This window comes from Pseudoalteromonas thalassia (assembly GCF_049257215.1).
Taxonomy (GTDB): Bacteria; Pseudomonadota; Gammaproteobacteria; order Enterobacterales; family Alteromonadaceae; genus Pseudoalteromonas; species Pseudoalteromonas lipolytica_C.
In genome coordinates this window covers 1-57671 of record NZ_JBMMUE010000006.1, presented here as the reverse complement: position 1 = coordinate 57671, position 57671 = coordinate 1, and the positions used below count along the sequence as shown (strand labels likewise).

Genomic DNA, 57671 nt, shown 5'->3' with positions numbered 1-57671 from the left:
GAGCAAGAATCAACGTCAACAAAAACGGTGTTCTTTATCGAGATTGATCGCCAAACAGATGCAAAAGTTATTGAGTCTTTCAAAAAAGAACTTGAGTCTGTGTTAGTTGACGTATCTATCGCTGTAGAAGATTGGCAGCCAATTCGTGAAAAGCTAATTGCTGTAACGAAGGATTTACCTAAGCGTCATCATAATAATAACGAAAGTGAAGTTGCTGAAACGGTTGAGTTTTTAGACTGGTTAGCAAAAGATAACTTTACCCTAATGGGTTATCGTGAGTATGAACTGTCGCCTGTACAGGGTGATTATCAATTAAAAGGTAAAAAAGGTACTAGCCTTGGTCTGATGAAAAACACAGACGAAGAGCACAGCCGTTTACTTTCTGAATTACCAGAAGTTGCACGTCAAGAAGCGCGTAGCAATAATTTACTGATTTTAACGAAAACTAATTCAGTGTCTCGTGTTCACCGTCCTGCTTATATTGACTATGTGGGTATCAAGCGTTTTGACGAGGAAGGTAATGTAATTGGTGAAGACCGTTTCCTTGGTTTATTCTCTTCGAGCTTCTACAACAACAGCGCCGCTGATGTTCCGGTACTGAAAAGTAAAATTAATCGCATTATGGAAATGTGTGACTTTGCTAAAGGCACCCATGCTTATAAAGCGGTATTAAATATCCTAGAAACATACCCACGTGATGAACTTGTGCAAGCACGTGAAGCCGAACTACTTGAAGTTGCTATGGGCGTACTACAAGTACAAGAGCGTGATATGTGCCGTATTTTTGTGCGTAAAGACGCATATGGCCGTTTCTTCTCTTGCATGGTCTATGTTCCGCGTGAGCGCTATAACACGGCACTACGTCGTGAAACGCAACGTATCTTAGCTAACGCATTTAATTCTGACGACAAAGTCGAATTTACTACTTTCTTCTCTGAGTCAACATTAGCCCGTACTCATTATACGGTGCGTGTGACTGACAATAATATTGAATATAACGTGAAAGACATCGAAAACAACCTAATTGAAGCTGCCCGTACTTGGGAAGATAGACTCCAGTCTGCACTACTTGAAAGTGCAGGTGAAGCACGCGGTAAAGAACTAAATCGTAAATATGCACAAGCATTTGCAAGTGCATATAAAGATCAGGTTTTACCAAGTGCTGCGGTTGTTGATATCGAGAAACTTGAGCTTCTTAATGACGAAAACAAACTAGAAATGTTGTTCTACCGTCCACAAGAAGAAGCAAATACTAATGTTGTTCGTTTAAGCTTATTCCATAAAGATGAGCCAATCCACTTATCTGACGTCATGCCAATGTTAGAAAACTTTGGCTTACGTGTAGTGGGTGAAACGCCTTACTCAGTTAAAACGACAGACGGTAAAGTTAATTGGATCATGGATTTCACCATGCTAATTGACAATAAGGGCATTGCTGACTTTGATAAAGTATCTGCTCGTTTCCGTGCTGCGCTTACTAATGTTTGGAATAACCGTTTAGAAAACGATGGTTTCAACCGTTTAGTATTAATGGGTGGTTTAACCGGGCGTGAAGCGTCTATTCTTCGTGCATACGCTAAATACATGCGTCAAATTGGTGTAACTTTCTCGCAGACTTACATCGAAAGCACATTTGCAAATTACCCACATATTGCTTCGCAAATCGTTAACTTATTCACTAAAAAATTCTCAGTTAAGAACCCTGGTAGTGAGAAGACACTTGAGAAGCTAGTTGCACAAGTAAATCTTGAACTAGAAAACGTAGCAAACCTAGATGATGACCGTATCATCCGTTTATACGTTGATATGATCAATGCAACTCTTAGAACGAACTTCTTCCAAAAAGAAGCGGATGGCCAATTTAAGTCATATGTATCGTTCAAGGTTCAGCCTTCTATGATCCCAGAAATGCCATTACCACTGCCTGCGTTTGAGATCTTCGTATACTCGCCGCGCGTTGAAGGTGTGCATTTACGTGGTGGTAAAGTTGCACGTGGTGGCCTACGTTGGTCTGACCGTCGTGAAGACTTCCGTACTGAGGTACTGGGTCTTGTTAAAGCGCAACAAGTTAAAAACACGGTTATCGTGCCAGTAGGTTCGAAAGGTGGTTTCGTATGTAAACAGCTACCGACAGACCGTGAAGCATTCTTCAAAGAAGGCCAAGAGTGTTACAAAATTTTCATCCGTGGTTTATTAGATATCACAGATAACATCGAACGTGGAGAGATTGTTCCGCCAGTTGATGTTGTTCGTCATGATGAAGATGACCCGTATTTAGTTGTTGCTGCCGATAAAGGTACTGCGACTTTCTCTGATATCGCAAACGGCATCGCAAATGAATATAACTTCTGGCTAGGTGATGCATTCGCATCAGGTGGCTCAGTAGGTTATGACCATAAGAAAATGGGTATCACTGCAAAAGGTGCGTGGGAGTCTGTTAAGCGTCACTTCCGTGAAATGGATATTGACTGTCAAACAACTGATTTCACTGTTGTAGCTATCGGCGACATGGCGGGTGACGTATTTGGTAACGGTATGTTGCTTTCTAAGCACATTCGCTTACAAGTGGCGTTCAACCACATGCACATCTTTGTTGATCCAAACCCAGATGCTGCAACATCTTACCCTGAGCGTGAGCGTTTATTTAATTTACCGCGTTCTTCTTGGGAAGATTACAACAAAGACCTTATTTCACAAGGTGGTGGTGTATTCTCTCGTGCGGCTAAATCAATTAGCTTAAGCCCTGAAATGAAGAAAATGCTTGGCACTAAAAAAGCGAGCATGACACCTAACGAATTAATCAAAGCAGCTCTAATGATGGAGTTTGATTTACTTTGGAATGGTGGTATCGGTACTTACATCAAGAACTCTAAAGAGACTGATGCAGATGTTGGTGACCGCGCAAATGATGCACTTCGTATTAACGGTTCTGAGCTTGGTGCGAAGATCTTAGGCGAGGGTGGTAACTTAGGTGCTACTCAATTAGGTCGTATCGAATTTGCAGCTAAAGGCGGTCGTGTTAACACTGACTTCATCGATAACGTAGGTGGTGTTGCGTGTTCAGATAACGAAGTAAACATTAAGATCTTACTTAATGGCTTAGTTGCTGAAGGTGACTTAACGCGTAAACAACGTGATGAGCTACTTTATGCTATGACCGATGAAGTATCGCAGCTGGTTCTTAAAGATTGTTATCGTCAAACGCATACCTTATCGATTACACAGTCAAAAGGCACATCAACACTTAAAGAAAAAGTACGTTTTATCCATGCCCTTGAAAAAGATGGCAAGTTAAATCGTGCGATTGAGTTCATTCCAACTGATGAAGAACTTGCAGAGCGCGCAGCAGCGGGTAAAGATTTAACTCGTCCAGAACTATCTGTACTAGTTTCTTACGCGAAAATGGTACTTAAAGAGTCTTTAGTGGTTGATGAAATCACTGAAAACCCTTATTACCGTCAGTTATTGGTTAATTCATTCCCGGTACCACTTCGTGAGAAGTTCAACGATGCAATGGATAATCACCCACTTCGTAAAGAAATTATCGCAACAAAACTTGCCAATAATATTGTTAACGATATGGGCCTTAACTTCATGGTTCGTATGCACGAAGAAACAGGTGCTAACGAAGCAGAAATCGCGCTTTGCTATTCAATTGCAAAAGAAGTGTTCCAGATGCCAGAAACATGGTCATCAATTGTTGCACTTGATAATAAGATCCCAGCAGCTGTACAAACAGAAATGCTCTATCAGTTACGTCGTACGGTTCGTCGTGCAACACGTTGGTTCTTACGTCATCGCAATAAAGCACAAACGATTGAGCAAGCAATTCAGTTCTTTGCACCAACATTTGCTGATTTAAGTGAAAACTTAAATAGCTACATGGTTGAAAAAGAAAGCGAGCGTTTGGTTAAAGCAGCTGAGAAGCTAATTGATAGCAATGTACCAAAAGCACTTGCGACACGAGTTGTGTCTCTATCAAGCCTATTCTCTGTAATGGACTTAGCTGAAATTGCTAATAATTCAGAGCGTAGTATTGCTATGGTATCTAACACGTACTTCAAGTTGGGTGCGCGTATGGGCTTACATTGGTTCCTTGACCAAATTACTAACCAACCGGTTGCAAATCACTGGCAAGCACTTGCTCGTGCTTCTTACCGTGAAGAGCTTGATTGGCAACAACGTACATTATCGGCTGTGGTACTTAATAGCTTTGCAGCAGACAGCAAAGACATTGATGCACAAATTGATGAGTGGATGGATAACCAAGATCTACTTCTACAACGTTGGAAACAGATGCTATCTGAATTCAAAACATCGCAAAGCCATGATTTTGCGAAGTTCTCAGTGGCACTTCGTGAACTAATGTTGTTAAGCCACAACTGTGACACTTCCAAATAAGTGAAAAGTCGTTAAAATACATACCCCAGCTCGCTGGGGTATTTTTTTGCCCTTAATTTGCAATGGTCCGTTTATAAGCGGCTACCTTGTTTATTTTTACCTAAGGAACAAACCATGTTTTATGATCTAGCTCGCCGTTTTATGTTTACCCGTGATGCGGAGTGGGCTCATGAATTTGCACTTAATAATTTACGCCGATTTGCTCATACTCCATTGAGTGCAGCGTGGTCTCAATCTGTCCCTAATAAACCAGTTAACTTTTTGGGTTTAGAATTTAAAAATCCAGTAGGTTTAGCGGCAGGCTTAGATAAAAATGCAGAGTGTATTGATGCATTTTCACAAATGGGTTTTGGCTTCGTTGAAGTGGGTACTGTTACTCCTCGCCCTCAAGCTGGTAACGATAAGCCGCGTATTTTCCGTTTACCAGAATCAAATGCGATCATAAATCGTATGGGCTTTAACAACAAAGGCGTTGATAACCTAGTTAATAACGTAAAAGCGGCGAAATATGATGGTATTCTAGGTATAAATATAGGTAAAAATAAAGATACACCAAACGAGCAGGGTAAAGATGACTACATTCATTGTATGCGCAAAGTATTTGAGCATGCATCGTACATCACAGTAAATATTTCTTCACCAAATACTCCGGGTCTTCGTGATTTACAATATGGTGAAGCGCTTGATGACTTGCTACAAAGCTTAAAAAATGAACAACTTGATTTAGCTGCAAAGCATAACAAACAAGTGCCTATGCTTGTTAAGATCGCCCCAGATCTTGATGAAATACAAATTGCGCAAGTTAGTGAGTCATTGATCAACAATAAGATCGATGGTGTTATTGCTACAAACACCACACTTGAGCGTGCGGCAGTACAAGGCCAACAATATGCAAACGAAGCGGGCGGTTTATCTGGACAACCAGTACGTCAGCGCTCAACCCACGTGGTTAGTGAGCTGAAGCGTTTAACTGATGGTAAGTTACCTATCATTGGTGTGGGTGGTATTGATGATGCAGACTCTGCAAAAGAAAAATTTGCAGCGGGTGCCGACCTTGTACAAGTTTATACTGGCTTTATTTATAAAGGCCCAGAATTGGTAAAAACGATCCTTAACGGCTTATAAGGATCAGTTATCTAAGCATTTGATCATTAATAAAATGTTCTAAAAAAGTATTTTATTAATGGTCAGGCTTAGCTATAATTTATGATTAATCGCACAGAATTCTAAGTTAGGGAGGAGACATGTTACAAGCATCGAAGCAATGGAAATGGCTTGCTTGTGCAAAAAATAATCGTCTTTTGGTTGACCTTGACCAAGATATGCAACTGTGCACACCTTACAAATTACGCCAACTCACTGATGCTGTTTTACAAGAGCCAAACTTCAGTCTTGAAGATGCTGCATTTTATCAGCAAGTTTATCAATATCTTGAAACATTCTCATTATGGAGTCCGGCAGAGCTTTGCCAAATTGCTCTTAACGCTACAGCAGTTAAATTTCATTTGAAGCCAGTACTTGCAAAGAGTTGGTTTTTTCATGAATACCAGGGTAGCCAGCCAAGTGTTGAAGCGGTTGTAAAGTTAAACTCGAAGGCACAAGACGGTGAGTTTTTAATTGTCGATCATTCACCAGAAGCATCTGTTTGCATTAATCTGAGCGCACACTTTCAGTTAGACGAAAATCTATCTCTAGAGCAGTTTGAAGCCATCAAGGTTCTAAATAATCGTATCCATCCTGTTTATATTCAACAAAAACAGTTTAAATCGGCCTAGGGCGTGTTGACCTTTGTGAATTAAAATATGTTCACTCTAGAGGCAATTTAATCGCGGCGAGAGATTCGCTACCTAGTGGGCTAAGTAAAAATCTAGCTAATATCCCTGCAAATGTTGGCGTTTTTGTTCGCCAAGCTATGCTATAATCCTGCGCAATTAGCATTTAAGGGTTTTTACTTTGCAATTTATCGCACTTACTTCTATCGGAATAGAAAATTTACTTGTTGATGAGCTTACAGCACTTGGTGCAGAAGTCTCTAAACAAACCGTGGGCTCTGTACGTTTTGAAGCAGATAGCCTGTTAGCACAAAAAATTTGTTTATCGAGTCGCTTCGCCACTCGTATCATGATGCTGATAGAAGAAAAAGAAGGCGTTAAAGACAAAGAAAGCCTTTATCAATTTGCACGACTACAGCCTTGGCAAGAGTGGTTTGGCCCAAAACAAACTTTCGCTGTTGATTTTAGTGGTACTAACAACGATTTAAAAAATACCCAGTTCTCTGGTCTTGTCGTAAAAGATGCGATTGTTGATTATTTTTCAGATCTATTTGAACAGCGCCCAGATGTTGATAAGTACAACGCTAATGTGCGTGTTGTAGCAAGATTAAATCGCCAAGGTGTTGCGCTTTATATTGACTATTCAGGTCCACGTTTATCTGAACGTGGTTATCGTCAAGACCAAGGTAAAGCACCGATTAAAGAGCATTTAGCTGCAGCACTTGTAAAGCGAAGTGGCTGGCTTGAAAATGTACAACAACCTTTATTTGATCCATGCTGTGGTGCTGGTACCATTTTAATTGAAGCAGCAAGCATGGCTCGTAATGAAGCGCCTGGCTTATTCCGCGAAGGTTTTGCGTTTGAGCGCCTACCAAGTTTCCGCATCCAAAAATACAAAGAGTTAAAAGCAGAACTAACGGCACAAATTACTGATCCAAAGCTTTGGCTTATTGGACATGATATTGATGCTGGTGTAATTAAAAAAGCACAAGAAAACGCGGAACGCGCAGACCTTGGTAATGTAATTAAATTTAAACAAAGCGATGCAACTAAGCTAACTTCTGTTGCTAAGCTTCCTGGTGTGGTGATTTCAAACTTACCTTATGGTGAGCGTTTAGGCTCTATGGCAGAGTTGGTTAACTTACACCGAAGCTTAGGTGTTGGCTTCAAAAAGCACTTTAACCATTGGAAGCTTGCTTTACTTGGCACCGACGAAAGCCTATTTAAGTTATTAAAGCTTGTTAAATTAAAACGCTATAAGTTCAAAAATGGCCCGTTAGATGTGGTGCTAAATTTATATCAACTTGACGATAAACAAGTCGAGCTAAGCAAAGAAGATAAACCAGCACTTAACTTTGAAGGTTCAACAGCATTTGCAAACCGCTTAAAGAAAAACAAGCAAAACTTGAAAAACTGGTTAAAGCAAAATGAAGTAAGCTGTTACCGTGTTTATGATGCGGATATTCCAGAATATAACGTTGCAGTTGATGTGTACGATGATTCAGCGGTTATTTTTGAATATGCCGCACCGAAAGAAATCGATGACACTACGGCACAAAAGCGCTTACAAGATGTGATTAGCCTGACCGCTGAGCAGTTAGAAATTGCGCCAGAGAATATCGCAGTTAAAGTACGCAAAAAGCAAAAAGGTGAAGAGCAATATACGAAGGTATCAAAACAAAATCGCACACAAGTGGTCGAAGAGTTTGGTGCTAAATTTAAAGTAAACCTATTTGATTATTTAGATACAGGTTTATTCTTAGATCACCGTTTGGCTCGTCGTTATATTCAACAAAACGCACAAGGTAAACGTTTCTTAAACTTGTTTGCTTATACGGGCAGTGCATCTGTTCATGCTGCGATAGGTGGTGCCAAAGCAATTACTACCGTTGATATGTCAAAGACCTATTTAAAATGGGCGCAAGAGAATTTCGCGCTTAATGACTTGAGCAATACTCGTTTTCGTTTTGAGCAAGCTGACTGCTTGAAATGGCTTGAATACGCACAAGGTCAATATGATTTAATTTTCTTAGATCCACCGACGTTCTCAAACTCAAAACGTATGAAAGATGCATTTGATGTTCAGCGCGACCATATCAAACTCCTTACTTGGGTTAAAAAGATTTTAAGTCCAAATGGCACGCTTATATTCTCTAACAACAAGCGTGGCTTTATCATGGATGAAGTTGGTTTAATGGGGCTTGGCTTAAAAGCAGAGAATATTTCTGACAAAACTTTATCGCCAGATTTTAAACGCAATAAGCAAATTCATAATAGTTGGCTTATTACACATGGCTAGTTTTACCTTGTATCACACAGATGGCTGTCATTTGTGTGAAATGGCAGATGAATTATTAGTTGCAGCAAACGTTTCCTTTGCTGCAAAAGATATCATGGATAGTGAACAGCTTATCGCGCTTTACCAAACCAGTATTCCGGTTGTTGAAGCTCATCAAGGCGAAAAATTATTTTGGCCTTTTGATGCACAGCGATTAGCGCAATTTATTGCTGATAATAAAGAATAAGAGTAGTAATCACGATGGATTTAATCAGAATAGCCAAAGCGCAACTCGCTTATGGTACGCATCCGTTACTAGATGATGCTGATGCAGTTATTGAGTCGGGTGAGCGTGTATGTATTGTTGGTCGTAACGGTGCAGGTAAATCAACATTACTTAAAGTACTTGATGGCCAAGTTATCTTGGATGATGGTGAAATAAACCAACTAGGTGGTATACGAATTTCGCGTCTAGAGCAAGATCCACCAAAGGGGGCTGCAGGCTCAGTATTTGATTATGTAGCGCAGGGTATGCCTGATATTGCTAACTTATTGATTGAATATCACCAAGTTAGTAATCAGATGCAAACAGACTATAACGATAAGTTACTAAATAAGTTAGAGCGCTTATCAAATCAATTAGAAACAGTTGACGGCTGGCGTTTTGATACGCGTATTCAACTTGTGTTATCGCGCCTAGAGCTAGATCCAGAGGCTAAACTTGAATCATTATCAGGCGGTTGGTTACGTAAGGTTGCTTTAGCAAGGGCCCTAGTTAGTGAGCCTGATTTATTGCTACTTGATGAGCCTACCAACCACTTGGATATGAGCAGTGTTATTTGGCTCGAGCAATTTTTAAAAGAATTTAAAGGCGGTATCGTTTTTATTTCTCACGACCGTGCGTTCATTCGCGCAGTAGCTACTCGTATTCTTGATTTAGACCGCGGAAAACTAATTTCATATCCGGGTGATTATGCAACATACCTTGAACAAAAAGCGCATGATTTAAAGGTAGAAGAAACGCAAAACGCGTTATTTGATAAACGCTTAGCCGAAGAAGAAGCGTGGATCCGCCAAGGTATAAAGGCCCGTAGAACACGTAATGAAGGACGCGTTCGCGCATTAAAAGAGTTGCGTAAAGAGCGCAAGCAGCGAGTAGAGCAGGTTGGTAAAACAGATTTCAACATTGAAACTGCTGAGCGTTCAGGCAAACTTGTTTTTGAAGCGAAAAACATAAGTCATGCATTTAAAGACAAAGTGATCGCTAAAGACTTCTCTACACTTGTTATGCGTGGCGACCGTATTGGCCTTGTAGGCCCTAATGGTATAGGTAAAACAACACTGCTTAAAATTTTATTTGGTGACTTAACACCAGATAGCGGAAGTGTTAAGCAAGGCGTTAATTTAGAATTTGCCTATTTTGACCAATATCGTCAAAAGCTTGATGAAGAAGCCACAGTACAAGACAACGTAGCTGAAGGTAAGCAAGAAGTGATGATGGGCGGGCGCTCACGTCATGTACTTGGTTACTTACAAGACTTCTTATTTCCACCGGCAAGAGCCCGCACACCGGTAAAAGCTCTTTCTGGTGGTGAGAAGAACCGCTTGTTACTTGCAAAGCTATTTTTAAAGCCGTCTAATATTTTGGTACTCGATGAGCCAACCAATGACTTAGATATCGAAACATTAGAATTACTTGAAGATATTATTAACCAATATCAAGGTACCGTGCTTATTGTTAGCCATGACCGCGAATTTATAGATAATACCTGTAATTCAGTCTGGGCATTTGAAGGTGATGGTAAGATTACCGATATTATTGGTGGCTACAGTGACTATGAAGCTTATGCTGCCTACTTAGTTGAGCAAGAGAAACAACAACAGCAACAAACTAAGCAAGAAAAACCCGTGGTGCAAAACCAAGATAAACCACAAAAGAAAAGTAATAAACTCTCTTACAAATTAAAACTTGAATTAGAGGAATTACCCAGTAAAGTGGAACAACTTGAAAAAGCGCTCGATGCTCAGCAAGTTGTGGTCAATGACCCTGACTTTTTTAAGCAAGATGCTGCAATTACATCAGAAGCATTGAACCATTTAGCCCAGTTAGAGTCTGAGCTTGAAGCCGCTTTTGAGCGCTGGGAAGAACTCGAAGATTTAAAGAATCAGTAGTAAGGATTAAAATGAAATATAAATTACTCGCTGCCAGTATTTTAGCTACTCTAAGTACCTCAGCGATAAGCGCGACCTATAAATTAGAAGAGTTAGGTGGTCTGGAAGGCTCTAAGCATAATTATATAACGGATGTTAGTGAAAACGGTCATATCATTGGTCTTGCAAATGGTACCTATAAACTACCTGTAGACGTTTCTTATATCGATTTTGATGCAAGCAACATTAAAAACGCCTACGACCGAGAAAAAGCGCGATTTGAGTCAATTGACAAGGAAATTACGTTTACGTTAGATGATATCCAAAATAACGATGCAGTAAATACCAATGCTGATGCACACGCATTTATGATTTGGTTTTTATCTACTGAAAGTCGTCCTAATGATTCTGAGTATCAAAAAATATCGAGTGCAATTGCCACTACTTATACTGCAGAAGGGTCTCAAGAGCAGGTTTTATTTGATGAAGCATCGCTTGATTATGATGGCTTAACTCGCTCAACATCAAACCTTCTATCTGCTGTTGCTGACGATGGCGTGATGGTGGGCTGGGGCAGTGCGCCTTACGAAAAGACCGCCTTTACCCAAACAGATGAAACCGAAGAAGAAAGTCACTTCTTACGTGACTTTATAAGTCGCGGTATTGTTATTGGTGCTAATGGTGTCGAAGTACCTTTAGTTCCTGAATTTGATGAGCACGGTGGTATTAGTGCCGCATATGACATAGTCAAAACCAATAGTGGCTACGAAGTAGTAGGTACCGTATCTACCGGTATTCCAGTTGATCCTCAAGATGATATTGACGATCGTTGCGATAACGAAGATGAGCCAGTTTCAGATTGTGTTGAAACGCTTAATCGTAGCTTTAGTACGGGTATTTTCGATAAACGAGCCGTTAAATGGACCTTGGATAACGACCTAAATATTATCAATACGGAAATATTTGGCTTAGGTCTTACGCCAAAAGATGACGAAGATTTTGCATTTAGAAGCAGCGCTTTTGTCATTAATGAAAATGGGGTAATAGCTGGTACTTCAGATGTTCGCTATAAAGATCGAGATATTCGTATCACTATGCCGGTTATTTTTGAGAATGGTGAAGTAAAAGAGTTTCTTGACCAAGAAGATGATTGGACCTCGGGTCAGCCTTTAGCTATCAATAATGACGATGTTGTGGTTGGTTATGCAACCAAAAGAATCGAAGGTACAAACCGTACTAAATTTTTCTATTACGACAAGAAAAGTGACAGTGTTGTTTTCCCGACAGATTATTTCTCAAGTTCTAGCTCAATCGCTAATGACATAAATGATAATGGTGTGATTGTTGGTGAGGGTGAAACCGATATCTACAATACGTCTACACGTCGTCGTGAAGGCTTTATGTACACTATCGGTGAAGATAAAGTCGTAAATTTAAACGATTTATTACCTTGCTATGAAGAAGATGGTGAAACACGATTTAAATACGTTGTTGCTGAAGCCAAGTCGATTAACAACAATAATGAAATATTTGGTGTTGCTACCAAAACGGTAGAAAAAACAGATTCATTCGGTAACACGGTAGTCGATCTTAACGGTAATGTTGAATATGAAAGTATTGCAGTACCTGTTAAGTTAACACCAATTAGTGGTTCAATTGAAGAGTGCCCTGCAGAAGAAGTTGAACAATATGAGCGTCAGTCTGCAAGCTTCCCTTGGTATGCATTAATCTTGTTACCATTTGCAGCGGCACGTCGCTTTTTTAAAGCAAAGTAGCGTAAAAAATAACTTTTCAACTACATTAAAAAACCCAGCTTACAGCTGGGTTTTTTGTCTATACTCATATTTGAATTGTCAGTTTTTTATTTTTGATGTCGATGTAACCATGCTTTTCTTACAGAGCGCTTCCAAAGCATATCTGTTACGAAATAGCCAAGTATAGCCGCGGCTGTTGCACAAATAAGTGAACCAACTAAGAAAGCCGGACCAATGGTTGTTAAGCTTTCTAAGAACCATTGCCAGCTAGGCTCAAAATGGAAGTGTTGTGTAGGTTGCGCTAAGGCAATTGTTCCAACTATATACGAGCAGTAAAAAATAGGAGGCATTGTCAATGGATTTGTGATCCACACCGTAGCAACAGAAATAGGCAAGTTTACACGAAATGGAATGGCCAGGGCGGCTGCTAGAACCATTTGAAAAGGAACAGGGATGAAAGCAAAAAATAAACCTACAGCAAATGCTCCTCGAGCAGAACGGCGATTTAAATGCCATAAATTGGCATCATGTAATAAACGGCCAAAAATTCTTAAGTATTTATGATCTCTTACCTTGTTGTGATCAGGTAAAAACCGTTGGATCGTTTTCTTAGCCATTTAAAGCAACCATTTACATCTGTTTGGTTATGCAGTGGTTTTATATTGGGTTGTTTTATTACCCTTTATACGGCAAACACTGCAGTGTTTTATCTAATAAGTTTTGCTGTTATTTTAGCAGCTGCCTATTTTAAGCCTTTTTTGCCAATATTGTCAGGGTTTATTTGCGGTATTTTTTTAGTATTTTTTCATTACTTAGTCTTTTATTCTCAAAGCGAATGCGACTTAAGACCTAAAAAACCAGTAATTGCTAATTTTCAAGTAATTTCAATATACTCAGTCCAGTCACCTTTCTACGTTAAAGCAAGCCTGAAAAGCATACAGGGGTGCAGTCTCTCTAAATTAAAACCACCTTTAGCAATGATTAGTGTTAGCACAGCGCAAAAACTGATGGTTGGTGATGAAGTGAGTGCGCAAATAAAGCTTAAGCCGTTTAGAAGCGTAAAAAATTATAATAGTTTTGATCGTGAACGACATGCGTTTAGACAAAGACTTTTTTATAAAGGGCGCACAGTTTCTAAAATACAGATAGAAAATCAGGCTGGTAAACCCACTAGTACTGAGGTATATCGCAATTACATATCGACTATAACTACTGGCAGCCAATTACAATGGCTTTACTATGCTTTGCTAACTGGCGATAAAAGCACAATATCGCAACAAAATAAACAACAACTACGTGAATTAGGTATAAGCCATCTCTTGGCAATCTCAGGACTACACATAGGGCTTGTATATGCAATCGGCTTTTACTTTAGTAAATATATTACCCGTATAATGCGAATACCTGTGTCTCAAACCCGTCAGATTAATAGTTGGTTTATGCTGATAGGTTTTTGTTTTGCTGCTACCTATGTATATCTAAGTGGTTTTGCCGTGTCAGCAGTGCGCGCATTGTTGATGTTAGGCTGTTTACTATTTATCTACATCTTAAATAAGAATCCATTGCGATGGCGAACAATTCTTTATGCTCTTACACTAGTGCTGATTATTGATCCATTTACGTTATTAAACCCCGGTTTGTATTTTAGTTTTATTGCTGTTGCTATTATTTTTCTTGTTATTCGAAGCTCTCTTGGCAAAAACTTAGGTTTTTACAGACGTGTTATACAGCTTGGCTTAATACAATTAGCGTTATTTATAGGCCTGTTGCCATTGTCACTGTTTTACTTTGATGGCGTAAGTACGATTGGCTTGCTGGTAAATTTAGTTGCCGTGCCAATAATTAGTGTCATTGTTTTACCATTCTTAGTTTTGTACAGTTTTTTATCCTTACTTTTAGATTTATCGCTACTTCTATATGGCTTAGATTTTGTTTTAAATTACCTTTATCAATCGATAATGTTAGTCCCAAAACAATGGCGTTGGCTTGAGTTCGCATTTGTTGAGTTCAATACCTTAGTTTTGATTTACAGCACTCTGTTATTGTTTCTTTGTTATCCTTATCGAGCATTTGCCATTATTCCTGTATTGATTGTAACTTTTGATTGGCTTTTGTCGCCGAAAAGCACTTTTCAGTTAGATGTATTTGACGTTGGTCATGGCTTAATGGTGATGCTCAGCGAAGAAAATAAGGCGGTGGTCTATGATTTAGGGCCACGTTATTTTGGTCGATATGACTATATTCAGTCAGTTTTATTAGCAAACATAAATGCGCTTGAGCTTGAGGTGATTGCCACTATAGTAAGTCATCAAGATAATGACCACATTGGAGGTCTTCACTCGTGGAATGAAAATGGCTTTGGAGAGACATTAAAGTATTTTCATCCGCATGGCGTGAATGCTCGTTGTGAGCCAAAGCTTTTAAAAATCGGCAATGTTAGTTTAACTAGCTTTAGTATGCCTGGTGATAATAACAATGATCAATCTTGCATTTTGAGGGTGAAGTCGGGTGAGTATAGTGTGTTATTAACCGGCGATATTTCTGCTGAAGCAGAGCAACAACTCATTACCAGGCTCCCAGACCTGCAAGCGACAGTACTCGTCAGCCCTCATCACGGTAGTAATACATCGTCAAGTCAGGCGTTTATTGAGCAGGTTCGGCCTAAACTGGTTATCCACTCAAGTGCATACCAAGGGCAGTGGCAGTTTCCTCATCCTGAGGTTGTAAAACGTTATCAAGACCGTGATATAGCGCAGTTAAGTACAGCAGACAGTGGCCATATTAGAATCAAATTCTATAACGATACCTTTTTAGTTGAATCAGCTCGCGAGCATGAAAGTTACTGGTTCGAACAAGATTGACGTTTTGTTTTTACCCCCATAAGGCTACAATAGTCGAAGTCTATGAATAAGAGAGTGTTATGGATCAAACTACATCCCAAATTTATAAGCGATTAATCAGTTATGTGGGTGATTATAAATTAATCGCGTTTTTCGCCATTGTTGGCATGGTTGGCTATTCTGCCATGGATGCACTGTTTATCAATTTAATGAAACCTTTTATTGATGAAGGCTTAAATGCTCGTAATACTGATGTATTAACTTATGCACCATTCGTTGTTATCGCGTTAGTGCTTGGTCGAGGCATGTTTAATTACATGTCATCTTATTGCTTGAGTTATGTTGGCTCCCAAGTTGTTAGAACTCTTCGCCAACAATTATTCGAACATATATTACATTTACCTGTGTCTTTTCATGACAAAAATTCTAATGGTGATTTAATTTCTAAAATCACTTTCGATACAGAGCAAGTACAACAGGCAATTACTAAAGCGCTGTTAATTGTGGTGAGAGAAGGGGCGTTTGTTGTTTTTTTACTTTTCAATATGTTTTATACAAGTTGGAAGTTATCGCTGATTTTCTTGGTTATTATTCCGCTGGTGGCAGTGATTGTTGCCTTTGTATCGAAACGCTTTCGGATGATCTCTAAAAAAATTCAATCAGCGATGGGGCAAGTTACTCGTAGTTCAGAGCAGATGCTCTCTGGGCATAAAGTAATCCACGGATTTGGTGGTCAGCAGCAAGAGATTGCTCAGTTTTCAGCGATTAATAACCATAATCGTCAGCAACGTATTAAAATGGATGCAACAAAGGCGTTAAGTGTTTCGGTTATTCAGATCTTAGCTGCGAGCGCAATGGCAGTGATTTTATGGGTCGTGTCAATGCCATCAATGATAGACACAATCAGCTCTGGTGATTTCGTATTACTAATATCATCAATGATGATGTTATTACGTCCACTTAAGCAACTTTCAAATGTAAATAGTGACTTACAACGTGGTATTTCTGCAGCACAAAGTATCTTTTTGGTACTTGATGAAGATGTAGAAAAAGACACTGGCACCTATAGTATTGATAAAGTGACAGGGCACATTGAAATAAACAACGTTACTTTCAAGTACCCAACTAAAGATGAACCAGTTTTGAAAAACTTGTCGCTAACGATTAATGCCGGCGAAAGCATTGCATTAGTGGGGCGCTCTGGTTCTGGTAAATCGACCATTTCAAATTTATTGCCACGTTACTATGAGCTAGAAGGTGAAAGTGAAATTTTACTCGATGGTGTCAATATCGCTGACTACAAGCTAACGGATCTTCGTAAGCAATTTGCATTGGTTTCACAGCAAGTGGTGTTATTTAACGATACTATTGCAAATAACATATGCTATGGCCTTGAACGTGAACTCAGTAATGAAGAGTTAATGGCGGTTGCCAAACAAGCCCATGTTTGGGAATTTGTTAAAGACTTGCCAGAAGGTTTAAATACCATGGTGGGTGAAAACGGCGTGATGTTATCTGGTGGTCAGCGTCAACGTATCGCGATTGCACGTGCCATTTTAAAAGATGCACCTATTTTAATTCTCGATGAGGCGACATCAGCTCTCGATACTGAGTCTGAAAAGCTGATCCAGCATGCACTTGATAGCTTAATGAAAGAAAAAACATCAATTGTGATAGCACACCGTTTATCAACAATAGAAAACAGTGATTGTATTTATGTTATTGATCATGGTCAGGTTATCGAAAAGGGCACGCATAGCGAGCTGCTTGAAAAAGACGGCACCTATTCCGCTCTTTGTAAAATGCAATTTGGTGAGCAGTAGTGAGTGTTATTGAACAAAGCTGGTATAAAAGACCAGGTTTACTCAGTGTTTTACTCTTACCTTTGAGTGTGCTTTTTTGGCTAATCTCAACGCTTCGTGTATTGCTATACAAGCTTAATATTCTGAAGGCTTTTAAAGCGCATGTACCTGTTATAGTGGTTGGTAACATAAGTGTGGGTGGCAACGGCAAAACGCCATTTGTAATATGGCTTGCTGAGTTCTTAAAGCAACAAGGTTTAAAAGTGGCGGTGATCAGTCGTGGTTATGGTGGTCAGTCTGACTCGTATCCATTGTTAGTTACTGATGAGACGACTACAACACAAGCGGGTGACGAACCTGTACTTATTAGACGTCGTTTAGGTTGTGTTGTTATGGTTGGACCTGACCGTCAAGCCAGTATTAAAAAATTAGAACAGCACGATATTGATGTCATCATTTCTGATGATGGTATGCAACATTACAAAATGGCCCGAGATATAGAATGCTGTATTGTTGATAGTGAACGCCAGTTTGGTAACGGTTTATTAATGCCAGCAGGTCCACTTCGTGAAACCAAAACGCGCTTAAAATCGGTTGATTTAGTCATAGAAAATGGCGGCAATGCACAAAGCCGCTATGATTTAGCATCGAGCCCATTTCGAACCGTGAGTGATTCAAAACTCGCCAATTCAGTTCAAGATAAAGGCCATGCAGTCAGTGCTATTGGTAACCCCAAACGCTTTGAGATAAGTCTTGAGCAGCAAGGCGTTAACTTGCTATCGACTCATCATTTTCGTGATCACTATGCCTACCAAGCAAGTGACTTTACCATGTTTGGTGGTGACGCTGTTTTTATGACAGAAAAAGATGCAGTTAAATGCTTTAGCTTTGCCAACCCAAATTGGTATTATTTGCCTGTGGATGCAAAGCCGACAACAACGGTTATCGAAAAACTAAATTTATTATTAAAACAAAAAGGGATCCTCAATGGCCTTTGATACAAAATTACTTGAAATTATCGCCTGTCCAGTGTGTAAAGGTAAATTACGTCTTGATAAAGAAAATCAAGAGCTGATTAGTACAGCAGCGAAACTTGCTTATCCAATCAAAGACGATATCCCAGTGCTTTTAGAAAATGAAGCACGTGAACTAAGCCAAGAAGAGGTCGATAAGTGGAATTCGTAGTTGTAATTCCTGCCCGTTACGCATCGACACGTTTACCAGCTAAACCACTTGCTGATATATGTGGTAAGCCAATGATCCAACATGTTTATGAAAAAGCAGTTGCTTCAGGCGCATCACTCGTTTATGTTGCCACCGATCATCAAGCAGTATTTGACGCTGTTAGTGAGTTTACAAGTAATGTTCTAATGACGCGTGAAGATCATCAATCAGGGACAGAGCGTTTAGCTGAAGTGGTTGAACAACTCCAACTTGAAAGTGATACCATTGTTGTTAACGTGCAAGGTGATGAGCCTTTATTAGCTAGTGAAAATGTCTCGCAAGTGGCTAAACTGCTCGCTGATTCTGATGCGCCTATGGCAACATTGAGCACAAGTATTGATGATATCGACGATATATTTAACCCTAATTGTGTAAAAGTGGTTAGCGATGCGCACAACAATGCAGTGTATTTTTCGCGTGCAACCATTCCTTATCATCGTGATGCGATGATGAGTAATCAAACTGATAAAATCAATCTTGATGATTATGCCCGCCATATTGGTATTTATGCTTACCGAGCAGGGTTTATTACTCAATATATTGAGCTGCCAGAATCTCCGTTAGAAGTCCTTGAATCTCTAGAGCAGCTTCGTGTGCTTTATCATGGTTATAAAATCAAAATAGCTAAGGCATTATGTGCTCCACAAGCAGGTGTAGACACGCCAGAGGACTTAGCCCGCGTCATTGCAGTGCTGAGTAAATAACCAATGCACGATGTAAATACAGTTCATCTTCATGCAAGTGAAGATGACTTTTTTGTATTTTATAAACCAGCAGGTGTAAGCTTTCATAGTGAAGAATGTGCTGGTTTTGTTGTACTTGCAGAGCAACTTGTAAACGAAAAACTATATCCTGTACATCGCCTTGATAAGGTCACCTCGGGTTTAATTATTTTAGCCCGTCACAAAGAAGCAGCAGCAGAGTTCACTGCACTATTCAGTGCCCATCAAGTGCATAAATTTTATCTTGCACTCAGTGATGCAAAACCAAAGAAGAAACAAGGTTGGATAAAAGGGGATATGGAAAAAAGTCGTCGGGGCGCTTTTAAATTGCTAAAGAGCCAAACCAACCCGGCTGTTACCCGCTTTTATTCAAAAAGTATTCGTCCAGGGCTACGTGCCTACCTATTAAAACCTTTTTCGGGTAAAACACATCAACTAAGAGTCGCGATGAAAAGCTTGGGTGCGCCAATTCTTGGTGATAGCACGTATGCAGGAAGTAAAGACGAGCGCACAAATTTGCATGCTTATGCACTACAATTTAGCTATAAAGGGCAGCTTAAAGAGTATCGATGCGATTACACTTTGGGTGCTCATCTCAATGAAGTTTTTAACTCAGACGAATTCAAAGAGTGGACAGCTCCTTGGACGTTGGATTGGTAAATGAAAGAAACAACACAAGACATCCGTTTTGGTGGCATTAAACGTTTATATGGTCATCAGCAATTTGATTGGTTACAACAAGCACATTTTTGTGTCATTGGTATTGGTGGTGTAGGTAGTTGGGCCGCTGAAGCGCTAGCTCGCACGGGTGTAGGACAACTAACCTTAATAGATCTTGATGATATTTGTGCAACTAATGTTAATCGTCAAATCCATGCTTTGACTGGCACCGTAGGTGAAGCAAAAGTTGAAGCGATGAAAACACGTTGTGAGTTGATAAACCCAGATATCAAAATTAATGTTATTGATGACTTTATAACGCTAGATAACATTCGTGAGCATATTCAAGGCTTTGATTATGTGATTGATTGTATTGATGCAGTGAAAGAAAAGGCAGCGTTAATTGCACATTGTAAGCGTATAAAATTACCCGTTATTACAACCGGTGGCGCAGGCGGACAAACTGATCCGAGCCAAATTAGCTTTGGTGATGTAGCTAAGACAACCCATGATCCTTTGCTTGCAAAAGTACGGTATATTTTGCGAAAACAGTACAACTTTAGTAGCAATCCAAAGCGTAAATTTAACGTAGATTGTGTTTATTCAACTGAACAGCTTGTATATCCAACCTCTGAAGGCGAAGTTTGCCAAGCAAAACAAGGCGCAGATGGTTCAATGAATATGGATTGTAACAATGGTTTTGGCTCAGCCACAATGGTAACAGGAAGCTTTGGCTTTTTTGTCGCAGCCAAAGCAGTCAGAAAATATTTAGATAAAAAACAGCGTTCTTTATAACATTTAGCGGTTTTGCTCAGCCATGGTTTGAATTTTATCAACCATGGCTTTGATGCCATTGCCGCGAGAAGGGCTTAAATGGCTAATTAGACCGAGTCGTTCAAATTCATCATAGGCATTTATTTGTGCTGCTTGTTCCGGTGTTAGACCATTGTATAAGGCTAAAATTAAAGCCAATAGTCCTTTAACGATACGGGTATCTGAATCACCAGCTAAAACAAGGCTATTTTCTGTATGATCAAAGTCGATATATAGCCACACTTTACTTTCGCAGCCTTTAACTAGGGCATCATCTACTTTAAGCACTTCTGGCATAACTGGTAATTGCTTACCTAATAGCATTATCTGGCGGTATTTTTGCTGCCAACCTGCAGCTGTTTCAATGTTTTTACTAACGGCTTCAAACGTTGAATTCATAACTTATCCAAATTTAATCTAATAACTCAATACTGTTTTTAAGAGCATCAATAAACGTATCTACATCATCTTTATTGTTATATAACGCAAAGCTTGCTCTTACTGTACCAGGAATGTGCAAATGGCTCATTATAGGTTGTGTGCAATGGTGGCCACTGCGCACGGCAACGCCAAACCCATCAAGCAGAGTGGCTAAATCGAAGGGATGTTCATCGCGATAATTAAAACTAATGTTACCGATGTTATGTATTTGGTTTGAATAGATATTAATACCATCAATAGCTGATAATTGTTTTATCGCATAGTCAAAAACTGTATGCTCATGTTGACGCATTTGCTGAAAATCTAACGATGTTAAATACTTTATTGCCTCACTAAAGGCGATTACACCCGCAATATTAGGTGTTCCTGCTTCAAATTTACCTGGTGCATCCCGAAAAGTGCTTTGTGTGAGGCTCACTGTTTCGATCATTTCGCCACCGGTTTGATAAACATCGAGCGAATTTAACAGTTCAAATCGGCCATATAGACCACCTAAACCTGTCGGCCCGAGCATTTTATGCGCAGAAAATACGTAAAAGTCACAAGAAATTTCTTGTAGATTAGGGCGTAAATGCATCGCAGCCTGCGCACCATCAATCACAGAAATAGCATTAATGGCTTTACATGCTGTAATGATAGGCGCTAAATCAGTGATATTACCTAATGTATTTGATGCATGAGTAACAGCAACTACCTTAGGCTGATGCAGTTTTATAAACTCACAGCACTTTACGCTATCAATGACCAAGTCATCTTCAATAGGTAAAATAATCAGTTCTGCACCGGTACGCTTTGCTAGTTGTTGCCATGGCACTATGTTGGCGTGATGTTCAATCGCAGAGATAGCAATTTTATCGCCTGGTTTAAGCCGTGAAGCCAGACCATTTGCGATTAAATTAATCGATTCAGTCGCTCCTTTGGTCCACACTAACTCATTGGCTTTAACAGAAAAATAATCTGCAAGTAGCGTTCTGGTGTGTTCATATTGGCGGGTCGCGTTTTCACTGAGTGTATGACGGCCACGGTGCACATTGGCATTCTCATGACTATAAAAACGGGCAAGGGCATCAATAACTGCTTGTGGCTTTTGTGAGGTCGCTGCTGAGTCTAAATACACCAGAGGCAGCTCATTAACCGTTTCATTCAGTAATGGAAAGTCAGCGCGTATTTTTGCAATATCGAACATGGAAGGCCTTAAGCTACGAGAATGCGACGATTTTAATTACTTTGCACAAATAGACAAGTGCAGGGCAACAAAAAAGGCCGCATAGCGGCCTTTTTTAAACGCAAATTCGTATTAACGCTTGTCTGTTGGTACGTAATCGCGTGAAGTTTCACCAGTGTATAACTGACGAGGACGGCTGATCTTGTGACCAGGTTGAGAAAGCATCTCATCCCAGTGAGAGATCCAACCAACAGTACGTGACATTGCAAAGATTACAGTGAACATGCTTGTTGGAATACCGATAGCTTTTAAGATGATACCTGAGTAGAAGTCTACGTTAGGGTAAAGTTTCTTCTCAACGAAGTATGGGTCTTCTAGTGCAATTTGCTCAAGCTTCATTGCGATATCAAGAAGTGGATCTTGAATATTTAACTCAGCTAGTACTTCGTGACATGTTTGACGCATTACTGTCGCACGTGGATCGAAGTTTTTGTATACACGGTGACCGAAGCCCATAAGACGGAATGGATCTGACTTATCTTTTGCTTTAGCAACGTATTCGTCGATACGGTCTACTGAACCGATTTCTTCTAACATGTTAAGACATGCTTCGTTAGCACCACCGTGTGCAGGACCCCATAAAGATGCGATACCAGCCGCGATACACGCGTAAGGGTTTGCACCTGATGAACCAGCTAAACGTACAGTTGACGTTGAAGCGTTTTGCTCGTGGTCAGCGTGAAGCATGAAGATTTTATCCATTGCTTTAGCAAGAACAGGGCTAACTTTATATTCTTCAGCAGGTACTGAGAACATCATGTGTAAGAAGTTTTCAGCAAAGCTTAAGTCGTTACGCGGGTGTACAAACGGTTGACCTACGTTGTATTTGTAAGCCATAGCAGCGATTGTTGGTAACTTAGCAATTAGTTTGATTGCACTAGTTTTACGTTGTGTCGCATCAGTGATGTCTAAATCTTCGTGATAGAAAGAAGATAAAGCACCTACAACACCACATAGCATCGCCATAGGGTGAGCATCAAAACGGAAACCTTGGAAGAAGTTTGCGATTTTAGTATCAAGCATAGTGCTATGCGTGATTTCTTTTGCAAACTCATCGTATTGTTCTTTAGTTGGTAATTCGCCGTTTAACAGTAAGTAGCAAACTTCGATGTAGTTAGACTCATCAGCTAGTTGCTCAATTGGGTAACCACGGTGTAGTAATACACCTTTACCGCCGTCGATATAAGTGATTGAAGATTCACAAGAACCGGTCGACATGAAACCTGGGTCGTAAGTGAAGTAGCCATGAGAACCTAACGTACGTACGTCGATTACGTCTTGGCCAGCAGTGCCTTGGTAAATTGGAAGTTCGATTGGATCAAGACCATCAATATGGACCGTGGCTTTATTATCCGCCATCTATTTATCTCCTATTAAGATAACAACTCTGATTGTTATGTTCTGAATCTGTTTAAGCACATTCTTTTCATTTTAACGTGAAAGAGGGGTGTAAAGTCAATTTTTATAAACATTATGCATAAATGGATAATAAATATTCTGCCAGGATTAAATATTATACCATTGGCTAATTCGCAAACGACTCTTACTAAACAAGAATTGTAAAAAGACCTTTGGCTATATATACTATCCAAGGTTTTATACCGTATTGTCTGTAGGTAAACTTTATTTTTACATTTAAGTTTTGCATAAGTGTGAACTTTTTGTGTATCAACACGGTTTACTTAGATAGTTCCATCGAAATTCATTTTGATGGGTTTAGAAAAACAAGTAGATGAGCTCCTAAGTGGGCAAGATGGGCAAGTAACTGTGAAAAAGCAAAGACCTGTAAATCTAGATCTAACAACTATATCTATGCCGGCAACGGCTAAAGCATCAATTCTTCACCGCGTCACCGGTGTGGCACTATTTTTTGCTTTAACGTTTGTCATTTGGGCTTGGTCTGAGTCTCTTTCTTCTCCAGAAGGTTTTGAATTCGTCAAGGGTCTGTTCAGCGGATTCATTGCCAAATTCATAGCGTGGGGTACCATTTCTGTGTTGGCATATCACCTAATCGGTGGTGTTCGTCACATCATTATGGATATGGGTCACTGGGAAGAACTTGAATCAGGTAACTTCAGCGCTAAAGTTGCGATGGCTTTAGGTGTTGTAGCTGCAATTCTAGCAGGAGTGTGGATATGGTTTTAAATCAAGCAACTCTTAAACGTGATGGTGTACAAGATTTTGTATCACTTCGTACAACAGCATTAATAATCAGCGCTTATGCGATTTTTATTATCGGCTATTTTTTATGTACACCAGAAGTCACTTTTGAAGCCTGGCAAGGCCTATTCTCTAATCTAGCAATGAAAGGGTTTACACTAATTGCCCTTGTTTGCATTATGGTTCACACCCGTATCGGTCTTTGGCAAGTTCTAACTGACTATGTCAAAAATGCGAAATTACGTGCTGTTTTAGGCTTTGTATTAAACCTTATGGCCGTTGCTTACGTAGCAATTGGTCTAATCGTTTTATGGGGTGTTTAAGTGAATTATTCTGTTCGTGAATTTGACGCAGTAGTAATTGGTGCAGGCGGCGCGGGTATGCGCGCAGCACTTGCTATTACTGAATCAGGCAAAACCTGTGCACTTATCTCTAAAGTTTTCCCTACACGTTCTCACACTGTGTCAGCACAAGGCGGCATTACTGTTGCGTTAGGTAACTCGCATGAAGATAACTGGGAATGGCACATGTACGATACTGTTAAAGGTTCTGATTTTATCGGTGACCAAGACGCTATCGAATATATGTGTAAAACAGGCCCAGAAGCTATTACTGAATTAGAAAACATGGGCTTACCATTTTCTCGTTTTGAAAATGGCCGTGTTTATCAACGTCCTTTCGGCGGTCAGTCGAAAAACTTTGGTGGTGAACAAGCAGCACGTACTGCAGCAGCAGCTGACCGTACTGGTCACGCACTGTTACACTGTCTTTACCAGCAAAACGTTAAAAACAAAACAAACGTATTTTCAGAGTGGTATGCACTAGATTTAGTTAAAAACAGCGATGGTCATGTTGTTGGTTGTACAGCAATCGACATTGAATCAGGCCAAGTTGTTTACTTCAAATCAAAAGCCGTTGTTTTAGCAACAGGTGGTGCAGGTCGTATCTACGCATCAACAACTAACGCACACATCAATACAGGTGACGGCGTTGGTATGGCAACCCGTGCTGGTGTTGCATTGCAAGATATGGAAATGTGGCAATTCCACCCAACAGGTATCGCAGGCGCTGGTGTACTAGTAACTGAAGGTTGTCGTGGTGAAGGTGGTTACCTTCTTAACAAAGACGGCGAACGCTTCATGGAACGTTACGCGCCAAATGCTAAAGACTTAGCATCTCGTGACGTTGTTGCTCGTTCAATGATGACAGAGATCCGTGAAGGTCGTGGTTGCGATGGTCCTTACGGTCCACATATCAAGCTTAAACTTGACCACTTAGGTGAAGAGACGCTTAATTTACGTCTTCCTGGTGTATGTGACCTTGCGAAAACATTCGCACACGTTGACCCGGCTAAAGAACCAATTCCAGTAATTCCAACATGTCACTACATGATGGGTGGTGTACCAACTAACGTAAATGGTCAAGCATTACAAATCGATGCAAATGGTCAAGAGAAAGTAGTTGAAGGTTTATTCGCTGTGGGTGAAATTGCCTGTGTATCTGTACACGGTGCTAACCGCCTAGGTGGTAACTCACTTCTTGACTTAGTTGTGTTCGGCCGTGCAGCTGGTAACTTCTTAGGTAAATACCTAAATGGTGTTGAAGCAGGTAAAGATGCGTCTGAATCAGACCTTGAAGCATCACTTGCGCGTTTCAACCGTTGGGAAAGCTCTAAAGCTGGCCAAGGTGAAGACCCAGTTCAAATCAAGAAAGACCTACAAATGTGTATGCAGCTTAACTTCTCGGTATTCCGTGAAGGTGATGCAATGGCTACAGGTCTTAAAGAGCTTAAAGAAATTCGTGAACGTCTGCAGTACGCTCGTCTTGACGACAAGTCAACAGAGTTCAACACTGCACGTATCGAATGTCTAGAGTTAGACAACTTAATGGAAACAGCTTACTCAACTGCAGTAGCTGCAAACTTCCGTACAGAAAGCCGTGGTGCACATTCTCGTTTTGACTTCCCAGATCGTGATGACGATAACTGGTTATGTCATTCTATCTTTAACCCAGTTACAGATGAAATGACAAAACGTGAAGTAAACTACGCGCCGAAACTGCGTGAAGCTTTCCCACCTAAAGCACGTACATACTAGGAGCGAGACGATGGCACAAGTACAATTTTCCGTTTATCGTTACAATCCAGATGTTGATAATGCACCACGTATGCAGGACTTCACGCTAGAAACGCAAGAAGGCCAAGATATGATGGTATTGGATGCTCTAATGAAATTAAAAGAGCAAGATCCAACATTATCATTCCGTCGTTCATGCCGTGAAGGTGTGTGTGGTTCTGACGGTATCAACATGAATGGTAAAAACGGTTTAGCATGTATTACTCCTTTATCAACGCTACTTAAAGGTGGCAAGGGTAAAATCGTAATTCGTCCATTACCTGGTTTACCTGTGGTACGTGACCTTGTTATTGACATGAGTCAGTTCTACACTCAATACGAAAAAGTTAAGCCTTATCTAATTAATGACACGCCAGCGGCGGGTGAGCGTCTTCAATCTATCGAAGAACGTGATAAGTTAGATGGCTTATATGAGTGTATTTTATGTGCATGTTGTTCTACATCGTGTCCTTCGTTCTGGTGGAATCCAGACAAGTTCATCGGTCCTGCGGGTCTTCTTCATGCGTATCGTTTCTTGGCTGATAGCCGCGATACAGCGACTGAAGAGCGTCTTGCAGATCTTGACGATGCGTTCAGCGTGTTCCGTTGTCACAGTATTATGAACTGTGTTAGCGTGTGTCCTAAAGGTCTTAATCCGACTAAAGCAATTGGACAAATCAAATCAATGCTTTTAAACCGCGCTGTTTAAAGCTTGAATATGTAAGGTGGTTAAGTGATTAACCACCTTGTTTTTACAACAATTAATTTCTGCGCTAAAGAAAAGGGCTTATAAATGCACGAAGGTGTGATGAAGGCATGGCTAGAATCTTCTCACTTAAACGGCGGAAACGTTGCTTACGTAGAAGAGCTTTATGAAGCGTACTTAGATGATGCGACTTCTGTGCCAGAAGAATGGCGAGAAGTGTTCGAACAATTACCAAAAGTAGATGGTGTGGATGTTGACGTAAAACATTCAGAGGTTCGTTCACAATTTGCGGAGCTTGCTAAAAACAAGCATAGAGAAGTAGTGGTAGCAGAGGGTGGCTCTGGCGATCCTAAACAGGTCAAAGTGCTACAACTTATTAATGCTTTCCGTTTCCGTGGTCACCAAAATGCTAACCTAGATCCATTAGGTATCTGGGAACGCGAACGAGTTCGAGATCTTGAACTTGAATACCACGATTTATCTGAAGCTGATTTTGACCGTGAATTCAATGTGGGTTCGTTTGCCGTAGGTCGCGACACCATGCCTTTAGGTGAGCTATACCAAGCACTTAAGACCACGTATTGTGGGTCAGTTGGTGCAGAGTATATGCACATCACTTCAACTGAAGAAAAACGTTGGTTACAACAGCGTTTAGAATCAGTGCAATCACGTCCAACGTTCTCTAAAGAAGAAAAGCTACGTATCCTTAAAGGATTAACAGCTGCAGATGGCCTTGAAAAATATTTAGGGGCTAAGTTCCCTGGTGCAAAACGTTTCTCACTTGAAGGTGGTGATGCGTTGGTACCAATGCTTAAAGAACTAATTCATCGTGCAGGTGAAAGCGGACAAAAAGAAGCTGTTATTGGTATGGCTCACCGCGGTCGCTTGAACGTACTAGTGAACGTTTTAGGTAAAAACCCATCAGAATTATTCGATGAGTTCGCTGGTAAACACAAAGATACTTTAAGCTCAGGTGATGTTAAATATCACATGGGTTATTCATCTGACTTCGCTACAAAGGGTGGCAACGTGCATATGGCACTTGCGTTTAACCCATCTCACCTTGAAATCGTTAACCCAGTAGTTATGGGTTCGGTACGCGCTCGTTTAGACCGTTTAGGTGATAAGTCAGGTATTAAAGCATTACCAATTACTATTCACGGTGACTCTGCAATCGCAGGTCAAGGTGTTGTTCAAGAAACATTTAACTTATCGCAAACTAATGCATTTAGTTGTGGTGGTAGTATCCGTATCGTGGTAAACAACCAAGTTGGTTTTACAACGTCAAAACAAGCGGATGTTCGTTCTACACCATACTGTACTGACATTGCGAAAATGGTTCAGGCACCTATTTTCCACGTTAATTCTGACGATCCAGAAGCGGTAGCATTTGTTACTCAAATCGCACTTGATTTCAGAAACCAATTCAAACGTGACGTTGTAATTGATTTAGTATGTTATCGCCGTCATGGTCATAACGAAGCGGATGAGCCGAATGCGACTCAACCACTTATGTACCAGAAAATCAAAAAACACCCAGTTCCACGCCTAATTTATGCTGACCAACTTGTGTCTGAAGGTTCATTTACAGAAGATGAAGTCAAAGCACTTGCTGATGAGTACCGTAACGGTCTTGATGGCGGTAACTGTGTTGTTGAAGAAATTCAACCAGAAACATCTCACTCTTCAGATTGGGCTAAATTCGTTGGTCACGATTGGGATGTTGAGTACGATGCAAAACTTTCTGTTGAAAAACTAAAAGAACTTGGTGAAAAAGTATCAAGCTACCCAGAGAGCCACAAAGCTCAGTCGCGTGTTAAGAAAATTTACGACGACCGTAAGCTAATGGCATCAGGTGAAAAACCACTTGATTGGGGTATGGCAGAAACGCTAGCTTATGCTTCACTTGTTGATGCGGGCACAGATATCCGTTTAACAGGTCAAGACTCAGGTCGTGGTACTTTCTTCCACCGTCATGCTGTTATCCATAACCAAAAAGATGCATCAACCTACTTGCCGCTGCAAAACATCAGCGAAAAACAAGGTTCATTTGAAGTATACGACTCAGTACTTTCTGAAGAAGCGGTACTTGCATTCGAATATGGTTACGCAACAGCTGAACCAACTTCACTTGTAATGTGGGAAGCACAATTTGGTGACTTCGCTAATGGTGCACAAGTTGTATTTGACCAATTCTTAAGTTCAGGTGAACAAAAGTGGGGCCGTTTATGTGGTCTTACATGTTTACTTCCACATGGTTATGAAGGTCAAGGCCCAGAGCATAGCTCAGCACGTCTTGAGCGTTTCTTACAATTGTGTGCTGATCACAATATGCAAGTGTGTGTGCCTTCAACACCAGCGCAAGTTTATGCAATGCTTCGACGTCAATCTGTACGTCCTTTACGTCGTCCATTGATTGTAATGACACCTAAGTCACTACTTCGTCATCCGCTGGCAACTTCAACACTTGAAGAATTATCTGAAGGTGTGTTCCACAATATGATCGATGAAATCGATGATATTGCAGCAGATAAAGTAGAACGCGTTGTATTCTGTAGTGGTAAAGTTTATTACGAGTTACTACAAGAGCGTCGTAAACAAGAATTAAATAACATTGCTATTGTTCGTGTAGAACAATTATATCCATTCCCACACGCTGAGATGGATACAATCATGCAACGTTACCAACACGTTAAAGATTTTGTTTGGTGTCAAGAAGAGCCGCAAAACCAAGGTGCATGGTATTGTTCTCAACATCATTTTGTTGATGCAATTCCTGAAGGTGCTAAATTAACTTATGCAGGTCGTAAAGCATCAGCATCACCAGCGTGTGGTTACATGTCAGTGCATAATAAAGAACAACAAGCGCTCGTTGCAGACGCGCTTACTATTGAAAAGAAAGGATAAGCAATGAGCACAGAAATTAAAGTTCCTGTACTTCCTGAGTCGGTTGCTGATGCTACTGTTGCAACATGGCACGTAAGTGTTGGCGACAAAGTAAGCCGCGACCAAAACTTGGTTGATATCGAAACAGATAAAGTTGTTTTAGAAGTTGTTGCACCAAACGATGGTGTAATCACTGAAATTTCACAAGAAGAAGGTGCAACGGTACTTGGCGAGCAAGTAATTGCATTACTTGGTGATGCAGATGCTGCACCAGCAAGTGACGACTCTGCCAAAGAATCTGCACCAGCAAAATCAGAAGACGCGCCAGAGGCGCAATCAGCACCAGCATCAGAAGGTAAAGAAGTGGACATTAAAGTACCTGTACTTCCAGAATCAGTCGCAGACGCGACAATTGCTACTTGGCATGTTCAACCAGGTGAAGCGGTAACTCGCGATCAAAACCTAGTTGATATCGAAACTGATAAAGTTGTTCTTGAAGTGGTTGCTCAAGAAGACGGTATCATGGGTGAGCACATTCACGCTGAAGGCGAAACAGTACTTGGTGAGCAAGTAATTGGTACAGTTAAAGCGGGCGCAGCACCAGCTAAAGCACCTGCAGCAAAAGCTGAAGAGGCTACTGCAAGCGAATCAAATGATAGCTCTGATGTGTTAACACCATCAGTTCGTCGTTTAATCGCTGAGAAAGGTCTTGATGCATCTAAAATCAAAGGCACAGGCAAAAACGGCCGTGTGACTAAAGAAGATGTTGATACATTCTTAAAAGCACCTGCAGCAGCACCAAAAGCTGAAGCAGCACCAGCAGCACCTATGGGTGACCGTACACAAAAACGTGTTCCTATGACACGTTTACGTAAAACTATCGCTAATCGTCTTCTTGAAGCGAAAAACTCAACTGCAATGTTAACTACATTCAACGAAGTTAACATGAAGCCAATCATGGATCTTCGTAAGCAGTATCAAGAAGTGTTCGAAAAGCGTCATGGTATCCGTTTAGGTTTCATGTCTTTCTACGTGAAAGCAGTTACTGAAGCACTTAAGCGTTTCCCTGAGGTGAATGCATCTATCGATGGTGATGATATCGTTTATCATAACTACTTCGACATCAGCATTGCGGTTTCAACTCCACGTGGTCTTGTTACACCAGTTCTTAAAGACTGTGACAAGCTATCAGTGGCAGAAATCGAAAAAGGTATCCGTGAATTAGCACTTAAAGGTCGTGACGGTAAACTATCTATCGAAGATATGACTGGTGGCAACTTCACAATTACTAACGGTGGTGTATTCGGTTCATTACTTTCTACACCTATCATCAACTTGCCACAGTCTTCAATCTTGGGTATGCATAAAATCCAAGATCGCCCAATGGCTGTTAACGGTAAAGTTGAAATCTTACCAATGATGTATTTAGCGTTATCTTACGATCACCGCCAAATCGATGGTAAAGAATCAGTAGGCTTCCTAGTAACAATTAAAGAGTTACTTGAAGATCCAACTCGTTTACTACTAGATGTTTAATCTGGTTGTATAAAAACTAAGCTGTGAACCCTGTTCACAGCTTTTTTTTTGCGCCTTTGGTCTAACTGGGGTTTTCATGTGGAGCCTTGGGATTTATACTAAGTGCGCAATTTGGGATAGCTGTTTATTTTGCATAAATATTCAGCTCTTTTAGTATAAAAAATTGGATAAAGCATCATGAATTTGCATGAGTATCAGGCAAAACAACTTTTTGCCGAATATGGTTTACCAGTTTCTCAAGGTTTCGCTTGCGATACACCTGAAGAAGCTGCAGCAGCTGCTGAGAAAATCGGCGGTGATATGTGGGTTGTTAAAACACAGGTTCACGCAGGTGGCCGTGGTAAAGCTGGCGGTGTTAAGCTAGTTAAAACAATCGACGAAGTAAAAGAGTTCGCTGCGAACTGGTTAGGTAAAAACTTAGTTACTTACCAAACAGACGAAAATGGTCAGCCAGTAGCTAAAATCCTTGTAGAAAGCTGCACTGACATCGCTAACGAATTATACCTTGGCGCTGTAGTAGATCGTGCTTCTCGTAAAGTTGTTTTCATGGCATCTACTGAAGGTGGTGTTGAAATCGAGCAAGTTGCAGAAGAAACTCCAGAACTAATTCACAAAGCTGAGATCGATCCACTAGTTGGTCCACAAGCATACCAAGCTCGTGAATTAGGCTTCAAACTAGGTTTAAACCCTACTCAAATGAAACAGTTCGTTAAGATCTTCATGGGTCTTGCTAACATGTTCAACGATTTCGATTTCGCACTATTAGAAATCAACCCGCTAGTAATTACAGACGAAGGTAACCTTCACTGTCTAGACGGTAAAATCGGTGTAGATGGTAACGCGCTTTACCGTCAACCTAAAATCCGTGAAATGCACGATCCTTCACAAGAAGATGCACGTGAAGCTCACGCTGCAAGCTTCGAGCTTAACTACGTTGCACTAGACGGTAACGTTGGTTGTATGGTTAACGGTGCAGGCCTTGCAATGGGTACTATGGACATCGTAAACCTACACGGTGGTAAGCCAGCTAACTTCCTAGATGTTGGTGGTGGTGCTACTAAAGAGCGTGTATCTGAAGCATTCAAGATCATCTTATCTGACGACAACGTTAAAGCTGTTTTAGTTAACATCTTTGGTGGTATCGTACGTTGTGACATGATCGCTGAAGGTATCATTGGCGCAGTTAAAGAAGTAGGCGTAAACGTTCCTGTAGTAGTACGTTTAGAAGGTACTAACGCTGAACTAGGTCGTGAAGTACTTGCTAATTCTGACCTTAACATCATCGCTGCTGAATCACTAACAGACGCAGCTGAAAAAGTTGTTGCTGCTGCGGAGGGCAAATAATGTCTGTATTAATCAATAAAGATACAAAAGTTATCTGTCAAGGTTTCACAGGTGGCCAAGGTACTTTCCACTCTGAGCAAGCGCTTGAGTACGGTACACAAATGGTTGGTGGTGTAAGCCCAGGTAAAGGCGGTCAAACGCACCTTGGTCTTCCAGTATTCAACACAGTACGTGACGCTGTTGAAGCAACTGGCGCAACTGCATCAGTTATCTATGTACCAGCACCTTTCTGTAAAGATGCAATCTTAGAAGCTATCGATGCTGGCATCGAGCTTATCGTTTGTATCACTGAAGGTATCCCAACACTAGACATGGTTGACGTTAAAGTTAAGCTTGAGCAAACTGGTGTTCGTATGATCGGTCCTAACTGCCCAGGTGTTATCACTCCGGGTGAAACGAAGATCGGTATCATGCCTGGTCACATCCACAAGCCTGGTAAAGTAGGTATCGTATCACGTTCTGGTACTTTAACTTACGAAGCGGTTAAACAAACTACTGACGCTGGTTTCGGCCAATCAACATGTGTTGGTATCGGTGGTGACCCAATCCCTGGCACTAACTTCATCGACGTTTTAGAAATGTTCGAAAAAGACGAGCAAACTGAAGCAATCGTAATGATCGGTGAAATCGGTGGTACTGCAGAAGAAGAAGCTGCAGAATACATCAAGCACAACGTGACTAAACCAGTTGTTTCTTACATTGCAGGTGTTACGGCTCCTCCAGGTAAGCGCATGGGTCACGCAGGTGCAATCATCGCAGGTGGTAAAGGTACTGCTGATGAGAAATTTGCTGCATTAGAAGCTGCTGGCGTAAAAACTGTACGTTCACTAGCTGACATCGGTGCTGCACTTAAAGAGAAAACAGGCTGGTAATCAGTTTTAATCTCTTAGAAAAGGCTCGCTTATGCGGGCCTTTTTTGTATCTGAGAGTTTCCTAGTTTGTGCACGAAAATTCTAGCTGCAAATTAAGAATAATAATGCTTTATTTGTGAATAAAAATTCCATACACTGATACCTTGTTTATTTGTTTTTATATAAAACGCTGTTATTAAAAAAGGTAAATATCACGTGCGTACCACAGAATTGGTAGATGGATTTCGCCAGTCAACTCCTTATGTTAATGCTCACCGAGGTAAAACTTTCGTTGTAATGCTCGGCGGAGAAGCAATTGATCAGCCAGGTTGTCGTAGCATCATTAATGATGTTGCATTATTAACGAGCTTAGGTATCAAAATTGTTTTAGTGTTTGGTGCAAGGCCACAGTTCAATGCGGCACTGCAAGAATTTGGCATAACTAGTCAGTTTCATAATGAAATACGTGTTACTGATAACGCGACTTTTGATGTAATAAAGAAAGTTGCGGGTGCAATGCAGTTCGATATTACTGCACGTTTATCGACCTCGCTAAGTAGTACTCCTATGACCGGCTCATACTTGAATGTGGTCAGCGGTAATTTTGTTATCGCTCAGCCTTTAGGAGTTGACGATGGCATTGATTATCATCACTCAGGCCGTGTAAGACGTATTGATGTTGAAGGGATTCGTCATCAATTAAACAATAACAGTATCGTACTACTTGGTCCGATTGCCGCCTCAGTGACAGGTGAAAGTTTTAATTTAACTGCTGAAGAAATTGCCACTCAGGTTGCATTAAAACTGCGCGCTGACAAAATGCTTGGTTTTTGTAAAGAGGCCGGTATCTTGGATGAAAACGGTGAAGCAATTGCCGAGCTTATGCCAAATGAGGCAGAATCTGTCTTAGCAAACTACCGTAATCAACCTGATTCATGTTTAAGTGCAACGGTATTCTTACAAGCGGCCATTGATGCATGTCGTGGCGGCGTACATCGTTGTCATTTAGTTAGTTACAAAGAAGATGGCGCATTATTACAAGAGCTTTTCTCATTAGATGGCATTGGTACGCAAATCGCGCCGCAAAGCTCTGAACAGTTACGTAGTGCAACAATATCTGATATTACCGGGATTATTAATCTGATCAGACCGCTTGAAGAGCAGGGCTATTTAGTTAGGCGCTCTAGAGAGCAGCTTGAGATAGAAATAGAGCAATTTACTGTCATTGAGCGTGATGGTTTAATTATCGCCTGTGCCGCTTTATACCCATTTGCTGAAGAACAAGTGGGGGAGTTTGCAAGTCTGGCTGTTCATCCACAATACCGAGATGCAGATAGAGGGAGTTACCTACTGCGTTTTATTATTAATAAAGCCAAACGTGCTGGTTACTCGCATTTATTCGCTTTAACCACACGCAGTATTCATTGGTTTTTAGAACAAAGCTTTGAATTGGTGACCGTTGATGAGTTACCGGCGAAGAAAAAGGCACTGTATAACTATGAGCGCCGTTCTAAAGTGCTGCGACTGGACCTTACTAAACTAAGTAAAAACCGTTGATAGTACAACTGAGTGGATTGCTATAAAAAAGGTGACGCATGTGCGTCACCTCTAATTCTATATATTGTATTTAATTAATACTCATAGTTAATGTGCTGATAAAAGCGCACACGTAAATCTTGGCGCGTTGGATTAAAGGCCAGCTCGTCAGTTACTTCATTAATTGCGCTTTGCACTTGATTCATAAACTTACCATAACCAATGTCATGCTTGTCTTTATCGGCTGCGGCAATCACAAAATGTAGAGAATCAACAAGTTGATTTGCATCCCAATAATGTTGTAATTGCACTTGCTCTGAGCTGCAATCAAAGGTTAGCTTTTGCAGTTCACTGTTACTTTGTGCGTTATCAATATTGCTATTACGAACAATAGGGCGGGTACCATTAGCGATAAAAGCACCAAGGGTTAGCGCTCGTTTTTCGCAAGCTCGTTTAAATGCATCAAAAATATATTGATAAAATTGCGTGTAATTCTCTTCATTCAACATATGTTGAAATTGCGTTTTAATCGCGCGGGTTACTGGAATAGAAAACCCAGCATAAGTCATCTCACTGTGCTGTGTTGGTAAATGACATTGGCGAGATTGATAGCGTGGATATAAGCTACGCAATTTATAGCCATAGCTTTCTTTGTGACCTTTTGCTTTAGCAAATAAATCATAAGTAAGATGCTGGTGATCGCGAATTTTAAGTGGAGGTTGGCCGCTTAATAGCTTTTCTTGTAATGAGTTTATTACGCGCTGTACGTTATGGTGAAAACTTGCTGCATTAGCACGAATATCTTCACCTGTAGCCAAAAATAATAAACGAATTTTTTTGCATTTTACTTCATCAGCGGCAAACACATTATGTGCTTCGTGGTATTGTGGGTTATAGAAAAATAAAATCTGCTTAGCGGTTTCTAAACTATATGCCTCATCATGGTAACGAACGACAGGTAACTTATCGTTAGCGATCAGATGTACATTGTGCAGTTCATATTCATCACATAGTGCAAATAACTCCCTTGCAAGACGCTTATAAGCACAGCTTACATTACTAAACTGAGCAAAAAACTCATCAGTAGGTTTAAACTCAACTAGCACATACTGGTTAGCACGCGCAGAGCTTGGAATATAGACTCTATGTTGATTGAGCGAAGCCATCTTTTTTCCTTATTGGTAGTGAAACTGACGGCACTATATCGCTAGTCAATGATCATTTTATTGCGTTAGAACAATTTTTTTACCGATTTTGCAGCGTCTGTAAACAATGTATTCAATAATCGGCTTATTATCTTCAATAAACATGGCTCAACTACTGTATGTTAGGGTTTGTTTTTGTAATAATGCATTAGTTTTGTCACCATGCAATATTTTGAGGATTATGCTCCTATGGCGGAAATTGAGAATCGCCCAAGTAACTTTATTAGAACGCGTATCGACGAAGATCTCGCAAGCGGTAAGCATGCGACTACACACACGCGTTTTCCACCTGAACCAAACGGTTTTTTACACATTGGTCATGCAAAGTCTATCTGTTTAAATTTTGGTATTGCCCAAGATTATCAAGGTCTTTGTAACTTACGTTTTGATGATACGAATCCAGAAAAAGAAGACATCAATTACGTAAATTCAATTAAAGAAGATGTGCAGTGGTTAGGTTTTCAGTGGGATGGTGAAATTAAGTATTCATCTAACTATTTCGATGCGTTATACGGCTATGCTGTTGAGCTTATCGAAAAAGGCCTTGCGTATGTGTGTTTCTTATCGCCAGATCAAGCACGTGAATACCGTGGTACTTTAAAAGAGCCAGGTAAAAATAGCCCGTACCGTGATACGCCAGTAGAAGAAAACCTAGCGCTATTTGAAAAAATGCGTAATGGCGAATTCAAAGAAGGCGAGTGTGTACTGCGTGCTAAAATCGATATGGCAAGTTCATTCATGGTATTGCGTGATCCGATTTTATACCGTGTACGTTTTGCTCACCACCACCAAACAGGTGATAAGTGGTGTATTTACCCAATGTACGACTTCACGCACTGTATTTCAGATGCACTAGAAGGTATCACGCATTCATTATGTACGCTTGAGTTCCAAGATAACCGTCGTTTATACGATTGGGTATTAGATAACATCAGCCTTGAGTGTCACCCACAGCAAATCGAGTTTTCACGATTAAACCTTGAATACACCATTATGTCTAAGCGTAAATTAAACGACTTAGTGGTTAATGGTCATGTTGAAGGCTGGGACGACCCACGTATGCCAACGATTGCTGGTTTACGTCGTCGAGGATACACACCTGCGTCAGTGCGTGAGTTCTGCTCGCGTATCGGTATCACTAAACAAGAAAACATGGTTGAAATGGGTATGCTAGAAGCATGTATCCGTGAAGACCTAAATGAACATGCACCACGTGCAATGGCTGTTCTTGATCCGGTGAAGATTGTTATCGAAAACTATGATGCAGATAAAGTAGAGACTTTATCAGTTGCCAATCACCCGAATAAAGAAGAGATGGGCCGTCGTGTTGTGCCTTTCACGCGTGAGATTTATATCGAACGTGAAGACTTCCGTGAAGAAGCAAATAATAAGTTCAAACGTTTAGTACTTGATAAAGAAGTACGTTTACGTGGTGCTTATGTAATTAAAGCTGAGCGTGTTGAAAAAGACGAGAACGGTGAAATCACCACTATTTTCTGTTCTTACGATCCAGAAACGCTAGGTAAAAACCCAAGCGATGGCCGTAAAGTTAAAGGTGTAATCCATTGGGTATCAGCCAGTGAGTCAATCACCGCTGAAGTACGTTTATACGACCGTTTATTTAACGTACCAAACCCAGCTGCTGCTGAAGACTTCAATGCAACGCTAAATCCAGAATCACTCGTGGTGCTTGCTAACGCGAAACTTGAACCGTCTCTTGCTAATGCACAAGCAGAGCAGGGCTTCCAGTTTGAACGCATGGGCTATTTCTGTCGTGATAACAAAGCCGACTCACTAGTATTTAATCAAACTGTGGGTCTTCGTGATTCATGGGCAAAGATTGAACAAAAGGGCTAAACTTTTAACTAATTGTTTAAGTTTCTAAGCTTAATAAAAAACCCTTTCATTTTAAAAATGAAAGGGTTTTTTTATAACTATTAAAAGTGATTAAAAATAGCCGCGAATACCTAAGCTAAAGTTGCGACCAGGTAGTGGTGCTTTTTCTTTAATAAATGAACTGTGAACGAAACCTAGTTCATCCGTTAAGTTATCAGCATTAATGTACAGCTGCGTATCGACAGGGCCTAAATCAAGTTGGTAATTTGCCGATGCGTCAAACAGGGTATAACCGTCAGTTTTTGTCTCATAAGCGGTAATATCTGACTGCTCAAAATAATGAGTGCCAGCTAGGCTAAATTGCCAACCGCCAACAGTATACTGTAGTTCAGAACCAAGTTTGTTTGCTGGAATACGTGGTAGGTAACCTTCGCCATCTTTTAATTTAGCAGTTGTTGAATCACCAAACACTTTAACCAATGTGCTAGGTGACACTTGGTAGTGGACGTCAAACTCAATACCGTAAAGTTTTGCATCTTTACTTGCAAATTGATACACCGCCATTGCGTCTTCGTCAGCCTCTGCTGCTGACTCTAAACCGTGCTCTTCATGGAATACGAGCCCAGTACTTTGCTGGTAATAGTAGTTTTCAATGTCGTTGTAGAAAAAGTTAACGGTGTAACCAAAGTCACCAATAAAGCGGCGGAAACTTAAATCAAAGTTGGTTGCAGTTTCTTGATCGATATCTTCAGGCTCAAAGTGTATTTCGCCGTCTTCGATATGATAACCAAGGCCTAACTCATATGTGCCAGTTGCAATGTGTACACCATTTGAAAGTAGTTCAGCACTAAGAGGCGCGCGCTCTGAACGAGATACGCTAAGCGCAACACTTTGGCCTTCTTGATATTGCCAGATTGCACCTGCAGAAATACTTAGATTTGTGAAATCTTCGCTGTAATTGATGATTTCTGCTTCTTCGTCATCGTGACCTTCTTCCTCTTCATGAGCGTGATCATGATGGTGCTCTGCCATACTAACAGCCGAGTCAATTTGGTAATCCTCAATACGTGCGCCTAATTCAACGGTTACATCACCAAATTGACGCTCTTCAAGCATGAATAGTGCATTGGTTTTAGTTACACTTGCTGGTGTAAAGGCTTCTTCACCATCAGCATCGTAGTCTGATTCTGTGTAGTGGTAGCCAGCCATACCGTGCCAAAGGCCTAATTTATGTTCAACGGTTGCACGTGCTTCAGTGGTTTTGTTAGAAAACACAGTGCCAACTGCACCATCTTCAATTTCGGCATGTTTATAGTCTGTGTAACCCACACGTAGTGAGATATTTTCAATCCAGTTATCATGTAGCGCATAGCTCATGTAACCTTGCCAGCGATCTTGCTCTAATTGCGCGAAGACAGACTCTTCGTGTTCTTCTTCACCTTCGTGTTCATCATGATGCTCACCTTCTTCATGCTCTTCGTGATGATGGTGTTCATGGGCGGGAATACCGTAATCTGTTTCGATGCGACCATATGACACACCTAGTGTTAGGTGGTCGCCAACATAACTCGTACCAAAATTAACATTTTGGCTATCGATAAAGGTGTTTTCTACGCGGTTAGCGGTTTCGTGTTCTTCATGATCTTCACCCTCATGTTCGTCATGCTCTTCAGGAAGCTCGAATGTTGGCGTTTTGTAATCATGACCTTTGCGCTTTGTGCCATCAAAATGGAAGTTGAAACCTTCATTACCGGTTTCAAGTTTTGCGGCATAAGTATTGGTGTTTGATACTGTGTCATGGGTGTATTGCGCAGCGCCTGTTAAAGTGTCGATATTGTCAGTAGGAATACGATTATCAACAACATTTACTACACCACCTATCGCACCTGAGCCGTAAAGTAGGGTAGCAGGGCCTCGTAACACTTCAATTTGTTCAGCGGCTAGGCTGTCATTTGATGTTGCGTGATCTGGGCCTATACGTGATGCATCACTGCTATCAAGGCCATTTTGAGTGATTTTCACACGCGGACCATCTAAGCCGCGAATGATTGGACTTGATGAAACTGGACCAAAATAACTAGCATTCACACCAGGTAGGCCTTTTAGTGTTTCGCCTAGGGTCGGCTTAGCCTTATTATTAAGATTATCACCAGCCAATACGTTAACGGGTGAGATCATTTCAAGGCTATTTTTATGAAGCGCAGAAGCATAGACAACAACTGTTTCTACAGATGTTGGCGTGAGAGTAATAACTAGATTTTGATTATCACCATTAATTTCAACACGTTTATCGATAAAATCATCTTTGCTGATGTGTAATTGGCCTTTATTATCCACATCGATTTTAAACTGGCCTTGTTTATTGGTCACAACGCTTTGTGACTTACCATGAACGTGAACTTCAGCGTTACTGATAGGTTGCTGATTTTTATCTAATACTTGACCTGTGATCACAGCAGCCATTGTTGATTGAGAGAACAGCGCAGCGGCAACAGCACTACAAAGAATTGAAATTTGCTTCATTATTACTACTTCTAAGTTTGTTGTTGAGTGTTGTGATATAATATAACACTGCAATTTTTTATCTGCAATAACGTTATACTATAACTTTTAACTAAGTCGCGAATTTTACACCGTAAACTATACTTAGAATGTTTCAGTTAGATGGACATTCGTTATGTCTGATAAGAATCGTGTTTTTAAAGCCAATTTTACTATTGCAGATTTGCGCGAACAGCGAAATCACCAAGAGGTTTTCACCACGGCATGTGATAGGCAAGAAAGCTATGAACATTTTGTGTTAAAGCTTTTAAGCTACTGCTTATTTTCTCATAATAAAATGGCAACCATGAACGCACGGCTTAAAAGTAGTGAGCCAGATGTGTCAATTAAAGCCCTTGATGAGCATTATGAAATGTGGCTAGCAGTTGGAGAACCTGATTTTACAATATTGAGTAAAATTGCTAAACGTGTTGACGAACTATGGGTTGTAACTACGCTAAATAATGAGTGGTTACAAGAATATGAGCATCAATTAGAGCTGATAAATAATAGCCATTTAATTGCCTTTGATGGAAACTTTATTGAGCAATTGGCGAGCCATTTGACTAAAAACTTACAGTGGGATGTAACGATAGATCAACAAACAGTGAGTGTCTCAGACAAAGAAAACTTCTACCAAACAAACGATCTTGTGTGGCATTAAAGCTCAATTTTTACCTTACCGTTGGGTTTACTACAACACAGCAACACTTCACCTGAGCGTACAAACGCAAGTGGTTCTTGGTTATAACTCACATCACCTTCGACTAATTTAGCGCGGCATGCGCCACAATAACCTTCACGGCATTGGTAGGGGACGTCTATTTTGTGTTGTTCTAGGCATTCAAGGAGAGATGAACAGCCAGAATCAAATTCGAGACTCTGGCTGTCTGTTCCTGCAAGGATAACCTCTGCAGTAGTGTTAGTGCTCATTACAGATCGAAGTCACCAAAATCTGATGCATCAACCTGAGAATCAATTTGGCCTACAAGGTAAGAGCTAATTTCAGCTTCTTGTGGAGCAACTTGAACGTTGTCTGATACTAACCAAGAGTTGATCCATGGAATAGGGTTACTCTTACTTTCGAACTGTGCAGGTAAGCCAACCGCTGTCATACGCGCATTTGTGATGTATTCAACATATTGACATAAGATATCTTTATTTAAGCCAATCATAGAACCATCTTTAAACAAGTATTCAGCCCAATCTTTTTCTTGCTCAGCAGCTTCAACAAACATCTGAATCGCTTCTTCACGGCATTGTGCAGCAACGATTGCCATTTCAGGGTCGTCTTTGCCTTCTTGCATGATATTTAGAATGTGTTGCGTGCCAGATAAGTGGAGCGCTTCATCACGGGCAATTAGCTTGATGATTTTTGCATTACCTTCCATTAGTTCACGCTCTGCGAACGCGAATGAACAAGCAAAGCTTACATAGAAACGAATAGCTTCTAGAATGTTAACTGACATCATAGCTAGGTAAAGTTGCTTTTTAAGGTCAAATAAGCTGACTTTTACTTCTTCACCGTTGATCACATGTTTACCTTCACCATATAGATTGTAAACAGAAATCATATTGATTAAATCATCGTAGTATTTGGTAACCGCATCAGCACGTTCACTGATCTTCTCGTTACTGACGATATCATCAAAGATAAGCTCAGGAGACTGCGTAACGTTACGAATAATATGCGTGTATGAACGGCTGTGAATTGTTTCACTAAACGCCCATGTTTCAATCCAAGTTTCAAGCTCAGGAATAGACACAATGGGTAGTAACGCAACGTTAGGTGAACGACCTTGCACACTATCTAGCAAGGTTTGATATTTCAAGTTGCTTAAAAAGATGTGTTTTTCGTGGTCCGGTAACGCTTGGAAGTCAAGACGGTCTTTACTTACGTCAACTTCTTCAGGACGCCAAAAGAACGATAATTGTTTTTCAATTAGCTTTTCGAAGATAGGGTACTTTTGTTGGTCGTAACGTGACACGTTTACAGTTTGGCCGAAAAACATCGGTTCTTGTAATTGGTTATTATGGTTTCGGCTAAAAGTTGTATATGACATAGTGATTTCTCAAAAAACAGTCAGGACAAAGCGGGCAAATGAGCCCGCTTTTGTTATGTTATTAATTTAATTAGATTTTACAAGCGCCGCCTGCACAACCGTCATCTTCTACCTCTGGTGTTAGCTCATCTTGAGCATCCGATGCACCGTCACGTGTGTTGTGGTAGTACAAGGTCTTCACACCAAGTTTATAAGCAGTCAGTAGGTCTTTTAATAGCACCTTCATAGGTACTTTACCGCCTTCGTACTTAGATGGATCATAATTAGTGTTTGCAGAAATCGTTTGGTCAACGAATTTTTGCATAATACCAACAAGCTGTAGGTAACCATCGTTTGATGGAATATCCCAAAGTAGCTCATAGTTGTCTTTCAGGTTTTCATAATCTGGAACTACTTGCTTTAAGATACCATCTTTACTTGCTTTAACGCTGATATGACCACGTGGTGGCTCAATACCATTTGTTGCGTTAGAGATTTGTGATGATGTCTCTGATGGCATTAATGCAGATAGCGTAGAGTTACGCATACCGTGCTCTTTAATGCTCGCACGTAAAGAATCCCAATCTAAATGAAGTGGCTCATTACAGAACTGATCCAGGTCACGCTTGTAAGTATCTGTCGGCATGATGCCTTGAGAATACGTTGTCTCGTTAAATTTAGGACACGCACCGCGTTCTTTCGCTAACTCGTTTGATGCTTTCATTAGGTAATATTGAATTGCTTCAAACGTTTTGTGAGTTAGGGCATTAGCACTACCATCAGAATAACGTTTACCGTTTTTAGCAAGGTAGTATGCGAAGTTAATTACACCTATACCCAGCGTACGACGACCCATCGTTGCGTTTTTAGCCGCAGGAACAGGATAGTCTTGGAAATCAAGTAAGTTATCAAGGGCACGTACTGCAAGTTCAGCAAGTTCTTCTAACTCATCAAGCGACTCAATCGCACCTAAGTTAAATGCAGATAGCGTACAAAGTGCAATTTCACCTTCTTCATCCATTACATTGCTAAGTGGCTTAGTTGGTAATGCGATTTCTAAACATAGGTTAGATTGACGAATTGGCGCCACAGTCGAGATAAACGGGCTGTGTGTATTACAGTGGTCAACGTTTTGTAAGTAAATACGACCTGTGCTTGCACGCTCTTGAGCAAACATTGAGAATAACTCAATGGCTTTAATACGCTTTTTACGAATTGACTCGTCTTGTTCGTACTTAACATATAGCTCATCAAACTTCGCTTGATCTTCAAAGAATGCATCATATAGACCCGGTACATCTGACGGGCTGAACAATGTGATGTAATCGTCTTTGATTAAGCGGCTATACATTAATTTGTTGAACTGTACACCGTAGTCAAGATGACGTACACGGTTGTCTTCAACACCACGGTTGTTCTTAAGGACAAGAAGATTTTCAACTTCTAAGTGCCAAAGTGGGTAGAACAACGTTGCTGCACCGCCACGAACACCACCTTGTGAACAGCTTTTAACAGCAGTTTGGAAGTGTTTATAAAACGGAATACAACCCGTGTGGTAAGCTTCACCATTGCGAATAGGGCTACCAAGGGCACGAATACGGCCCGCGTTAATACCAATGCCAGCACGTTGCGAAACATATTTAACAATCGCAGACGATGTCGCATTAATAGAATCAAGGCTATCACCACATTCAATCAATACACATGAGCTGAATTGACGTGTTGGTGTACGAACACCGGCCATAATTGGTGTAGGTAATGAAATCTTAAATGTAGACACTGCATCATAAAAACGCTTGATGTAATCAAGACGTGTCTCTTTTGGATAATCAGAGAATAAGCTTGCAGCAACTAAAATATATAAAAACTGTGCACTTTCGTAAATTTCGCCAGTAACACGGTTTTGAACTAGGTACTTACCTTCAAGTTGCTTTACAGCAGCGTAGCTGAAGTTTAAATCACGATTATGATCAATATATGAGTCTAACTCATCGATTTCTTGCTCTGTGTAGTCGACAAGTAAATGCTGATCGTAACGTTTGTCTTCAACTAATTTTGTAATGTGATCATATAAACGTGGTGGCTCAAATTGGCCATACGCTTTTTTACGCAAGTGGAATACAGCTAAGCGAGCAGCTAGGTATTGATAATCAGGCGTATCTTTTGAGATTTGATCCGCTGCCGCTTTGATGATTGTTTCATGAATGTCGTCGGTGCGAATGCCATCATAAAATTGAATATGTGATTTTAATTCAACTTGTGAGACAGACACATTATTCAGACCTTCTGCGGCCCAAGCGATTACGCGATGGATCTTATCTAGATCGAGTGACTCTTTACGGCCGTCACGTTTGCTTACAGATAGCTGTTGGTTCATAGTTTTGCCTGTATTCCTTGGGAAATTTTAGTTGTAAAGACAAAGGTATTCTTTATGTAATTATTATTATTAAACACTATATGCAGCTAATTGAATAACATTTAGCCACAATATCTGGTGTTGTTTAAATTGCAGATCACAAGATAGTGTGGTCTGCGCTGTTTTGCAAGGGATAGAATTGCCCCATTTTGTGGATAACTATTGGATAAGCGCATTGTGTTAGTGACCATTAACCTTTGAACATTCACAGACGACGAAATTTGTAGAAATCAACTCAAGATCCAGAAAATTTACCGTTTTAAAAAATAAATTTCGACTGATTTTTTTATCATCAAAGAATGTTCAAAAGTGAATCAGATCACAATATATGGTGTTTTAGATAATAAATAACACTATATATGGTTAAAGCCATCAATTGGCGAATGCCAATTAAAATCCGCCTGCCAGCCAAGCGCAGCGTCAACACTCGGTATGTAACCCCAAAGCGCCGTTGCACTGTACATATTAGCCGCTTTTGCAGCTTGAATATCTCGCTCAGCATCACCGATATACAAACAACGAGTTGGATCAACCGCTAAGATCTCAGCTGTATGTAACAGTGGATCCGGTGATGGTTTCGAAACAGCTAATGTATCGCCACTGACAACGGCTTGAGCATTGCTTAAAGATGGGATCGCTTGCACTAAGGGCTCAGTTAAAAAGCCGGGCTTATTGGTCATAATGCCCCACTTAATATTGTTTTGCTCAAGTGCAATTAAAAGCTGCTCGATGCCGTTGAAGCATTTACTGTGTACGGCAATATCATCAGCGTAATAATCGAGTAACTGTTGACGTAAAGCCAGTTGTTCTACATCAGGCCACTTATCACCAAAACCAATCTCTAATAATGCATTGGCTCCGTTTGAAGCTGCAGGACGATAAATATGTTCAGCGACTGGGGCAATATCTGCATCGGCTAATACACGATTTAATGCATGACCCAGATCATCGGCGGTATCAAGGAGCGTACCATCGAGATCAAAAATAAAAGCATCAAAATCGATAGAGGGTGCGTTTACACCACTCATTAGGCTAATTTCTCAAAGTGCAGGATGTAATTAACACTTACATCATCATTTAAACTGTATTGCTTAGAGAACGGGTTATAGTTCAGGCCTGTGCTGGCTCTTACTTTTAATCCCGCTTCTTCAGCCCAGGCAATAAGTTGTGCAGGTTTGATAAACTTTTTATGGTCATGGGTACCTTCAGGCACCATTTTTAAAAGCTTTTCTGCACCCACAATGGCAAACAAGTAGGCCTTTGGTGTTTTGTTTAGTGTTGAAAAGAAGACATCGGCGCCCGGTTTAGCAAGTTCTGCTACAGCACGAATAATAGACGCAGGGTCTGGAACATGTTCAAGCATTTCCATACAGGTAATAACGTCAAAGCGGGCAGGGTGCTCAGCCGCAAACTGTTCTGCTGGTACTTTTATATAGTCAACAGGGACACCTGTTTCTAAACTGTGTAACTTAGCAACGGTGAGTGGCTCTTGGCCCATATCGATGCCGGTTACTTTAGCGCCCATGCGCGCCATACTTTCACTTAAGATGCCGCCACCACAGCCAACATCTAAGGTTTCTTTATCAAATAAGCCGCCTACTTTATCGGCGACAAAATCCAAGCGAAGAGGATTTATTTCATGAAGAGGTTTGAACTCTCCGTCGCGGTCCCACCAACGTTCTGCGATGGCTTCAAACTTTGCAATTTCTGCATTATCTACATTTTGATGTTCGGTCATAAAAAACTTCCTCGTCAATCTGAGGCCATTATATAGGGGGAAATTACTAAATCGCAAAGATTTAGCGCCTGTAAATCTAAATAAATTGTGATAGCATGGTCTGGAAATAATAACTAAAGCTCTTAAGACGGCATTGTGCCTCTTTATGAGTCAATACTGAAGGAATGTGAAATCAAATGACTGATCTCGCCAATGAAATTCTGCCAGTCAATATTGAAGATGAATTAAAAAATTCGTACCTTGATTACGCAATGAGTGTAATCGTTGGACGTGCATTGCCAGACGTACGTGACGGCTTAAAGCCAGTTCACCGTCGTGTTTTATTTGCAATGAACGAACTCAATAATGATTGGAATAAACCTTACAAGAAATCAGCACGTGTTGTTGGTGATGTAATCGGTAAGTACCACCCACATGGCGACAGCGCGGTATATGACACCATCGTTCGTATGGCGCAGCCTTTCTCATTACGCTATATGCTTGTTGACGGCCAAGGTAACTTTGGTTCTGTTGACGGTGACTCTGCGGCAGCAATGCGTTATACGGAAGTCCGTATGGCGAAAATGTCACATGAATTATTAGCTGACTTAGAAAAAGAAACCGTTGATTACGTACCTAACTATGATGGTACTGAGCAAATTCCTGACGTATTACCTACTAAAGTACCTAACTTACTAGTAAATGGTTCATCAGGTATTGCGGTTGGTATGGCAACGAACATTCCTCCGCATAACTTAACAGAAGTTATTAACGGCTGTTTAGCGCTTATTCAAAACCCAGATATGTCAATTGCTGATCTAATTGAATATATCCCGGGTCCAGATTTCCCGACTGCGGCGATTATCAACGGTAAAAAAGGCATTGAGCAAGCGTACCTAACAGGTCGTGGTAAAGTATATATCCGCGCTCGTGCTGAAATCGAAGTTGACGAAAAAACCGGTCGTGAAACAATCATCGTTCACGAAATCCCTTATCAAGTTAACAAAGCGCGTCTTATCGAAAAAATCGCTGAGTTAGTTAAAGATAAGAAAATTGAAGGTATTAGTGCACTACGTGACGAATCAGATAAAGACGGTATGCGTATCGTTATCGAAATCAAACGTGGTGATGTTGGTGAAGTAATATTAAACAACCTATATGCACAAACTCAGTTACAAACTGTGTTTGGTATGAACATGGTTGCACTTGATAACAACCAACCTAAGTGCTTTAACCTTAAAGAAATGCTTGAAGCGTTTATCATTCACCGTCGTGAAGTTGTTACACGTCGTACAGTATTCGATTTACGTAAAGCCCGTGACCGTGCTCATACGCTTGAAGGCTTAGCAATTGCTCTTGCAAACATCGACCCAATTATCGAACTAATTCGTAAGTCACCAACACCAGCTGAAGCTAAAGTGGCACTAACAGCTCGCCCTTGGGAGCTAGGCACTGTTAAAGCTATGCTTGAAAAAGCAGGTGAAGATAACGTTGCTCGCCCTGATTGGTTAGCTGCAGATTTAGGTATTCGTGATGGTCAATACTATTTATCTGAGCAACAAGCACAAGCAATTCTTGACCTACGTTTACACAAACTAACGGGTCTTGAGCATGAGAAGATCTTAGACGAGTACCAAACGTTACTTGATCTAATTGCCGAGCTTTTACACATTCTTTCAAGCCCTGATCGTCTAATGGAAGTTATCCGTGACGAGCTAGTAGAAATTAAAGAACAATATGGTGATGAGCGTCGTACTGAAATCAGCGCTGCTGCTCACGATATTAGCCTTGAAGACCTAATCAATGAAGAAGACGTTGTAGTAACGCTTTCTCACGAAGGTTACGTTAAGTATCAACCATTATCTGACTACGAAGCACAGCGTCGTGGTGGTAAAGGTAAGTCAGCAACGAAGATGAAAGATGAAGACTTCATCGAGCGTCTATTGGTTGCTAATACACACGATACAATTCTGTGCTTCTCAACTGCAGGCCGCTTGTACTGGTTGAAAGTATATCAGTTACCATTAGCAAGCCGTGCAGCGCGTGGTAAGCCAATTGTTAACCTATTACCACTTGAAGCAGATGAGCGTATTACTGCTATCTTACCGGTACGTGAGTACGAAGAAGATAAATACATCTTCATGGCTACTGCGTTTGGTACAGTTAAGAAAACACCATTAACAGCTTATAGCCGCCAACGTGCGAGCGGTATCATTGCCGTTAACCTTAATGAAGGCGATAGCCTAATTGGGGTTGATATCACAGATGGCACGAATGAAATCATGCTATTTACTGATGCTGGTAAAGTTGTACGCTTTAAAGAAGCTGAAGAGTCTGAAGTATTAGACGAAAACGGTAACCCTGTACTTGATGAAAACGGTAACCCGGAAATCCGCTTTAAAGGCGTACGTCCAATGGGCCGTACAGCAACAGGTGTTCGCGGTATTAAGATGGCAGACGATCAACGCGTTGTATCGTTAATCGTTCCTAAATCAGATGGTGCAATCCTAACTGTGACAGAAAACGGTTACGGTAAGCGTACAGCACTTGAAGATTACCCATCGAAGAGCCGTGCAACACAAGGTGTTGTATCAATCAAAGTTAGCGAACGTAACGGCGCTGTGGTTGGTGCAGTACAGGTTGATGAAAACGACGAAATCATGATTATCTCTAATCGCGGTACACTTGTACGCACTCGTGTAAATGAGGTTTCTACGGTTGGTCGTAATACTCAAGGCGTTATTTTGATACGAACTATTGACGAAGAGCAAGTAGTTGGTTTACAACGTATCGAAGAAATCGAAGTTGATGAGCTTGCAGCCATCGAAGGCGAGGCCGTTGAAGTAGTCGATACTAATCCTGAAGAAGCGGGTGATAACCCACCTTCAGAATAACATTGATTTAAAAAGCGGCTTCGGCCGCTTTTTTTATCCGCACTATAATTACTGGAATGAGGCAAAGTAATGACTAAATATAATTTTTGTGCAGGACCGGCAATGCTACCGCCGGCAGTTATGCAAAAAGCACAAAAAGAATTTATTGATTGGCAAGGTTTAGGTGTATCTGTGATGGAAATTAGCCATCGCAGCAGCGACTTTTTAGCGCTTACTGCTAAATGTGAAGCAAGCCTGCGTCGCTTAATGAATATTAGCGATGAGTTTGAAGTATTATTTATGCATGGCGGTGGTCGTGGTCAATTTAGTGCTGTGCCACTGAATCTTCACCTTGATGGTAAGCCAGCTGTTTACTGTGAAAATGGCGTGTGGTCGAAAGGTGCAACAGAAGAAGCGGCAAAATTCACCACAGTTCAAAGTATCAACGTACGTGATGATGAACAGCAAAATGGTCAGTTTTCAATTAAGCCTACAAGCAGCTGGGAATTACCTGCTGATGCGTCATACATTCACTATTGCCCGAATGAAACCGTAGATGGCATCGAAATTTTTGACGTACCATCACACCCATCAGCACCGATTGTTGCTGATATGTCGTCGACTATTTTATCGCGCGAATTTGATGTAAATCAGTTTGATCTTATTTACGCTGGTGCGCAAAAGAATATCGGCCCATCTGGTTTATCTATTGTAATTATCCGTAAAACCTTACTTGAACGTGAAGGTCTTGCAAAGCCAGGTATTCTTGATTACGCATTAGAAGCGAAACAAGGCAGCATGTACAACACACCACCGACATTTGCATGGTACTTAGCCGCTGAAGTGTTTGAATGGCTAGAAGCAAATGGTGGTGTAAAGGCGATGGAAGAGCAAAACATCGCAAAAGCCGAGCTACTTTACAATTATATTGATAGCTCAGATTTTTATAGCAATAAAGTTGCTAAGCATTGCCGTTCGCGTATGAACGTTCCGTTTTGGTTAAATGATGAGTCGCTGAATGATAAATTCATTAGTGAGTCAAAAGAAGCAGGCTTATTAGCCCTTGAAGGTCACCGTATTGTCGGTGGTATGCGCGCAAGTATTTACAATGCAATGCCACTTGAAGGCGTGCAAGCCTTGGTTGATTTTATGGCCAAGTTTGCAAAGGAGAATAGTTAAATGGAACAACTACGTCTTGAACCTATTGCAAAAGTTAATGGTAGCGTAACCTTACCCGGCTCAAAAAGCTTATCAAATCGTATTTTACTTTTAGCAGCGCTTGCTAAAGGTACAACAGTGGTTGAAAACCTGCTTGATAGCGACGATATCCGTCATATGCTTGGTGCACTAAAATTATTAGGTGTTAATGTTACGCTTAATGAAGACAAAACAGTGGCGACCGTTGAAGGTGTAGCGGGTAAATTTAATACACCATCTGAACCGTTATTTTTAGGTAACGCTGGAACTGCGTATCGCCCGCTAACAGCTGTACTTGCTGCTGTTGAAGGTGAGTATGAGCTTGTTGGTGAGCCACGCATGGAAGAACGCCCAATCGGCCATTTGGTTGATGCATTGCAAGCACTGGGTGGTGATGTAACTTACTTAAAAAATAAGGACTATCCACCACTGGCTATTAAAGGCGGTAAAATTAATGGTGGTAAAGTAGCCATTGATGGCAGTATTTCAAGCCAGTTTTTAACAGCGCTATTAATGGCAGCACCGTTATTTAATGGCGACACAGAAATTACCATTAAAGGCACGCTGGTATCTAAACCTTACATTGATATTACCCTTGATGTGATGAAGCGTTTCGGTGTTACTGTAAGCCATGACAACTACGAAACGTTTTATGTAAAAGGCTGTCAGCAGTATCAAGCACTTGAGCGTATTATGGTTGAAGGTGATGCATCAAGTGCTTCTTATTTCGTTGCGGCAGCTGCAATAGCGGGCGGCGAAATTGAAATTAATGGGGTAGGTGCGGCGTCTGTTCAAGGTGATATTGGCTTTGCCAAAGTTATGGAACAAGTGGGCGCAAAAATCGATTGGTACGATGAAAAGCTGGTGGTTCGCAAAGGCGAGCTGAATGCTGTAGATATTGATGCTAACGAAATACCTGATGCGGCCATGACACTGGCAACTGTAGCACTTTTTGCAAAGGGTAAAACGGCGATTCGTAACATCTATAACTGGCGTGTTAAAGAAACTGACCGTTTATATGCAATGGCAACCGAACTGAGAAAAGTAGGTGCAGAGGTTGTAGAAGGTGAAGATTTTATCGAAATTACTCCACCTGACACATTTAATGATGTTGCGATTGATACCTACAACGATCACCGTATAGCAATGTGTTTTGCGATGGTTGCAGTGGGTGGCAAGCCGATAACCATTAACGATCCTAAGTGTACGTATAAAACGTTTCCTACATTTTTCAAAGTTCTAGAGTCTGTCTCAAGTCAATAAAACAGAAGAAAATATAAAAAGTTACACTCTAAGTGCGGATCTATTTTAATAACTGGCGTATAATATTCCGGTTTTATTTTGGTGTGCATTGCAGGAGGTTATAAATGCAGGCGTTATCAATGCCCGTAATCACCATCGATGGTCCAAGCGGTTCAGGTAAGGGAACTGTATGTCGCTTGTTAGCCGAGAAATTAGGTTGGGATGTATTAGACAGCGGTGCGATTTACCGTGTGCTGTCACTTGCTGCGCTTCACCATCAGATTGAATTAGATAATGAAGATGCATTAGTACCACTTGCAGCAAACTTAGATGTGCAGTTTTTGGTTGATAGCCACACTCACACATCGAAAATTGTGTTGGAAGGCGAAGACGTCACAACCACGATTCGTAATGAAGAAGTGGGTGCAGCTGCATCGAAAATAGCAGCTTTACCACGAGTGAGAGAAGCATTATTACGCCGTCAGCGTGCATTTCGTACAGAAAATGGCTTAATTGCTGATGGTCGTGATATGGGCACTGTTGTGTTTCCTGATGCACCGCTGAAAATATATTTAACTGCTACAGCTGAAGAGCGCGCACGTCGTCGCTTTGCTGAGTTGAATGAACGCGGTCTTGATGTTACACTAAGTGGTCTACTTGAGGACATAAAAGCGCGAGATCACCGTGATATGACACGTGAGGTTGCGCCATTAGTGCCTGCAGAAGACGCCATTGAAATCGATACTAGCGATTTTGATGCGATGCAAGTGTTTGATAAAGTAGTAACTTTACTCGACGAAGCAGTACTTGCAGGAAAGCTTCCAAAAGCTAAAAAGTAAATTTATAAGGTGCCGGCAGGATGCTAGCGCGATTTTAACAACCCCATGCAGCATGGTTGCTAATTGGTTATTTAATTATTTAGAGACGTATAATGTCAGAAAATTTTGCGCAGTTATTTGAAGAAAGCCTAAAGGGTTTTGAAGCAGAGCAAGGCTCTATCGTTAAAGGTACTGTTATCTCAATCGAGAACAACATCGTACTTGTTGATGCTGGTCTTAAATCTGAAAGTGCAATCCCTGCTGAGCAATTCAAAAATGCTGCTGGTGAACTAGAAGTTGCTGTTGGCGACGAAGTAGATGTTGCTTTAGACGCAATCGAAGACGGTTTCGGCGAAACTATCCTTTCTCGTGAGAAAGCGAAGCGTCACGAAGCGTGGATCCGCTTAGAAAAAGCATGTGAAGAGCAAGAGACTGTTACTGGTGTTATCAACGGTAAAGTTAAAGGCGGTTTCACTGTTGAAGTTGATTCAATCCGTGCCTTCCTACCTGGTTCACTTGTTGATGTTCGTCCAGTACGTGACACAACTCACCTTGAAGGTAAAGAGCTTGAGTTCAAAGTAATCAAGCTTGACCAAAAACGTAACAACGTTGTTGTTTCTCGCCGTGCAGTTATCGAATCAGAAAACTCACAAGAGCGTGAAGAGCTTCTTGCTAACCTTGTTGAAGGTCAAGAAGTTAAAGGTATCGTTAAGAACCTTACTGACTACGGTGCGTTCGTTGATCTTGGTGGTGTTGACGGTCTACTACACATCACAGACATGGCGTGGAAGCGTGTTAAGCACCCTTCAGAAATCGTTAATGTTGGCGACGAAATCGCAGTTAAAGTTCTTAAATTCGACAAAGAAAAGACTCGTGTATCTCTAGGCCTTAAACAGCTTGGCGAAGATCCATGGGCAGCTATCGCTGGTCGTTACCCAGAAGGTTCTAAGCTTTCTGGTCGTGTAACTAACCTTACTGACTACGGTTGTTTCGTTGAAATCGAAGAAGGCGTAGAAGGTCTAGTACACGTTTCTGAAATGGATTGGACTAACAAGAACATCCACCCTTCAAAAGTTGTTTCACTAGGTGACACTGTTGAAGTTATGGTTCTTGAAATCGACGAAGAGCGTCGTCGTATTTCTCTTGGTCTTAAGCAATGTATTGCTAACCCATGGCAAGAATTTGCTCGTCTACAAAACAAAGGCGACCAAGTTACTGGTAAGATCAAATCAATCACTGACTTCGGTATCTTCATCGGTCTTGAAGGCGGTATTGACGGTCTTGTTCACCTTTCAGACATTTCTTGGAACACGCCAGGCGAAGAAGCTGTACGTGAATTCAAGAAAGGCGACGAAATCACTGCTATCGTATTACAAGTTGACCCAGAGCGTGAGCGTATCTCTCTAGGCGTTAAACAAATCGAAGCTGACCCATTCAATAACTACCTGGACGCAAACAAAAAAGGTGCTATTGTTAAAGGTAAAGTGACTGAAGTTGATGCGAAAGGCGCAACTGTTGAGCTAATCGAAGGCGTTGAAGGTTACATCCGTGTAGCTGATATCGCTCAAGAGCGTGTTGAAGACGCTACTACTGTAGTTTCTGTAGGCGACGAAATCGAAGCGAAATACGTTGGTGTTGATCGTAAGAACCGCACTTTAAGCTTATCTGTTAAAGCTCTTTTCGAAGCAGAAGAGAAAGAAGTACTAGAGAAGCTTAAGAAAGAAGAGCCAGCGTTCGAAAACGCTATGGCTGCAGCATTCAAAAATGCTCAAAAAGACTAATATCTAGTCTTTTTAAATTGGAAGGGCAGCTTTGCCCTTCCTTTACCACTCTTTAAGGAAACGCTATGACTAAGTCAGAATTGATAGAACAACTTGCTGAGCAACACGCACACATCCCTGTGAAAGATGTTGAAAATGCCGTTAAAGAAATTCTTGAACAAATGGCCGGCTCATTATCTAGCTCAGATCGCATCGAGATCCGTGGCTTTGGAAGTTTCTCATTGCATTATCGTTCTCCTCGCACAGGTCGTAATCCAAAGACTGGCGAAACAGTTGAGTTAGACGGTAAGCACGTACCACATTTTAAACCAGGTAAAGAATTACGTGACCGCGTAAATGCGAGTATTGCCTAGTTTTATACAGGAGTAGTTACTTGTTTAGGGTATTAAAAATTGTATTAATTGCGCTGTGTTTATTTATTGCGTTTGTACTTGGTTCACAGAATCCACAATTGGTGCAAATCAATTATTTAATCGCCAGTAATACCTTACCCCTAGCTGTTGTAATAAGTATCTGCTTTATTTTAGGTGTCGCAATTGGTTGTTTTATAAGCTTTACACTGTTTTCTCAGTTAAAGTGGCAGAATTATCGCTTAAAGAAGAAATTAGCGCCTGAAAAAAACAATAAAAAGCTTGTTGCTAATAAAGACACCTAATCATGATTGAGCTTCTGTTTTTACTTTTACCCGTTGCAGCCGGTTACGGTTGGATAATGGGCAAAAACAGCGCTAAAAACCAAGCTCATCAGCTTAACCGCCAAATTACCTCTGAATATTCTAAAGGCCTTAAATTTCTCTTAGACAGAGAAGAAGACCAAGGCTTAGAACACCTTATTAATCTACTCGAAGTTGCAGCTGACTCAGTTGAGCATTATTCAACATTGGCCACCATGTTTCGCCGCCGCGGCGAGCTTGATCGCGCAATTAAAATTCATGAGCTGCTATTAAAACATCCAAGCCTTGATGAACAACAAGCTGCAACCAGTCGTCTAGAACTTGCTGAAGATTATATTATGGCAGGTTTGCTAGACGGCGCAGAAGAGCATTTAGTGTGGCTTGTAAAGGCGGGGCATAAAGAGGCACTAGAGCCAATTATTAACCTTTATTCACAAACACGTGAATGGGAAAAGGGCATTAACATGTTCGAGGCACACAGTGATTTATTTACTAAACCTCAGCATGTGAAAGCCATTGCTAATTTTTACTGCGAAGCAGCCTTACAAGATAACGATACGCAAATTATGCGTAAAGCCATAAGCTTAAACCATAAAGCCATTCGCCCATTGTATGAGCTTGGTCACAGTGCCTTTACCAATGAAGATTATGTAAAAGCAATTTATTATTGGCGCGAGCTTATTAGCCAATTTACATTTTTTGCGCCGGTTTTTATTGAAGAGCTTGCAGTTAGTTATCAAAAATTAAACCTAACCCACCAATTTCATGAGTTACTCAACGAGTTGCTCGATAAAGGTGGCGTATTAATAAAAATAAAACATTGCCAAGCTTTACTTGAGCAAGGCCATATCGAGCAAGCAATTAAATTTTTAACGGATAGTTTAAAGCGTCATCCGACTATTCGTGGCTTTAGCTTTTTATTACAGCTACTTGCCAAGCAAAACAACGATATTAAAGATGTACTCGATCAAATTGATAAGCTAGTAACGTCTTATATCGCAACCAAACCTGATTTTCAGTGCCAACACTGTGGCTTTACCAGTCATACCATTTATTGGGTATGTCCATCGTGTAAGCACTGGGAAACAATTGTTCCAAGCCGTGGCATAGACGGTTTTTAATTCATATTAGTCCATTAGTTTTTAGGAAAGTTATGTCTGTCGAAGATTCAAAAAAAGTATTAATTGCCCTTGATTACGATGATCAACAAACAGCTCTTGCGTTTGTAAAGCAATTATCGCCTGATACGTGTCGCCTTAAAGTAGGCAAAGAAATGTTCACGTATTTTGGTCCTAGCTTTGTTAAGGAACTAATCGACTTAGGTTTTGATGTATTCTTAGACCTAAAATTTCACGATATTCCAAACACAGTGGCTAAAGCTGTAACCGCTGCTGCAAAAATGGGTGTATGGATGGTTAACGTGCATGCCTCTGGTGGCGTTGAAATGATGACCAAAGCAAAACAAGCTTTAGAGCAGTTTGGTGATGACGCACCATTACTGATTGCAGTAACTGTACTAACCAGTATGGATGCCGCAGAACTTACTCGTTTAGGTGTAGATAAAACGCCAGAAGAGCAAGTAATTTACCTCGCAAAACTTGCTAAAGAGTCAGGCCTTGATGGGGTAGTGTGCTCAGCCCAAGAAGCGAAAAAGCTAAAAGCAGAACTTGGCGCAGACTTTAAACTGGTTACCCCAGGTATTCGCCCAGAAGGCAGCGATGCAGGTGACCAAAAACGCATCATGACACCAAAACAAGCCGTAGAAGATGGCAGCGACTATTTAGTTGTAGGTCGCCCAATCACTCAATCGGCAGACCCAGTTGCAACACTAAAAAAAATTAACGACTCACTAAAATAACCTAATTATTTTAGAATAGTCTCTAAAGAGCATTGTAAGCGTGATCTATTGCGTTATATACAGTGCTCTTTTTGTTTGTGGCGATTTCAAAAAAATATTCAGCGAAAAACAGACGAGCGGGCAAACTCGTTTTTGGATAGAATCGACTTAACGTAAATGCTCTACAATCCTGCTTTCAGGTAACTTTTTGTATCCAAAAACGTCTAAGGCTACTTTTATTAGCGGTGGTCGCAATAGAAAGTTTTAGGCATAAATG

General features: G+C 40.8%; 45 protein-coding genes (1 of these 45 running past the window's edge). 34 read left to right on the top strand and 11 right to left on the bottom strand.

Going from position 1 to position 57671, the window contains the following annotated elements; all coding sequences use genetic code 11:
* The 7 genes from AAEU31_RS09130 to AAEU31_RS09100 form a co-directional block, all read left to right on the top strand.
* A protein-coding gene (locus tag AAEU31_RS09130; RefSeq protein WP_421967044.1) for an NAD-glutamate dehydrogenase crosses the window boundary here: on the top strand, positions 1-4401 show its 3' portion. It extends 438 nt beyond the left edge of the window; 4401 of the gene's 4839 nt are visible here — the last part of the coding sequence; the start codon falls outside the window, past its left edge; the stop codon is at positions 4399-4401.
* A 114-nt stretch (positions 4402-4515) separates the two neighbouring features.
* The gene (gene pyrD / locus AAEU31_RS09125; RefSeq protein WP_235382744.1) at positions 4516-5526 is read left to right on the top strand and encodes a quinone-dependent dihydroorotate dehydrogenase; all 1011 of its coding nucleotides are present in this window, start codon (positions 4516-4518) and stop codon (positions 5524-5526) included.
* 119 nt (positions 5527-5645) lie between these two features.
* The gene (locus AAEU31_RS09120) at positions 5646-6176 is read left to right on the top strand and encodes a cell division protein ZapC domain-containing protein (protein WP_421967043.1); all 531 of its coding nucleotides are present in this window, start codon (positions 5646-5648) and stop codon (positions 6174-6176) included.
* A 178-nt stretch (positions 6177-6354) separates the two neighbouring features.
* Entirely contained in the window at positions 6355-8472 is a 2118-nt protein-coding gene (gene rlmKL / locus AAEU31_RS09115) for a bifunctional 23S rRNA (guanine(2069)-N(7))-methyltransferase RlmK/23S rRNA (guanine(2445)-N(2))-methyltransferase RlmL (RefSeq protein ID WP_138557573.1), read from the top strand.
* Positions 8465-8698 carry a glutaredoxin family protein gene (locus AAEU31_RS09110; RefSeq protein WP_138557572.1) on the top strand — a complete coding sequence of 78 codons (234 nt, stop codon included), beginning with the start codon at positions 8465-8467 and terminating at the stop codon, positions 8696-8698. The genes rlmKL and AAEU31_RS09110 overlap by 8 nt, the downstream gene beginning before the upstream one ends.
* Before the next feature lie 14 nt (positions 8699-8712).
* On the top strand, positions 8713-10623 hold the full coding sequence (gene uup, locus AAEU31_RS09105) for an ATP-binding cassette ATPase Uup (RefSeq protein ID WP_199526431.1): 1911 nt from the start codon (positions 8713-8715) through the stop codon (positions 10621-10623).
* An 11-nt stretch (positions 10624-10634) separates the two neighbouring features.
* Positions 10635-12377: a DUF3466 family protein gene (locus AAEU31_RS09100; protein WP_421967042.1), complete on the top strand. Its 1743-nt coding sequence runs from the start codon at positions 10635-10637 to the stop codon at positions 12375-12377.
* Between the two features lie 86 nt (positions 12378-12463).
* Here AAEU31_RS09100 and AAEU31_RS09095 read toward each other — a convergent pair whose 3' ends face one another.
* Positions 12464-12973, bottom strand: coding sequence for a DUF2062 domain-containing protein (locus AAEU31_RS09095; RefSeq protein WP_135924782.1), 510 nt, complete (start codon positions 12971-12973; stop codon positions 12464-12466).
* A 360-nt stretch (positions 12974-13333) separates the two neighbouring features.
* Between AAEU31_RS09095 and AAEU31_RS09090 the strand changes: the two genes are divergently transcribed.
* The 7 genes from AAEU31_RS09090 to tcdA are packed head-to-tail and all read left to right on the top strand — an operon-like array spanning position 13334 to position 20399.
* The gene (locus tag AAEU31_RS09090; RefSeq protein ID WP_421967041.1) at positions 13334-15217 is read left to right on the top strand and encodes a DNA internalization-related competence protein ComEC/Rec2; all 1884 of its coding nucleotides are present in this window, start codon (positions 13334-13336) and stop codon (positions 15215-15217) included.
* A gap of 59 nt (positions 15218-15276) precedes the next feature.
* Complete coding sequence (gene msbA / locus AAEU31_RS09085; protein ID WP_135924777.1) at positions 15277-17019, top strand: lipid A export permease/ATP-binding protein MsbA; 1743 nt, start codon at positions 15277-15279, stop codon at positions 17017-17019.
* On the top strand, positions 17019-17996 hold the full coding sequence (gene lpxK / locus AAEU31_RS09080) for a tetraacyldisaccharide 4'-kinase (RefSeq protein ID WP_421967040.1): 978 nt from the start codon (positions 17019-17021) through the stop codon (positions 17994-17996). Before msbA ends, lpxK begins: the two co-directional genes overlap by 1 nt.
* Positions 17986-18183: a Trm112 family protein gene (locus AAEU31_RS09075; protein WP_036968654.1), complete on the top strand. Its 198-nt coding sequence runs from the start codon at positions 17986-17988 to the stop codon at positions 18181-18183. Before lpxK ends, AAEU31_RS09075 begins: the two co-directional genes overlap by 11 nt.
* On the top strand, positions 18171-18926 hold the full coding sequence (gene kdsB / locus AAEU31_RS09070) for a 3-deoxy-manno-octulosonate cytidylyltransferase (protein ID WP_421967039.1): 756 nt from the start codon (positions 18171-18173) through the stop codon (positions 18924-18926). Before AAEU31_RS09075 ends, kdsB begins: the two co-directional genes overlap by 13 nt.
* A 3-nt stretch (positions 18927-18929) precedes the next feature.
* Positions 18930-19604: a TIGR01621 family pseudouridine synthase gene (locus AAEU31_RS09065; protein ID WP_138557567.1), complete on the top strand. Its 675-nt coding sequence runs from the start codon at positions 18930-18932 to the stop codon at positions 19602-19604.
* Complete coding sequence (tcdA, locus tag AAEU31_RS09060; RefSeq protein WP_421967038.1) at positions 19605-20399, top strand: tRNA cyclic N6-threonylcarbamoyladenosine(37) synthase TcdA; 795 nt, start codon at positions 19605-19607, stop codon at positions 20397-20399. It abuts the gene before it with no gap.
* Between the two features lie 3 nt (positions 20400-20402).
* Here tcdA and AAEU31_RS09055 read toward each other — a convergent pair whose 3' ends face one another.
* From AAEU31_RS09055 to AAEU31_RS09045, 3 genes are all read right to left on the bottom strand, one after another.
* On the bottom strand, positions 20403-20816 hold the full coding sequence (locus AAEU31_RS09055; RefSeq protein ID WP_135924768.1) for a SufE family protein: 414 nt from the start codon (positions 20814-20816) through the stop codon (positions 20403-20405).
* A 13-nt stretch (positions 20817-20829) separates the two neighbouring features.
* A complete protein-coding gene (locus tag AAEU31_RS09050; RefSeq protein ID WP_421967037.1) occupies positions 20830-22044 on the bottom strand; it encodes an aminotransferase class V-fold PLP-dependent enzyme in 1215 nt (404 codons plus the stop codon).
* 111 nt (positions 22045-22155) lie between these two features.
* Entirely contained in the window at positions 22156-23442 is a 1287-nt protein-coding gene (locus AAEU31_RS09045) for a citrate synthase (RefSeq protein ID WP_135924762.1), read from the bottom strand.
* 408 nt (positions 23443-23850) lie between these two features.
* On the opposite strand from AAEU31_RS09045, the gene sdhC reads away from it, so the two are divergent.
* The 9 genes from sdhC (at position 23851) to argA (ending at position 35237) form a co-directional block, all read left to right on the top strand.
* Complete coding sequence (sdhC, locus tag AAEU31_RS09040; protein WP_075593614.1) at positions 23851-24228, top strand: succinate dehydrogenase, cytochrome b556 subunit; 378 nt, start codon at positions 23851-23853, stop codon at positions 24226-24228.
* Complete coding sequence (sdhD, locus tag AAEU31_RS09035) at positions 24219-24566, top strand: succinate dehydrogenase, hydrophobic membrane anchor protein (protein ID WP_135924759.1); 348 nt, start codon at positions 24219-24221, stop codon at positions 24564-24566. The genes sdhC and sdhD overlap by 10 nt, the downstream gene beginning before the upstream one ends.
* The gene (sdhA, locus tag AAEU31_RS09030; RefSeq protein ID WP_135924757.1) at positions 24567-26339 is read left to right on the top strand and encodes a succinate dehydrogenase flavoprotein subunit; all 1773 of its coding nucleotides are present in this window, start codon (positions 24567-24569) and stop codon (positions 26337-26339) included.
* 10 nt (positions 26340-26349) lie between these two features.
* The gene (locus AAEU31_RS09025; protein ID WP_199526437.1) at positions 26350-27066 is read left to right on the top strand and encodes a succinate dehydrogenase iron-sulfur subunit; all 717 of its coding nucleotides are present in this window, start codon (positions 26350-26352) and stop codon (positions 27064-27066) included.
* Positions 27067-27150: 84 nt separating this feature from the next.
* Entirely contained in the window at positions 27151-29970 is a 2820-nt protein-coding gene (locus AAEU31_RS09020) for a 2-oxoglutarate dehydrogenase E1 component (protein ID WP_135924751.1), read from the top strand.
* Positions 29971-29973: 3 nt separating this feature from the next.
* Complete coding sequence (gene odhB / locus AAEU31_RS09015; RefSeq protein ID WP_135924749.1) at positions 29974-31485, top strand: 2-oxoglutarate dehydrogenase complex dihydrolipoyllysine-residue succinyltransferase; 1512 nt, start codon at positions 29974-29976, stop codon at positions 31483-31485.
* Positions 31486-31662: 177 nt separating this feature from the next.
* Positions 31663-32829, top strand: a complete 1167-nt coding sequence (sucC, locus tag AAEU31_RS09010) for an ADP-forming succinate--CoA ligase subunit beta (RefSeq protein ID WP_135924747.1) — start codon at positions 31663-31665, stop codon at positions 32827-32829.
* Positions 32829-33701 (top strand): succinate--CoA ligase subunit alpha, encoded by an 873-nt coding sequence (gene sucD, locus AAEU31_RS09005; RefSeq protein ID WP_036968616.1) that lies wholly within the window; start codon positions 32829-32831, stop codon positions 33699-33701. The genes sucC and sucD overlap by 1 nt, the downstream gene beginning before the upstream one ends.
* Before the next feature lie 195 nt (positions 33702-33896).
* The gene (gene argA, locus AAEU31_RS09000) at positions 33897-35237 is read left to right on the top strand and encodes an amino-acid N-acetyltransferase (RefSeq protein ID WP_421967036.1); all 1341 of its coding nucleotides are present in this window, start codon (positions 33897-33899) and stop codon (positions 35235-35237) included.
* A gap of 74 nt (positions 35238-35311) precedes the next feature.
* Here argA and AAEU31_RS08995 read toward each other — a convergent pair whose 3' ends face one another.
* Positions 35312-36382, bottom strand: a complete 1071-nt coding sequence (locus AAEU31_RS08995) for a DUF3083 family protein (protein WP_199526439.1) — start codon at positions 36380-36382, stop codon at positions 35312-35314.
* Between the two features lie 228 nt (positions 36383-36610).
* On the opposite strand from AAEU31_RS08995, the gene glnS reads away from it, so the two are divergent.
* Positions 36611-38278: a glutamine--tRNA ligase gene (gene glnS, locus AAEU31_RS08990; RefSeq protein WP_421967035.1), complete on the top strand. Its 1668-nt coding sequence runs from the start codon at positions 36611-36613 to the stop codon at positions 38276-38278.
* Between the two features lie 90 nt (positions 38279-38368).
* Here the strand turns inward: glnS and AAEU31_RS08985 are convergent, their stop codons facing one another.
* Positions 38369-40780, bottom strand: a complete 2412-nt coding sequence (locus AAEU31_RS08985; RefSeq protein ID WP_421967034.1) for a TonB-dependent receptor — start codon at positions 40778-40780, stop codon at positions 38369-38371.
* Between the two features lie 154 nt (positions 40781-40934).
* On the opposite strand from AAEU31_RS08985, the gene AAEU31_RS08980 reads away from it, so the two are divergent.
* Entirely contained in the window at positions 40935-41462 is a 528-nt protein-coding gene (locus AAEU31_RS08980) for a YaeQ family protein (protein ID WP_135924734.1), read from the top strand.
* Here the strand turns inward: AAEU31_RS08980 and yfaE are convergent.
* From yfaE to ubiG, 5 genes are all read right to left on the bottom strand, one after another.
* Positions 41459-41731 carry a class I ribonucleotide reductase maintenance protein YfaE gene (gene yfaE / locus AAEU31_RS08975; RefSeq protein WP_235382756.1) on the bottom strand — a complete coding sequence of 91 codons (273 nt, stop codon included), beginning with the start codon at positions 41729-41731 and terminating at the stop codon, positions 41459-41461. The genes AAEU31_RS08980 and yfaE overlap by 4 nt on opposite strands.
* Positions 41731-42861: a class Ia ribonucleoside-diphosphate reductase subunit beta gene (gene nrdB, locus AAEU31_RS08970; RefSeq protein ID WP_130051426.1), complete on the bottom strand. Its 1131-nt coding sequence runs from the start codon at positions 42859-42861 to the stop codon at positions 41731-41733. Before nrdB ends, yfaE begins: the two co-directional genes overlap by 1 nt.
* A 70-nt stretch (positions 42862-42931) precedes the next feature.
* Positions 42932-45217 (bottom strand): class 1a ribonucleoside-diphosphate reductase subunit alpha, encoded by a 2286-nt coding sequence (gene nrdA, locus AAEU31_RS08965; RefSeq protein ID WP_135924729.1) that lies wholly within the window; start codon positions 45215-45217, stop codon positions 42932-42934.
* A gap of 392 nt (positions 45218-45609) precedes the next feature.
* A complete protein-coding gene (locus tag AAEU31_RS08960) occupies positions 45610-46284 on the bottom strand; it encodes an HAD family hydrolase (RefSeq protein WP_199526441.1) in 675 nt (224 codons plus the stop codon).
* On the bottom strand, positions 46284-46994 hold the full coding sequence (gene ubiG, locus AAEU31_RS08955) for a bifunctional 2-polyprenyl-6-hydroxyphenol methylase/3-demethylubiquinol 3-O-methyltransferase UbiG (protein WP_199526442.1): 711 nt from the start codon (positions 46992-46994) through the stop codon (positions 46284-46286). The genes AAEU31_RS08960 and ubiG overlap by 1 nt, the downstream gene beginning before the upstream one ends.
* A 176-nt stretch (positions 46995-47170) precedes the next feature.
* Here ubiG and gyrA point away from each other — a divergent pair, with 176 nt between their 5' ends.
* From gyrA to pyrF, 9 genes are all read left to right on the top strand, one after another.
* Entirely contained in the window at positions 47171-49867 is a 2697-nt protein-coding gene (gene gyrA, locus AAEU31_RS08950; RefSeq protein WP_135924722.1) for a DNA topoisomerase (ATP-hydrolyzing) subunit A, read from the top strand.
* Positions 49868-49936: 69 nt separating this feature from the next.
* Positions 49937-51025, top strand: coding sequence for a 3-phosphoserine/phosphohydroxythreonine transaminase (serC, locus tag AAEU31_RS08945; RefSeq protein ID WP_421967033.1), 1089 nt, complete (start codon positions 49937-49939; stop codon positions 51023-51025).
* Positions 51026-52306, top strand: coding sequence for a 3-phosphoshikimate 1-carboxyvinyltransferase (gene aroA, locus AAEU31_RS08940; RefSeq protein WP_421967032.1), 1281 nt, complete (start codon positions 51026-51028; stop codon positions 52304-52306). It begins immediately after the preceding gene.
* Positions 52307-52410: 104 nt separating this feature from the next.
* On the top strand, positions 52411-53124 hold the full coding sequence (gene cmk / locus AAEU31_RS08935; RefSeq protein WP_135924714.1) for a (d)CMP kinase: 714 nt from the start codon (positions 52411-52413) through the stop codon (positions 53122-53124).
* 92 nt (positions 53125-53216) lie between these two features.
* Entirely contained in the window at positions 53217-54884 is a 1668-nt protein-coding gene (gene rpsA / locus AAEU31_RS08930) for a 30S ribosomal protein S1 (RefSeq protein WP_063528811.1), read from the top strand.
* A 65-nt stretch (positions 54885-54949) separates the two neighbouring features.
* On the top strand, positions 54950-55237 hold the full coding sequence (ihfB, locus tag AAEU31_RS08925; protein WP_036968575.1) for an integration host factor subunit beta: 288 nt from the start codon (positions 54950-54952) through the stop codon (positions 55235-55237).
* A 20-nt stretch (positions 55238-55257) separates the two neighbouring features.
* Positions 55258-55539 (top strand): lipopolysaccharide assembly protein LapA domain-containing protein, encoded by a 282-nt coding sequence (locus tag AAEU31_RS08920; protein WP_054551349.1) that lies wholly within the window; start codon positions 55258-55260, stop codon positions 55537-55539.
* 2 nt (positions 55540-55541) lie between these two features.
* The gene (gene lapB, locus AAEU31_RS08915; protein ID WP_135924712.1) at positions 55542-56678 is read left to right on the top strand and encodes a lipopolysaccharide assembly protein LapB; all 1137 of its coding nucleotides are present in this window, start codon (positions 55542-55544) and stop codon (positions 56676-56678) included.
* A 32-nt stretch (positions 56679-56710) separates the two neighbouring features.
* Positions 56711-57415, top strand: coding sequence for an orotidine-5'-phosphate decarboxylase (gene pyrF / locus AAEU31_RS08910; protein WP_421967031.1), 705 nt, complete (start codon positions 56711-56713; stop codon positions 57413-57415).
* Positions 57416-57671: the final 256 nt, after the last annotated feature.

Bases quoted from the DNA above. Each gene is read 5' to 3' on its own strand.
- pyrD (WP_235382744.1), top strand. From the start codon at position 4,516: ATGTTTTATGATCTAGCTCGCCGTTTTATGTTTACCCGTGATGCGGAG.
- AAEU31_RS09120 (WP_421967043.1), top strand. From the start codon at position 5,646: ATGTTACAAGCATCGAAGCAATGGAAATGGCTTGCTTGTGCAAAAAAT.
- AAEU31_RS09110 (WP_138557572.1), top strand. From the start codon at position 8,465: ATGGCTAGTTTTACCTTGTATCACACAGATGGCTGTCATTTGTGTGAA.
- uup (WP_199526431.1), top strand. From the start codon at position 8,713: ATGGATTTAATCAGAATAGCCAAAGCGCAACTCGCTTATGGTACGCAT.
- AAEU31_RS09100 (WP_421967042.1), top strand. From the start codon at position 10,635: ATGAAATATAAATTACTCGCTGCCAGTATTTTAGCTACTCTAAGTACC.
- AAEU31_RS09095 (WP_135924782.1), bottom strand. From the start codon at position 12,973: ATGGCTAAGAAAACGATCCAACGGTTTTTACCTGATCACAACAAGGTA.
- AAEU31_RS09090 (WP_421967041.1), top strand. From the start codon at position 13,334: ATGATTAGTGTTAGCACAGCGCAAAAACTGATGGTTGGTGATGAAGTG.
- msbA (WP_135924777.1), top strand. From the start codon at position 15,277: ATGGATCAAACTACATCCCAAATTTATAAGCGATTAATCAGTTATGTG.
- AAEU31_RS09075 (WP_036968654.1), top strand. From the start codon at position 17,986: ATGGCCTTTGATACAAAATTACTTGAAATTATCGCCTGTCCAGTGTGT.
- AAEU31_RS09065 (WP_138557567.1), top strand. From the start codon at position 18,930: ATGCACGATGTAAATACAGTTCATCTTCATGCAAGTGAAGATGACTTT.
- tcdA (WP_421967038.1), top strand. From the start codon at position 19,605: ATGAAAGAAACAACACAAGACATCCGTTTTGGTGGCATTAAACGTTTA.
- AAEU31_RS09055 (WP_135924768.1), bottom strand. From the start codon at position 20,816: ATGAATTCAACGTTTGAAGCCGTTAGTAAAAACATTGAAACAGCTGCA.
- AAEU31_RS09050 (WP_421967037.1), bottom strand. From the start codon at position 22,044: ATGTTCGATATTGCAAAAATACGCGCTGACTTTCCATTACTGAATGAA.
- AAEU31_RS09045 (WP_135924762.1), bottom strand. From the start codon at position 23,442: ATGGCGGATAATAAAGCCACGGTCCATATTGATGGTCTTGATCCAATC.
- sdhD (WP_135924759.1), top strand. From the start codon at position 24,219: ATGGTTTTAAATCAAGCAACTCTTAAACGTGATGGTGTACAAGATTTT.
- AAEU31_RS09025 (WP_199526437.1), top strand. From the start codon at position 26,350: ATGGCACAAGTACAATTTTCCGTTTATCGTTACAATCCAGATGTTGAT.
- AAEU31_RS09020 (WP_135924751.1), top strand. From the start codon at position 27,151: ATGCACGAAGGTGTGATGAAGGCATGGCTAGAATCTTCTCACTTAAAC.
- odhB (WP_135924749.1), top strand. From the start codon at position 29,974: ATGAGCACAGAAATTAAAGTTCCTGTACTTCCTGAGTCGGTTGCTGAT.
- sucC (WP_135924747.1), top strand. From the start codon at position 31,663: ATGAATTTGCATGAGTATCAGGCAAAACAACTTTTTGCCGAATATGGT.
- sucD (WP_036968616.1), top strand. From the start codon at position 32,829: ATGTCTGTATTAATCAATAAAGATACAAAAGTTATCTGTCAAGGTTTC.
- AAEU31_RS08995 (WP_199526439.1), bottom strand. From the start codon at position 36,382: ATGGCTTCGCTCAATCAACATAGAGTCTATATTCCAAGCTCTGCGCGT.
- glnS (WP_421967035.1), top strand. From the start codon at position 36,611: ATGGCGGAAATTGAGAATCGCCCAAGTAACTTTATTAGAACGCGTATC.
- AAEU31_RS08985 (WP_421967034.1), bottom strand. From the start codon at position 40,780: ATGAAGCAAATTTCAATTCTTTGTAGTGCTGTTGCCGCTGCGCTGTTC.
- AAEU31_RS08980 (WP_135924734.1), top strand. From the start codon at position 40,935: ATGTCTGATAAGAATCGTGTTTTTAAAGCCAATTTTACTATTGCAGAT.
- yfaE (WP_235382756.1), bottom strand. From the start codon at position 41,731: ATGAGCACTAACACTACTGCAGAGGTTATCCTTGCAGGAACAGACAGC.
- nrdB (WP_130051426.1), bottom strand. From the start codon at position 42,861: ATGTCATATACAACTTTTAGCCGAAACCATAATAACCAATTACAAGAA.
- nrdA (WP_135924729.1), bottom strand. From the start codon at position 45,217: ATGAACCAACAGCTATCTGTAAGCAAACGTGACGGCCGTAAAGAGTCA.
- AAEU31_RS08960 (WP_199526441.1), bottom strand. From the start codon at position 46,284: ATGAGTGGTGTAAACGCACCCTCTATCGATTTTGATGCTTTTATTTTT.
- ubiG (WP_199526442.1), bottom strand. From the start codon at position 46,994: ATGACCGAACATCAAAATGTAGATAATGCAGAAATTGCAAAGTTTGAA.
- gyrA (WP_135924722.1), top strand. From the start codon at position 47,171: ATGACTGATCTCGCCAATGAAATTCTGCCAGTCAATATTGAAGATGAA.
- serC (WP_421967033.1), top strand. From the start codon at position 49,937: ATGACTAAATATAATTTTTGTGCAGGACCGGCAATGCTACCGCCGGCA.
- aroA (WP_421967032.1), top strand. From the start codon at position 51,026: ATGGAACAACTACGTCTTGAACCTATTGCAAAAGTTAATGGTAGCGTA.
- cmk (WP_135924714.1), top strand. From the start codon at position 52,411: ATGCAGGCGTTATCAATGCCCGTAATCACCATCGATGGTCCAAGCGGT.
- rpsA (WP_063528811.1), top strand. From the start codon at position 53,217: ATGTCAGAAAATTTTGCGCAGTTATTTGAAGAAAGCCTAAAGGGTTTT.
- ihfB (WP_036968575.1), top strand. From the start codon at position 54,950: ATGACTAAGTCAGAATTGATAGAACAACTTGCTGAGCAACACGCACAC.
- lapB (WP_135924712.1), top strand. From the start codon at position 55,542: ATGATTGAGCTTCTGTTTTTACTTTTACCCGTTGCAGCCGGTTACGGT.
- pyrF (WP_421967031.1), top strand. From the start codon at position 56,711: ATGTCTGTCGAAGATTCAAAAAAAGTATTAATTGCCCTTGATTACGAT.